This window comes from Mycobacterium bourgelatii (genome assembly GCF_010723575.1).
Taxonomy (GTDB): Bacteria; Actinomycetota; Actinomycetes; order Mycobacteriales; family Mycobacteriaceae; genus Mycobacterium; species Mycobacterium bourgelatii.
Genome location: NZ_BLKZ01000002.1, coordinates 517736 through 575406, shown reverse-complemented (window position 1 = coordinate 575406; position 57671 = coordinate 517736). Strand labels below are relative to the sequence as shown.

Below are 57671 nucleotides of genomic sequence, written 5' to 3'. Positions count from 1 at the left end.
GGTGGTCGGGTCGATCACCGACATTGTGCCGCTGAATGTGTTGGTGACGAAGATGGCGGTGGGGCTGATGGCCACCCCGGTCGGGAAGTTGCCGACGGGGATAGTGGCGGTGACAGTGTTGGTGGCGGGGTCGATCACCGACACCGTATTGCCGAATTGGTTGGCCACATAGATGGCGCCGGTGTCGGGCCTGATGGCCAATCCCGACGGGAAGTTGCCGACGGCGATGGTGGCGGTGACGGTATTGGTCGCAGGATCGATGACGGACACCGTGTTGCCGATTTGGTTGGTGACATAGACGCTGCCGGCGGCGGGGCCGGTGGGGCTGACCGCCACCCCGTACGGGGCTTCACCGACAGGGACGGTGGCGATGACGGTGTTGGTGGTGGGGTTGATCACCGACACGGAGTCGCTGGAATAGTTGGTGACATAGACGGTGCCGGGGGCGGGGCCGGTGGGGCTGCTCGCCAAACCGAAGGGGGCGACACCAACTGGGATCGTGGCGGTGACGGTGTTGGTGGTGGGGTCGATCACCGCAACCGTATCGGTGAATTGGCTAGCGACGTAAACGGTTCCAGCGTTCGGCCCAGAGGGGCTGACCGCCACCCCGTCCAGCACGGAGCCGACGGGAATGGTGGCGGTGACGGTGTTAGTGGCGGGATCGATCACCGTTACCGCGCCGGTAGAGGAGTTGCTGGTGACGTAGACCGCGCCGGTATCCGCGCTGACCGCCACCTGGAATGGGAGATCGCCGGCGGGTATGACTGCGGTGACGCCACCGCTACCGATGGCGCCATTGCCGCCGCCCCCACCCGCACCTCCCAGACCGCCGAGGGGCCCGGTCGGGCCCGTGCCCGCCGCACCGGTGACACCGGCCGCGCCGCTGCCCCCCGGGTTCGCAGTAAACCCGACGCCGCCGTCCCCACCCTGACCGCCGGCACCACCTATTCCACCCTGTCCGCCGGCGACATTGTCGGGCCGCCCGCCGGTGACATCGAGGGCCGTGGTCCACCCGTAGCCTCCGGCCCCGCCCTCACCACCCGGTCCACCCAGTCCCCCATGACCACCCTGACCCACCGCGCTAGGACCGCCGTCGCCGCCGACCCCGCCCTCGCCGCCTTGCCCGCCGGCCCCGGCCGCACCGCTGGCTACATCCCCGCCGAACAACGTCCACCACGCCCGAGTCTGTCCTGGCATCCCCGCACCGCCACCGTTACCACCCATGCCGCCCGGTGCGCCGGTGCCACCGGTGCCGCCCATGCCGCCGTTGACCCCAGACACCCCCGGCGCACCTGTTACGCCGGCTCCGCCCGTACCGCCGACACCACCCGGTCCGCCCACCCCACCGGCCCCGCCGTAGCCCCACAGCAACCCGCCAGCACCGCCGCCGCCACCCATACCGCCGAGGCCACCGAACCCACCCGGCTCACCAGGCGCACCGGCCGCCCCCGGGAGGCCAGCGCCGCCGGCTCCACCCCTGCCGCCGTTACCGAACAATTGCGCGTGCCCGCCCCAACCACCGGCTTGACCCGGCGCTCCGGCCCCACCGGCACCACCGTTGCCGAACAATCCCGCGTCCCCGCCTCTACCACCAACCCCGTCCGGCGCCCCAGACCCGCCGTTGCCGCCATTGCCCCACAACAAACCGCCCGGCCCGCCGGCCTGCCCGGTGCCCGGCGTCCCGTTGGTTCCATCGCCGATAAGCGAACGCCCCCACAGCAACTGCGTGGGGGCGTTAATCACCCCAAGCACCAACTGCTCCACGCCGAACGCCTCCGCGGAGGCATAGGAACTGGCGCTGGTTGCCAGGGTTTGCAGGAATTGCTCGTGAAATGCCGCTGCCCGCACGGCGGCCGCCTGATAGTCGTGGGCCTGCTGCGAGAACAGCTGCGCGATCGCCACCGACACCTCGTCGGCGGACGCAGGGGCCATCGCCAGAACCGAGGGGGCAGCCGACCGGTAGGCCACCTCCATTGCCGAATGAATGCGAGCAAACTCTGTTGCCGCCGCTGCCATGATCTCCGGAGCCGCGATGAGATACGACATTGCTTATCCACCTACTTAATTGGGCCAAGCAGAGACCTCACACCCTGAGCGTCAACCCAGGCGAGGACGCGAGATGCAGTAGTCGGCTACTCAAATAGGTGATGAGCGAGAGGTCGGCGCCCAGAAACTGGGTGACACCTGCCGGCGGTTCCCCGAACTGCAGCTCTTGACGTTATGGGTTGTCAGCCCGAACGGGTGATGATGCTCGGGGGTGTGCACCTTTGGCCCGCACATTGAGCCGGACAGCGGCATGATAGCGGTAACTTCACGAATTTTGCAGGGGCGCAATACTTTTCGCGCGCGGCAAGACCGTTGTGCGGATAGCAGAAGGCCCAGCGTGGCGCCGCCGTTCCGCGGACCGCTTGACCCCAGCACACCGCTTTGGCGGTTGCCCGGAGCCTCCTAGTTGATCTGACGAATCAGCGTTTCGATCGCCTCGATATCGCTGGCCGACAAAGCCTCCTCGGCCTCGGCGCGGATGATGGTGTCCTCACTCACCCCGGCCGCTTGGGCAGTTTCGAGAGTGGAAAGATTCGCGCGCCGGCGGGCGGCGTATAAACGCTGGGCCAACGGCGCATCCGGGGCAGTGGCTCCGAGTGTCATCAATTTGTCGCGCAGACGGCGCACCGAGCCGAGGGCTTTGATCAGCTCCGGGGTGATCCGGCTGATACGGGTCGCTTGGACGGCGATCGTCTCGAGCTGGCGCAAGTCCGCGAGGATCGGCGCGGCCCGTTCGGTGAAGGCAGGATCTCGAGGCTGGGGCAGCGCTGCGATGGCGAGCGTGCAGGTGTCGACCGCCGCGGCCACGGCTTGCGCAATCAACGACACCGGGCCGGATTCCTTGGACGACGGCTGTGGCGATGGGCTGGCCGCCGGGGCCTTGGGCGGGGACGTCGGCGTCGGCGGGACCGTCGGAAGGTCTTGTTGCGGGACGGCGCGATCGCCCTCGCGGATACGGGCGATGGTGCCGCGCGGCCATTGGAGCACTGCCTCGAGCTTGGCTCGGGTGCGTTCGCGCGGCCAACTGCGGCCCTTCTCGAAAGCGATGAGCGCGCCGGCGTTGATGATCCCGTCGGCCGCCAGACTGCGCTGGCTGATGTCGAGCTCGCGACGACGTGCCGCCGCGGCTGCCCCGGCGCGCACTAGTCCCGGATCGGTCTCGTTGTCGTGATCCCCCGACTGGCCGTCGACCGCGGGCTCCTTGGATTCGAACGCCAACGCATTGCCTCCAGTGGGATCGCCGAACCGGACCGTTGTGCCGCTTGCGGTTACCGAATTCTCGTGACGGCCGTCGACGAACATACCGTTGGGCCGGTTGTCGGCGAGCCGCCACTGACCGTCTGCGGAAGTGGGGTGCAGGTGTGGCTGAGAGATGTGTGGACCGGCGGTCGGCCGATGCGGAGATTGCTGAGGCCCGCCCGGCTGGGGCCCGACCGTCTGGGACCCGGCCAGCAGCGGGGGCAGCAGCTCGTTTCCGCTTCCTGCCATGCTAACCGTTGCACCCTTCGTGTGGCTGTCACATCGCTACGTTTTTGTAGCCGTAGCTGCGGCGGGTTCTGGTCCACCCAAAGCTCAGGTGAACCCGACTGACGCTACGGTTGACTGTACCTGGAACCGATCGAAATCGGAACGGGTTGTGTCGCATCAGTTCGGTAGTCGAGCCCAAACTGCAGCGTTTCCCGAGCCAATCCACAGCTAATTGACAGCGACTATTCCCTGGTAAATGACGCAACACCACGTATGCTCGGGGCTCATAACTGAAAGCCGTAGCACTGCTCGATCACTGCGGATCAGAACTGTTGCACTGCAACAGTTAGTGCTATACAGTTCGCAGCAGCGGCCGGATAGCCGCAACGCCTTTTGGAGGATGCAACGACATGACCGCTACAACTTTGTTCGAGGTTCCGCTGGGCGTGTGCACGCAAGACCCCGACCGTTGGACGGAAACGCCCGACGCCGAGGCGAAGATGCTGTGCCGGGCGTGCCCGCGGCGGTGGGCATGCGCTCGCGAGGCGGTCGAGTTGCCGGGCGCAGAGGGCCTCTGGGCCGGCGTCGTCATCCCTGAGAGTGGCCGCGGCCGTGCCTTCGCGCTCGGTCAGTTGCGGTCTCTGGCCGAGCGCAACGGCCACCCAGCACGTGAGCGAGTGACCGCCTAACTGGCGCAAGAGCGGTCACGCGACAGCGCGAGGAGTCGATGATTCCTCGCGCTGTTTGCTGTTCGGGGCCTGTTAGTTAAGTCGTTGTGGCGGAATCGAATCGGAACACGGCGAGCTGTCCGGCCAGCGCCTCGAACTCGTCTGGGGTGCCGTCGCGGACGATCCCCGATCGCTTGGCGAAACCGACCCCCACCGGCACCTGCCGGGGGAACTCCCGCAGCACCGGACGCGCTTCGTCGGCGCTGAGCTCGACGATGTTGACCTTTCGTGACTTGCGACCACGCGACAGGATGCCGGTGCCGGCGGCCCGGGCGTTCGCAGCCCAGTCCGCGCCCGGATATCCAGCCACCACATAGAGCCCGCCCCGAAAGGTGAACGGTGTCATCGGCGTGCTGCGGGGACGGCCCGACTTGCGGCCCGGCACGGTCAAGACCATCGCGGGACCCGTGGGGATGCCGAGCTTCTGCACCGCCAGCATCACCTTGTTCATCGGCTTGAGGAATCGCGGCGGTTGGAGGTCGAGCATGCGTTGCTCCTTTGTTGAGGTGCGTCGAAAAGGGTTCCGCAGCTAGGACGGTCCGCGGGACCGGAAAGTTACAGTCATACCGGAGGCATAGAGTCGTCAGGCCTAACTTTCTTCGCCGCCGAATCGTCGTACAGGTATGAACCAGCCGCCGTCGAGCAGTGACCACGTTGGCGAGGCGTGGCGTCTGCACCGCCCGTATCTGGTGAATCTCGGGTATCAAATCGTCGGCGATGTCGGCGACGCCGAGGATGCGGTGCAGGAGGCGTTTCTGCGGCTATCCCGAGCCGACACAGACCAGATCGACGATGTTCGCGGTTGGCTCACGGTGGTCACGAGTCGGCTCTGCCTCGATCAGGTGCGGTCGGCCCGGGTCCGGTACGAGCGCCCCAGCGCGGACGCCGACGCGGCGGTCGCCGGTCGACCACGGTCAGCCGACCCCGCCGATCCTGCCGACCGGATCACGCTGGACGACGAGGTCGGTGCCGCGCTCCGGGAAGTCTTGCGCCGACTCAGCCCAGGGGAGCGGGTGGCGTTCGTGCTGCACGATGTCTTCGGCGTCCCATTCGATTCCATCGCCCAGACCGTCGGCCGCCCGGTGGGTACCTGCCGCCAACTCGCGCGCCGCGCACGGGCCAAGTTCAGCGCGGCGCAGCCGACCTTCAACGAGGTCGCCCCGAGCGAGCACCAACTGGTCACCGAGAAGTTCATCACCGCGTGCGCCAACGGCGATATCGCCGCGCTGACCGCGGTCTTGGACCCGGCGGTGTGGGGGATCGGGACGGTTCTTGCGGACCCGGCGCCGCCGCCCCAGATCAACCATGGGCCGCACGCGGTCGCCACGAACCTGCTGCGTTATCTGTCACCGGGAGTGACGCTGGTCAGCGGTCCCGCCGGCGTACCAGTGCTGCTTGCGTTCGCCGACCGACGGCTGTTCGCCGTGGTCGTGCTGACGATCCGCGGGGGCCTGGTGTGCAAGCTCGAGGCGACGGCCGACCCCGCTGCGCGGGCCGCGGCAACACTCAACGCGGCGGGTTCGGCGCGTCCGCACCCGCCGCAAAGTGGCCCGTAATCGCCGCCGTCACCTGCAAGAACTTCAGCCTTGTCGGCGGCGCCATCCCTTGTGTGACGTCGATGACGCCGCCGGGCCGCAGATGGGGATCGAACGGCACCTCGACCACGGGTCGCCCGTGATCGACGAATTCGCGCGCCAACTGTGATCGGGTGCGCTTGTCGGCGTGGCCGTCGGAATCGTTGAGCACCACGATGCTGCGGTGCAGTAGATCGGTTTGCCCGTGGTCGGACAACCATTCCAGCGTCTTCGCGGCGGCGGCAGCCCCGTCGGCCCACGGCGAGGACACCACGAGCAGCGCATCGAGGTCGCGCAGGACTTCCTGGGTCACCCCGGCGTCCATGGTCGAGCCACAGTCGATGACCGAGATCGCGAAGTAACGATCCAGCCGCAACACGGCTTCCCGGTAGACGGCCGGATCGAGCACCCGGCGTGGACCGGACGCCGGTTCACCGCCCAGAACGTAGAGGCCGACGGCGTTCTGGCCCACTCGGGCGGTCATATCGCTGAACGACTGCAGGTTCTTGTCGGCCGTGAGCTCCCAGAACGACCCCGTTGTCCCAGGGTCGATACGGCTGCTCAGCCGGCCGAACGCGGTGTCTGCGTCGATGGCGACGACGCGATCCTGTTGGCGCAGCTCAGCCAAGATGGATCCGACGCTGGCGGCCACCGAGGTCTTGCCCACCCCGCCTTTACCAAGGACGCCGACTTTGTGGGTGCCGTGCAGGGGCACGCGTATCGCCGCTTCGAGTTGAGCGGCTTCGCGTTGCGCGGCTGACGGCCCCGGCTTGATCAGCCCCCCGCTGGCCTTTCGGACAGCGCGCCGCCAGCCGCGGTCGTCGTACTCCCGCCGAGCCGGTGCTGGTTCGGCGAAGTCGTCGGTCCACGGCTCCTGCTGTGGGGGGCCGTGCGGCGGTCCGTGCGGCGGTGACTCCGGCCGCTGCGGTGCGCTTGGGAACGGCTGAAATGGCTGCGGTGGCGCACCTGGGTGTGGCGGGGCGCCCGGATGCGGCGGGGTGTGCAGTCGCCACGTGGGTGGTGGCGGACCGGCCGGCGACCCCGGCCAGTGCGGGTGCTCTTGCTGCGGGGCTGTCGGCGGCAACGGGGGGACCGGCACCTCGTGCACCGTCGTTGCAGGCGGTGGCAACGGCGGGATCGGTTCGTCGTGCAGGGTGGGCGCCGGTGGGGGCAGCGGCGGGATCGGAACGTCGTGCACGGTGGTGGCCGGACGGGGGATTGGTTCGTCGTGGACGGTGACGTCGGGTTGGGGGACGGGTTCCTCGTGGACGGTCACGGCGGGAGCTGGCGGCGGCGGGAGTGGTTCGTCGTGCACCGTGACCACCGGCGTTGGGGCCGGCGGCGTCGGCGGGAGCGGCGCGCGTACCGCTTCGTGCCCCGTCCCCGCTGGTGAGCGCGGTGCAAGAGGCGGAGGCGGCGCTGGGTATGACTGGGTTGCCGACGGCGGGGGGCTCGGTCGTGCTTCGTGCACCTGCGGCGGGCCGGCGGGAGGTGGCGGAGGCCCGGGCGGGCGTGGCGCAGCGGGCGGTGGGAAGGGCCCGGGGCGTGCCTGCTGCGCGGTCGCGTCAAGTGGGCGCGGGGGAGGGGGTGGAGGTACGGGTCGCTGCGGCGCTGCCGGCTGCCGGTGCGGGAGGGGCGGTGCCTCGTGCACGGTTGCGTCTATGCGGTGGGGAAGAGGCGCCTGCGAGCGAGGCGGGTGCGGTTGCGGTTGGCGAGTTGGGTGCGCTGGCGGTTGAGGAGGCGGATAAGGCGGGCCCGCCGGTGCGACGGGCGGAGTGCGCGCAGCGCTGGCTGGCGCGTCGGCCACCGGGGTGTTCGACCCGTCGGGGCGCATCCGGTCCCGGAGGAATTCTTCGCGCTCGTTCATGGCTCCTCGGCTGACTGGCGCCGACCGTTCTCGCGCGCCTTGGGTAGCCCTCGCACCGCCGGACAACGTCGGACGCTCAGTCAGTATTAGTCCAGTATCGATCACCGTCCCATCCCCGGCTGGACTGTGCAAACTTCGGTCGGGCCGGCCACATCAGCTGGGCCCGCGGGGCCATGGCCGGGGGGACGATGAATTCAACCCAACGCTGCCATGCATTATCGTCGGCGATGTTGCTGGAGTGACGGTCGAGGTCGACGGCAAGCGGTCCCCCGGGTGACCCGGCAGCTCGATCTCAGCAAATTTGTTCGCGGCCGCGCGGCCGGCCGGTGAGCCTCGTCACAAGAAAGGCGTTGGCCCAGCTCCCGGCAACCCATCGGCCCGCGTCAAGCGGTTGTCTAACAGCGGTTACAGCGAATTTACGTTGCCGCCAGCTTGCGGGTTACTATTGGTAAGTTGGCATGTCAGGCGGGTTTTGTCATATCGTTTTACGACTTGTCGAAATCGGTTAAAAGGCCACCGTTCAGCGCTGCACGGACGAATTACTAACGAGATCATCACCGCCTGTCGACCAGCCTATCGGCAGGGGCCGAAGGGGTAGGGCCCGCAACCTTCGGGTACATCCTCATCGGAGGCGCTGATGAAGGCCGTGCAAAGAGTCTTGTGAAGGGTTAGGTGGGAATGGCGCCCAAGCGCGTCGGGTTGTACAACCCCGCGTTCGAACATGATTCGTGCGGGGTTGCCATGGTCGTCGATATGCACGGCCGGCAGTCCCGGGACATTGTGGACAAAGCGATCACTGCGTTGCTCAACCTGGAACACCGGGGTGCGCAGGGCGCCGAGCCGCGCAGTGGTGACGGCGCCGGGATCCTGATCCAGGTCCCGGATGCGTTCCTGCGCGAGGTGGTGGAGTTCGAGCTGCCGCCGGCGGGGAGCTACGCCACCGGCATCGCGTTCCTGCCGCAGTCGTCTCGGGACGCCGCAGCGGCCTGCGAGGCGGTCGAGAAGATTGTCGAGGCCGAGGGCCTGCAGGTGCTCGGCTGGCGCAACGTCCCCATCGACGACTCGTCGCTGGGCGCGTTGTCGCGCGACGCGATGCCCACCTTCCGCCAGGTCTTTATTGCGGGCGCGGAGGGCATGACGCTGGAGCGCCGCGCCTACGTCGTCCGCAAGCGCGCCGAGCATGAACTCGGCACCAAGGGCCCCGGCCAGGACGGGCCCGGTCGGGAAACGGTGTATTTCCCCAGCCTGTCCGGCCGCACCTTCGTCTACAAGGGCATGCTGACCACCCCGCAGCTCAAGGCGTTCTACCTGGACCTGCAGGATGAGCGGCTCACCAGCGCGCTCGGCATCGTGCACTCGCGCTTCTCCACGAACACCTTCCCGTCGTGGCCGCTGGCGCATCCCTTCCGGCGGGTGGCCCACAACGGCGAGATCAACACGGTCACCGGCAACGAGAACTGGATGCGGGCCCGGGAGGCCCTGATCAAGACCGACGTCTTCGGATCCGAAGCCGATGTCGAGAAGCTGTTCCCGATCTGCACGCCCGGCGCTTCGGACACCGCGCGCTTCGACGAGGTCGTCGAATTGCTGCACCTCGGTGGACGCAGCCTGGCCCACGCGGTCCTGATGATGATCCCCGAGGCTTGGGAACGACACGAGTCGATGGACCCCGCGCGACGGGCGTTCTACCAGTACCACGCTTCGTTGATGGAGCCGTGGGACGGCCCGGCGTCGATCACCTTCACCGACGGCACCATCGTCGGCGCGGTGCTGGACCGCAACGGCCTGCGGCCGTCCCGCATCTGGGTCACCAGCGACGGCCTGGTCGTCATGGCCTCCGAGGCCGGCGTGCTCGACCTGGACCCCTCGACCGTGGTGCAGCGCATGCGGCTGCAGCCCGGCCGCATGTTCCTGGTGGACACCACGCAGGGCCGCATCGTCGCCGACGAAGAGATCAAAGCGCAGTTGGCGGCCGAGCACCCGTACCAGGAGTGGCTCGACCAGGGCCTGGTTCCCATCGAGAAGCTGCCGGCCAACAAGTACGTGCGGATGCCGCACCACCGGCTGGTCATGCGGCAGCAGGCCTTCGGCTACACCTACGAGGAACTCAACCTGCTGGTGGCACCGATGGTGCGCACCGGCGCCGAGCCGATCGGCTCGATGGGCACCGACACCCCGATCGCGGTGCTGTCGAAGCGTCCGAGGATGCTCTACGACTACTTCCACCAGTTGTTCGCGCAGGTGACCAACCCGCCGTTGGACGCCATCCGCGAGGAGGTGGTGACGAGCCTGCAGGGCACCACCGGCGGCGAGCGGGACCTGCTCAACCCGGAGCCGGACTCCTGCCACCAGATCTCGCTGCCGCAGCCGATCCTGCGCAACTACGAGCTGGCCAAGCTGATCAACCTCAACCCTGAGGACGAGGTCAACGGGCGTCCGCACGGCATGCGGTCCAAGGTGATCCGATGTCTGTACCCGGTCGCCGAGGGCGGCGCCGGGCTGGCCGCCGCCATGGATGAGGTGCGGGCGCAGGCCTCGGCGGCGATCGCCGACGGCGCCCGGATGATCATCCTGTCCGACCGCGGCTCCGATGAGGAGCTGGCCCCGATCCCGTCGCTGCTCGCCGTCGCGGGCGTGCACCACCACCTGGTCCGCGAGCGGACCCGCACCCACGTGGGGCTCGTCGTCGAATCCGGCGATGCCCGCGAGGTGCACCACATGGCGATGCTGATCGGTTGCGGTGCTGCCGCGATCAACCCCTACCTGGTGTTCGAGTCGATCGAGGACATGCTCGACCGCGGCGTCTTGGACGGTCTCGGGGACGGGATCGACCGCAACACCGCGCTGCAGAACTACGTGAAGGCCGCCGGCAAGGGCGTGCTGAAAGTCATGTCCAAGATGGGCATCTCGACGTTGGCGTCCTACACCGGCGCGCAGCTGTTCCAGGCGGTCGGGGTCTCCGAAGAGGTTCTGGACGAGTACTTCACCGGACTCTCCTGTCCCACTGGCGGAATCACGCTGGACGACATCGCCGCGGACGTCGCCGCGCGCCACGCGCTGGCCTACCTGGACCGGCCCGACGAACGCGCGCACCGCGAGCTGGAAGTGGGCGGGGAATACCAGTGGCGCCGGGAGGGTGAGTACCACCTGTTCAACCCGGAGACGGTGTTCAAGCTCCAACACTCCACGCGTACCGGCCAATACAAGATCTTCAAGGAGTACACGCGGCTGGTCGACGACCAGAGCGAGCGGATGGCGTCGCTGCGCGGTCTGCTGAAGTTCCGTGCCGGCGTACGTCCGCCGGTTTCGCTGGAAGAGGTGGAGCCGGCCAGCGAGATCGTCAAGCGCTTCTCGACGGGCGCGATGAGCTACGGCTCGATTTCGGCCGAAGCGCACGAAACGCTCGCCATCGCGATGAACCGGCTGGGCGGTCGGTCCAACAGCGGTGAAGGTGGCGAGGACGTCAAACGATTCGAGCGCGACCCCAACGGCGACTGGCGCCGCAGCGCCATCAAGCAGGTCGCGTCCGCGCGGTTCGGTGTCACGTCGCATTACCTGACCAACTGCACCGACATCCAGATCAAGATGGCCCAGGGTGCGAAACCCGGTGAGGGCGGCCAGCTTCCGGGTCACAAGGTGTACCCGTGGGTCGCCTCGGTCCGGCACTCGACCCCGGGTGTGGGCCTGATCTCGCCACCGCCGCACCACGACATCTATTCGATCGAGGATCTGGCGCAGCTGATCCACGACCTGAAGAATGCCAACCCGCAGGCACGGGTGCACGTCAAGCTCGTCTCGGAGAACGGGGTGGGCACGGTTGCGGCCGGTGTCTCCAAAGCGCACGCCGACGTGGTGCTGATTTCCGGGCACGACGGCGGCACCGGGGCCACGCCGCTGACGTCGATGAAGCACGCCGGCGCCCCGTGGGAGCTGGGACTGGCCGAGACGCAGCAGACGTTGCTGCTCAACGGATTACGCGATCGCATCGTGGTTCAGGTCGACGGTCAGCTCAAGACCGGACGCGACGTGATGATCGCCGCGCTGCTGGGCGCCGAGGAATTCGGCTTCGCCACAGCGCCGCTGGTGGTGGCCGGCTGCATCATGATGCGGGTATGTCACCTCGACACCTGCCCGGTCGGTGTGGCCACCCAGAACCCGGTGCTGCGTGAGCGCTTCACCGGTAAGCCCGAGTTCGTCGAGAACTTCTTCATGTTCATCGCCGAAGAAGTCCGGGAATACATGGCGCAGTTGGGTTTCCGCACCCTGAACGAAGCGATCGGCCAGGCCGGTGCGTTGGACACCACGCTGGCGCGCGCGCACTGGAAGGCCCACCGCCTGGATCTGACGCCGGTGCTGCACGAGCCGGAATCGGCGTTCATGAACCAGGACCTGTACTGCAGTTCGCGACAGGACCACGGCCTGGACAAGGCGCTGGACCAGCAGCTGATCGTGATGAGCAGGGAAGCCCTGGACTCGCAGAAGCCGGTTCGCTTCTCCACCAAGATCAGCAACGTGAACCGCACGGTGGGCACCATGCTCGGCCACGAGGTCACCAAAGCCTATGGCGGCCAAGGGCTGCCGGACGGCACCATCGACATCACGTTCGACGGGTCGGCGGGCAACAGCTTCGGCGCGTTCGTGCCCAAGGGGATCACCCTGCGGATCTACGGTGACGCCAACGACTACGTCGGCAAGGGTCTGTCCGGTGGCCGAATTGTGGTGCGGCCCTCGGACAATGCGCCGCCGGACTACGTGGCCGAGGAAAACATCATCGGCGGCAACGTGATTCTGTTCGGCGCGACCAGCGGCGAGGTCTTCCTGCGCGGCGTGGTCGGGGAACGTTTCGCGGTCCGCAACTCGGGCGCGCATGCGGTCGTCGAGGGCGTGGGTGACCACGGCTGCGAATACATGACCGGCGGCCGGGTGGTCATCCTGGGCCGTACGGGCCGCAACTTCGCCGCCGGCATGTCGGGCGGCGTGGCCTACCTGTACGACCCCGACAACGAGCTACCCAACAACCTCAACACGGAAATGGTTGACGTAGAAACACCTGACGAGGACGACGCGGAATTCCTGCACGGCATCATTCAGGCGCACGTGGACAACACCGATTCCGCTGTCGGGCAGCGGATCCTGGCTGACTGGAGTAACCAGCTTCGGCACTTCGTCAAGGTGATGCCCCGTGACTACAAGAAGGTGCTGCAGGCGATTGCCCAAGCGGAACGCGACGGCACCGATGTCGACGAGGCGATAATGGCGGCGGCACATGGCTGATCCACGTGGCTTTCTGAAGTACACCAAGCGGGAACTGCCCAAGCGGCGGCCCGTGCCGATTCGGCTGCGTGACTGGCACGAGGTATACGAGGAATTCGACGAGGGGACCCTGCGCGAGCAGGCCACTCGTTGCATGGACTGCGGTATCCCGTTCTGCCATAACGGATGTCCGCTGGGCAACTTGATCCCGGAGTGGAATGACCTGGTGCGCCGCGGTCGCTTCCGCGACGCCATCGAGCGACTGCACGCCACCAACAACTTCCCGGACTTCACCGGCCGGCTCTGCCCGGCGCCGTGTGAGCCGGCGTGCGTGCTGGGCATCAACCAGGACCCGGTGACGATCAAACAGATCGAGCTGGAGATCATCGACCGGGCCTTCGACGAGGGTTGGGTCGAGCCGGTGCGACCGCACTGCGAAACCGGTAAGACGGTGGCCGTCATCGGTTCGGGCCCAGCGGGTCTGGCCGCCGCCCAGCAGCTCACGCGCGCGGGACATGTCGTCACCGTCTTCGAGCGTGACGACCGCATCGGGGGACTGCTGCGCTACGGCATCCCCGAGTTCAAGATGGAAAAGCGCGTTTTGGACCGGCGGTTGGATCAGATGCGGGCCGAGGGCACCGAGTTCCGGCCGAACGTCAACGTCGGCGTCGACATCACCGCCGAGCAGCTGCTCGCCGATTTCGACGCCGTCGTGCTGGCGGGCGGGGCCACCGCGTGGCGCGACCTGCCGATCCCGGGGCGCGATCTGGACGGCATTCACCAGGCGATGGAGTACCTGCCGTGGGGTAACCGCGTGCAGGAGGGCGACGACATCCTGGACGAGGATGGCCAGCCGCCGATCACCGCCAAGGGCAAGAAGGTCGTCATCATCGGTGGTGGCGACACCGGGGCCGACTGCTTGGGCACCGCGCACCGTCAGGGTGCGGTCAGCATCCACCAGTTCGAGATCATGCCGCGACCGCCGGAAACTCGCGCAGAGTCGACACCGTGGCCGACCTACCCACTGATGTACCGGGTGTCGTCGGCGCACGAAGAGGGCGGCGAGCGGGTCTTCTCCGTCAACACCGAGCAATTCGTCGGCAAGGACGGGCACGTCACCGCGCTCAAGGCGCACGAAGTGACCATGGAGAACGGCAAGTTCGTCAAGGTCGAAGGCACGGACTTCGAGCTCGAGGCGGATCTGGTGTTGCTGGCGATGGGCTTCGTCGGGCCGGAGAAGGAGGGCCTGCTCACCGACCTCGGGGTGAAGTTCACCGAGCGCGGCAACGTGGACCGGGGCGACGACTTCGAGACCTCGGTGCCGGGTGTCTTCGTTGCCGGCGACATGGGCCGCGGGCAGTCGCTGATCGTCTGGGCGATCGCCGAGGGACGGGCCGCGGCCGCGGGAGTGGATCGGTATCTGATGGGCTCAAGTGCGCTGCCGGCGCCGATCAAGCCGACGGCTCGGCCGCTCGTTTAGTCACACCAGTCACACCAGAAACATTTGATAAATTGCTCGGCGCGTCGCTGAACGTTTGCCAGACGCAAGGTGTCTAATGGGCAACTGTGGGATTCGTCACATGGGAATCCCGCAAAAGTTCCAAGATCGCAGGAGTGTCACTGTGCGTAGCAACCGAGTGCCCCGGTCACGCGTCAGCCGAATCGCCTGGTCATGGCTTCGTCACCCGGTGAGAAGCCATGAGTTCCCGGCCAAGCACGAGCGCCTGGTTACCGCCGAGGATTTACTCCGCTTCGCCATGTGAGCGCGACGCCGGTGCGACTCGAGCGCATAGCAGGTTTGCTCTCGGTTGATCAGGCGGTTATCTAGAGAAGTCCAGATTCCCGGATCGCTTCCGCCATCGGTTCCAGCACGCTCGGGTCGTGCGGGGGATTGATGTAGACGATCCCCAACTCCAAGCCTTCGGCGGCCAGCGCAGCGGCGTCCGCGATGGTTTGGCTGTAGTCACGTTCCGGACCCAAGCGCAGATGCGCCGACAGGGTGATTTCCTTGGGATCGCGTCCGATATCCGAGCAGTGCGACGCCAGCACGTCGCGCTTGCGGGCGAACTCCTCGGGCGTGCCGCCGGCGAAATTCCAGTGCTGGGCATAGCGCGCGACGATGCGCAGCGTGCGCTTCTCGCCGCTGCCGCCGATGCAGATGGGCGGGTGTGGTCGCTGCGGACCCTTCGGCTCGTTGCGGGCACCTTTGAGTTGGTAGTACTTGCCGTCAAAGTCGGTCGTCTCCTGGCTGAGCAGCCCGATCAACACCTCGCACGCCTCTTCGAAGCGGTCGAAGCGCTCCTTGATGGTGCCCAGTTCGATGCCGTAGGCGTTCGACTCCTCCTCGTTCCACCCGGCGCCGATGCCCAGTTCGAGCCGGCCGTTGGAGATGATGTCGAGCGCGGCGGCCATGTTGGCCAGCACGGCGGGGTGGCGGTAGTGGATCCCGGTGACCAAGGTGCCCAGCCGCAGCCGTTTCGTCGCCTGGGCCAACGCCGTCAGGGTCGTCCAGCCCTCGAGGCAGGGTCCGCTGGAGTCGCTGAAGATCGGGTAGAAGTGGTCGAAGGTCCAACCGGATTCGTAGACGTCGATGTCGTCGGCGGCCTGCCAAACGGCCAGCATCTCCGGCCAGGTGGTGTTCTGCGGTGAGGTTTTGAACGCGAATCGCATACCTGCGACGTTAGGCCCCGTTCCTGTGGCACAACTACACTCGGACCAACGATGAGCTGTGCCCTCGGATTCGACACCAAAATCACCCTGCTGGCGACGGGACTTATCTTTCTTCTGGCGCTTGGTCTCGGGGTGTGGAAGTACCGCCAGATCATGGTCAGCGATGACCACCGCGCGCACCCGTATGTCGACATAGCCCACCGCGCGGCGCTGCTGTACGCGTTCGCGACGCTGCTGATCGCGGCGTTCGTCGAACTCAGCGCCTGGCCGACGTGGGTGAACCTGTCCGCGGCCATGGTGACGGTGTTCTTCTTCGTCGCCGCGATCGGTAGCTACATCCTGCACGGCGCGCTGCGCGACACCGAGAATCAATTCGATCCGCCGGTACGCGGCACCCGGCTGGCGATGACCGCGCTCATCGTGGGCGAGATGGGCGGCTTCGCCGTGGTGTTCGCCGGGTTCATCGCGGGGCAATTGTGGACCGGGTAGTGGACCCGGTAGTGGCCCTGCGGCAGATCGCCTACTACAAGGACCGCAGCCGCCAGGACCCCAGGCGGGTAATGGCCTATCGCAACGCCGCCGACATCCTCGAGGGCATGGATGAGGCCGCTTTGGAACGCCACGGCCAGGCCAACAGTTGGCAATCGATCCCGGGCATCGGGCCCAAGACCGCCAAGGTCATCGCGCAGGCGTGGGCCGGACAAGAACCTGACCAACTGGTCGAATTGCGGTCTGAGGCAAAGGATTTGGGTGGCGGAGAGATCCGCGCCGCGCTGCGGGGAGATCTGCACCTGCATTCGAACTGGTCCGACGGATCCGCGCCGATCGAGGAGATGATGACGACCGCGGCGGAGCTCGGCCACGAGTACTGCGCGCTGACCGACCATTCACCCCGATTGACCATCGCCAACGGCCTATCGCCGGAGCGGCTGCGCAGGCAACTCGACGAGATCGACGCGCTGCGGGACAAGTTCGCGATGCGCATTCTGACCGGAATCGAGGTGGACATCCTCGAGGACGGCAGCCTGGATCAGGAGCCCGAGCTGTTGGAGCGGCTCGACATCGTGGTGGCGAGCGTTCATTCGAAGCTGGCGATGGACGGCGCCGCCATGACCCGGCGGATGCTCAACGCCGTCTCCAACCCGCACACGGACGTGCTGGGCCACTGCACCGGCCGACTGGTTTCCGGAAACCGCGGAATCCGGCCCGAATCGAAGTTCGACGCCGAAGCGGTGTTCACCGCCTGCCGTGACCACGGCACCGCCGTGGAGATCAACTCGCGTCCCGAGCGCAGGGATCCGCCGACCCGGCTGCTGAACCTGGCGCGGGACATCGGCTGTGTCTTCAGCATCGACACCGACGCGCACGCGCCCGGCCAGCTGGACTTCCTCGGTTACGGCGCGCAGCAGGCGTTGGACGCCGGCATCGGGGCCGATCGCATCGTCAACGCCTGGCCGGCCGAGCAACTTCTGGAGTGGGCTGCCACCTAGCAGCCTGGGCCGGTCAGGCGTCGAGACTGCTGATCACGCCTTGCCGTTCTCGCCGTCGTCGCCCAGCAGGAGCCCGCCAGTGCCGCCGGTACCCGCGGTGCCACCGGCCTTGCCGGCGTTGCCGCCGTTACCACCGTTGCCGACGAGGACTGCGTTACCGCCGTTGCCGCCCTTGCCGGCCGTGGTGGCGCCGAAGCCGCCGGCACCGCCGTCGCCGCCGCTGCCGGTGACGCCGGCCTTACCGCCGGTGCCGCCTGCGCCGCCGGTGCCCTGGCCGTTCGCGTTGGCGCCGGACCCGCCGGCACCACCGGCACCACCGGAGCCCGAGAGCAGCCCGGCGTTGCCGCCCGCACCCCCGGCGCCGCCTTGTTGGGTGCCGCTCCCGCCGGCGCCGCCGTGACCGCCGATGCCACCGGCCCCGCCCGAACCGAACAGCAGGCTGGCATTGCCGCCTGCCCCGCCGGCGCCGCCGGTCGAGACGCCGGCCCCACCGGAGCCGCCGGCACCGCCCGTTCCGAAGGACAGCGCCCCGGCGTTACCCCCGGCCCCGCCGCTGCCGCCGGTACCGGCCGTGTAGCCGCCGGACCCGCCGTCGCCGCCGGAGCCGAACAGCCCGCCCGTGCCCCCGGCGCCGCCGCTACCGGCCAAGCCGCCCGCCCCGCCGGTGCCGCCAGCGCCGAACAGCAACCCGTTGCCACCGGCCCCGCCCCCGGCGCCCGCGCCACCAGACCCGCCGACTCCACCATTGCTGAACAGCCCGCCGGTGCCGCCGGCCCCGCCCACGCCGGTGGGCCCGGAGCCGGCACCGTAGCCGCCGCTGCCGGCGGCGCCGCCGAGGAATCCGGCGTTGCCCCCACGTCCGCCCGCGCCGCCCTTGCCGGCGTTGATCGCCTGTCCGCCGGCCCCGCCGGCGCCGCCGGAGCCGTTCAGTAGCGCCGAGCCACCCGTGCCACCGGTGCCGCCGACTCCGCCCGCGCCGTTGGCGATCCCGCCGGCCCCGCCGGTGCCGCCGTTGCCGAACAAGCCGCCGCCGGCGCCACCGGCGCCACCGTTGCCGCCGGCCCCGGCGGCCGCGGTGTTGGTGGCCCCGTGCGCGCCGTTGCCGCCGTTGCCGAACAGCCAGCCGCCGTCGCCGCCGGCGGCCCCGGTTCCCGGGGTTCCGTTGGCGCCGTTGCCGATCAGCGGGCGCCCGGTCAACGCCTGCACGGGCTGGTTGACGATGTTGAGTGCGTCTTGTTGCAGCATGTGGATCGGGTTGGTGCTGATCGGCGCGCCGATCCCGTCGGCGCCCAGCAGCAGCCCGCTGGTGCCGCCGAGGCCGGCCTTGCCGGCGGTTGTGCCGGTGCCGCCGCTACCGGCATTGCCGCCATTGCCGATCAGCACCCCGTTGCCGCCGGTGCCGCCGTTGCCGCCGGTGGTGACGCCGGCGCCGCCGTTGCCGCCGTTGCCGCCGTTGCCGAACACTCCGGAGTTCCCGCCGGCCCCACCGGCACCGCCGGTGGCGATCCCGGCCCCACCGGTGCCGCCCGAGCCGCCCGAACCCAGCAGTTGCCCGGCGTTACCGCCCGCCCCGCCGACGCCGCCGGCAGTGCGGCCTTGCCCGCCGGCCCCGCCGGCGCCGCCATTGCCAACCAGCAGGCCCGCGTTTCCACCGGCCCCGCCGGCGCCGCCGGCGGTCTGCGCATTGTTGAGGCCCTCGCCGCCGGCTCCACCGGCACCACCATCGCCGAAGGAGAACATGCCCGCGTCACCGCCAGCGCCGCCGGCGCCGCCGGCGCTACCCAAGCTCGACCCACCGGAACCGCCGGTGCCGCCGGCGCCGAACATGCCGCCCGCCCCGCCGGCCCCGCCGGCACCTCCGGTGGTCCCGGCGGTGGTCGAGGTCCCGATGCCCCCGGCCCCGCCGGTCCCTCCGGCGCCGAACATGCCGCCGGTCCCACCAGCGCCGCCGGCCCCACCCGTGGCTCCGGGCCCGCCCGCCCCACCGGCCCCGCCGTCGGTGAACAACCCGCCATTGCCGCCGGCCCCACCGGCGCCGCCGGTGGCACCTCCGAAGGTGAAGCCGCCCGGCCCACCGGCCCCGGCCGCGCCGAACAACAAGCCGGCATTGCCGCCGCGGCCACCCGCACCACCGCCCGCGCCGGCGCCATCGGTGGAGGCACCGCCCGCCCCGCCGGCGCCGCCTGAGCCCCACAGCATGGCGTTGCCACCCGCGCCGCCAGCTCCGCCGGCCTTGCCCGCGGTGGTGGCCACACCCCCGGCCCCGCCGGCGCCGCCGCTGCCGAACAGCCCGCTCGCTCCGCCGGCCCCGCCGGGCCCGCCGTCGGCGCCCGCGGTCGAGGTGCCCGAACCGCCGGCCCCGCCGTTGCCGATCAACCATCCACCGGCACCGCCGTTTTGGCCCGTCCCGGGAGCGCCGTTGGCGCCATTGCCGATCAGCGGGCGCCCGGTCTGGGCGACAAACTGTGCATTGACCACATCCAGCAGGCTCTGCAATGGCTGTGCCGCAGCCGATTCGGCCGAGGCATACGATCCGGCACTACCGGTCAACGCCTGCACGAATTGCGCATGGAACGACGCCGCCTGCGCGCTCACGCTCTGGTATTGCTGACCGAACGTGCCGAAGAGTTCAGCGATGGCCACGGACACCTCATCCTGCGCCGCCGCCAGCAGACCGGTTGTGTGGGCCGCTGCCGCGGCAGTGGCCGACTCCACCGCCGATCCGATCCCAGCCAGGTCTGTTGCCGCCGCGCCCATGTATTCCGGCAGCGCAATGACGAATGACATTTGGTACCTCCCAAGGCAATTGGCGCAGAAGTCAGTCCGACCCGCGGGACCCGGTGAGTCGCCAATACAGGTCAGTAAGGCAGGAGCGTATGGGGATCGGGACGAATACCCATGGGGCATTTGCCCCATTTGTCGCCGGTCAGTCAGGTAGGTGGGGCATCTCCAGGCCGGGGTCGCGGCCGACCAGCACCGCGCGGGTCACCGCGGTGTTGCCGAAGCGCCGGCGGATCTGGTCGACGGCGGCGTCCACCGCCAGCGATTCGCCGCTGAACGGCAGCATCAGCTGTTGCGCGCCGTCGCGGTCGATGCCGGACACGGCGAAGCCGACCAGCGTCAGGCCCTTCTCGGTGATGAGCGGCGCCGCCGAGGAGACGAGCCGGCGAGCAGCGGCGAGGATGGTCTCCGTCGACGACGTGGCCCACGGCAGGGTGTGCGATCGGGTGGCGCGGCTGAAATCGTCGAAACGCAACCGCAGGACCACCGTCCGCCCGGTGCGCCCAGCCTTGCGCATCCGCCCGGTGATCCGGTCGATCAGGGTGACCACGACGGCGTCGAGTTCGGCGGGGGACATGGTGTTGCCGCGACTCCCGAGTGCACGCTGGGCACCGATCGACCGACGCCGGACGCCGGTGGTGACTCGACGACGGTCGATATTGCGGGACAACGCGTACAGCTGGCGGCCCATGGCGCCGCCCAGCATCGAGGCCAAAGTGGACTCACTGAGCTCGGCGACATCGGCCACGGTTCTGATGCCGTGCGCGTGCAATTTCTCCGCCGTTTTCTCGCCGACGCCCCAGAGCCGGCGCACCGGCAACGGCCGCAGAAACTCCAGCTCCCCGTCGGGCGGCACGAGGAGCAACCCGTCGGGCTTGGCTTCCTGGCTGGCCACCTTCGCAAGGAACTTCGTCCGGGCGATGCCCACGGTGATGGGCAGGCCCACTTGCTCGCGGACGTCGGCGCGCAGTTGCGCGGCGATCTGCACCGGGCTGCCCGAAACGCGGCCACTTGTCCGGCGTAGCCCGCTGACATCGAGGAAGGCCTCGTCGACCGAGAGCGGCTCCACAATGGGCGAGCAGTTGCGGAACACCTCGAACACCGCGTCGCTGGCCTGCGAATATGCGCGCATGCGGGGCGGGACCACCACGGCGTGCGGGCACAACCGCCGCGCCTGCCCGCCTCCCATGGCGGTCCGCACGCCGTAGGCCTTGGCCTCGTAGCTGGCCGCCAGCACGACACCTCCGCCGACGATCACCGGGCGACCCCGCAACGAGGGGTCGTCGCGTTGCTCGACGGAGGCGTAAAACGAGTCCAGGTCCGCGTGCAGGATGGACGCCTCGCACCGCACGAACATATGTTCGCATGCGGGTCCGACAACGGGTGTGCGCCCGCGTTTTCCTGCAGGGTTTCAGGCTTGCGGCGAGCGACGTAGGGGACTGGCCGGGGCGACGAGCCTGTAACGACGCAGGCCTTCACTCAATCTTTTTCTGCAGGGTTTCAGGCTCGGTGTGGTCGTTGGCCTAGGGTGCCCACAATCTCGCAACAACCGGGCCTTAAGCCGCCCGAAGCAGCGCGACCAGAAAGTCGGAGTCTTCGGTGAACGGCCGCAGGTCCCAGGTGGACAACAGCAGGTCGGGCGTGAGCCCGGCTTCCGCGGTGTCGTCAAGAAATTGGGTGAACGGGTACCCGCGCCCGGCGCCGAAGCCGATCACGGCGCGTCCGCCGGCGGCGAGGTGGGCACGCACCCTGCCCAGCACCGTGACCCGGGTGCTCGGCGCAAGGAACGTCATGACGTTGCCGGCCAGCACGATCACGTCGAACGGGTCGGCGATGCCGCGGGCGGGCAAGTCGAGTTCGGCGAGGTCGCCGACGAGATAGCGCGGCCCAGGATGATCCTGTTCGGCAGCCTCGATGAGCACGGGGTCGACGTCGACGCCGACGACGTCGTGACCGGCGGCTGCCAGATACCCACTCAACCGGCCGGGACCGCAGCCGGCATCGAGGATGCGGGCGCCGCGGGGAGCCATCGCGTCGATGAGGCGCGCCTCGCCGGCCAGATCCTCACCGGCGCGCGCCATTGAACGGAACCGCTCGACGTACCAATGTGAGTGCCCGGGATCGGCCGCGACCTTGCGCATCCAGAGGCTTTCTTCGCCCATAAAGCCATTGTCGCAAGGCGACGTGCTAGCGGGCCTCGCCGTAGATGCTGCTCATCCAGATGTGCACGAGGTTGTCCAGCACATGCTCTTCCGGAATCGACGGCTTCTCGCCGGAGAAGGATGCGATCAACGTGCGTTCGTTCATCAGATTGAGCGCCGTGGCCAACTCCTCGCTGGGCAGGGTGCGTGGTGCGGCGCCGCGCTCCCGCTCGGCGTCGATTGCCGCGGCACAGAAGCTGATCCACTTCTGCATGAACGTCGACAACAATTCGCGCAGCTCGGGGTTGGTGCCGCCGGCGGCCACACTGGCCCGGGTCACCGCCTTGTGGGATCCGAACGTCTCGAAGAACACGTTGATCCCGATCCGCCAGCGGTTCTCCCCTTGCTCGGCCATGCTCTCGCTGAGCGCTTCCAGCGCGGAGTCGGCCTCGTTGACCACCTGGTCGAACAGCGTCAGCAGCACCGCTTCCTTGGACGGGAAATAGAAGTAGAACGTGGGTCGCGAAATGCCGGCGCCCTTGGCCAGGTCGTCGACGGAGATGTCACTGAGCGGACGGTCCTCGAGCAGCCGCTCGGCGGTGGCCAGGATCGCCAACTCGCGATCGTCGCCGGACGGCCGGGCGGTACGCCGGCCCCGGCGCGGCGATACCTGGCTGGCGGCGGAGGAGGTCACGACGGGCAGCTTACCTCGGTGTTGAGAAACTCGACAGAGTGTTGACCCCCTCAACACAGCGTTGATAGCGTGTCGGCATGACTGAGCACCTCGACGTCGTCATCGTCGGCGCTGGCATCTCGGGGGTCAGTGCGGCCTGGCACCTGCAGGATCGTTGCCCGACCAAGAGCTACGCGATCCTGGAAAAGCGCGCGGCCATGGGCGGCACCTGGGACCTGTTCCGCTACCCGGGCATTCGCTCCGACTCCGACATGCACACCCTGGGCTTTCGCTTTCGGCCGTGGACGGAACGCCAGGCAATTGCCGACGGCGGACCGATCCTGGAGTACGTCAAGAGCACCGCGGCCATGTACGGCATCGACAAGCACATTCGGTACAACCAGAAAGTTGTCAACGTTGACTGGTCGAGCGCGGAGAACCGCTGGACGGTCCAGATCGACAGCAACGGCGAGCAGAGCAGTATCACCTGCTCGTTCCTGTTCCTGTGCAGTGGTTACTACAACTACGAAGAGGGTTACTCGCCTAAGTTCGCCGGCTCGGAAGACTTCACCGGCCCGATCATTCACCCGCAGCACTGGCCCGAGGATCTCGACTACGAAGGCAAGAACATCGTCGTGATCGGCAGTGGCGCTACGGCCGTCACCCTGGTTCCGGCACTGGCCAACTCGGGCGCCAAGCACGTGACGATGCTGCAACGCTCGCCCACCTACATCGTGTCGCAACCCGAGCGCGACTCCGTCGCGGAGCGACTCAACCGCTATCTGCCCGAGCGGATGGCCTACACCGTGGTCCGGTGGAAGAACGTGGTCCGTGGTGCAGCTTTGTACGGCGCGTGCCAGAAGTGGCCGCGCCGCATGCGGAAGATGTTCATGGGGCTGGCCAAGAAGCAACTGCCCGAGGGTTATGACGTGCGAAAGCATTTCGGCCCGCACTACAACCCGTGGGAGCAGCGGTTGTGCCTGGTGCCCAACGGCGATCTGTTCCGCGCCATCCGGCACGGCAAGGTCGACGTGGTCACCGACACCATCGACCGGTTCACCCCGAACGGCATCCGGCTGAACTCCGGACAGGAACTTGCGGCCGACATCATCGTCACCGCAACGGGTTTGAACCTGCAGTTGTTCGGCGGGGCGACCACCTCGATCGATGGCGAACCGGTGGATATCACCAAGTCGATTGCCTACAAGGGCATGATGCTCTCCGGCATCCCGAACATGGCCTACACGGTGGGTTACACCAACGCGTCCTGGACCCTGAAGGCCGACCTGGTGTCGGAGTTCGTCTGCCGTCTGTTGAACCACATGGACGCCAACGGGTTTGACACGGTGGTGGTGGACCGGCCGGGTCCCGACGTCGAGGAGCGGCCGTTCATGGAGTTCACGCCCGGGTACGTGCTGCGCTCGCTGGATGAATTGCCGAAGCAGGGTTCGCGCACCCCGTGGCGGCTCAACCAGAACTACCTGCGCGACATCCGCCTGATTCGTCGAGGCAAGCTCGAGGATGAAGGCTTGCTGTTCACGAAAAAGCCTGCCGCTGTGGCGGTTTCGTAACCGGTTTGGGCTCGGGTCGCTACGGCGTCACGACGACAATGCCGTCGTCGTCGCTGTAGGCGATGTCGCCTGGCGCGAAGGTTATTCCGCCCAAGCTGATTTCGACGTCGCGATCACCGGCGCCGGTCTTGGTGCTCTTGCGTGGATTGGTGCCCAACGCCTTGATGCCGATGTCGATGCCACGCAGCGCGGCGGAGTCGCGCACCGCACCGTGCACGATCAAGCCGGCCCAGCCATTCGAGCGCGCCAACTCAGCGATCAGATCACCAACCAACGCGGTGTGCACCGAGCCCGCGCCGTCGATCACCAGCACTCCGCCCTCACCTGGCTGCGAAAGCACCGACTTGAGCAGGGCGTTGTCCTGGAAGCAGCGCACGGTGCTGATGGGGCCGGCGAACTCGGTGCGCCCGCCAAATTGGCGGAACTGAAGGTCGCAGCTGCGCACGTCGGGACCGATGTCGTCGACCAGGTCGGCCGTGGGCCGGAACGAGACCGTCATCGGCGTTAGTGGCGGCGCAGCTGCCGGACCAGCAGAAGCGCCAGCAAGCTCAGGGCGATGGCGACCACCAGCGGCACGGGGGAGTGGCCACCCGTCAGGCTCGGCTCCGAGCGAGGAAGCGGGTCGGGGGCCTTCTCCACGGTCGACTTCGCGTGCGCTGCGGCGGCCTTGGCGGCGGCGGCGAGTTCACCATTGGTGTCGGCCCGGTGCTGGACGCCGAAGACCTCGTCGGCCAGCTTCGGTGGGGCGGATTCCGCGGTGGCCGGGGGTGCCGCCTTCTCCGGTGCCTTCTCGGCGGGCGCCTTCTTAGCGGGGGCCTTCTTGGCAGGGACTTTCTTGGCTGGAGCCTTCTTCGCGGGCGCTTTCGCAGCCTTCTTGGCGGGCTGCTTCTTGGCCGGCGGGGCCGGCTCCGCGGACGGGGCCGGCTCTGCCGACGGACCGGGCGCCGCTGCGGCCGGTGGGGCCGGTTGGGCCTGGCTGTCGGGTCGATCCTGCGGGTCTGCCATGCGGCCGCTCCTTGTAGCTGCTTCCTTGGTCGCTGTCGCTCAGTCGCGAATCAATCGAGTCCCATCATGCCAGGACGGCGATTAGCGACCCCGTCGTGCCGCCCAGAGCGCGACCACGGCGACCGCCGCGATCGTGCCGACCGCGAACGGCCAGGTCGGAACGTCGCCGCCGTCATCGGCAGGAGCGGCGACCACGGCGGTGATTGCCGCATTCGCCGTTGCCAAACCAAGCGAGGCGCTCAAGACGAGGGTCACCAGCACCGAGACCAGTACCGAGGCCAGTACCGGGGCCAGTACCGAACCCAGCGCAGGGCGCACGCGAATCAGCTCAATCCCAGCCGGGCCAACAGGTCGGCCTCGATACCGTCGAGTTGCGCCGAAATGGCGTTGTGGGCCTCCCGGCGACGGGCCGTCGGCATATTTTCGGCCGCGGTGATGGCCGCCGACAGATCGGCCAGCCGCTCGGAGATCGCCGAGACGAATTGCCTCGTCTCCGGGTCCTTCGGCTTCTTCTCCTGGACCACTCGCAACGACTGCTCCGCGCCCGCAATCCGGGCCGACAGCCGCGCGCCGTGCCCGGAGAACCGCCCGAGCTGCGCCAACGGAATGCCCAGCCGGTCGGCCCGGCGCTGATCGATCAGGCCGCGGGCCGCGACGGCCGCGCGGTAGATCACCGGCGTCAGGATTGGGGCGAGCAGCCTGGACACCGTGAGGGCTCGACGAATCCGGGTGGGCGACAACAACTTACCTTCCCGTACCGCCTTGAGCTCGGTCTCGGCGACTTTCAACGCCACCCGGTCGCTTTCCCGCTGGGCCTTCAGCTGCGCCCGGAGAGCCTTCTCCTCGGCCTTCTGAGCGGCCTTGATCCGCTTCTTCTCGTTCTTGGCCGACAGCTTGGCTTCCAGCTTGGCGCCCGCCTTCAACGCTCGCGCTTCGGCGCGACGTGTCGCACGGCTCTTTCGCTTGCGGAACAGGCCCATTCCCGGCCGCCTCCCGGTCATCTCGTGGACTACCGCGTTACTTGTACGCGATCGCTGGGCCAACCCTAATCGGAGTGGACCTTGGACAACCCGTCAGGTCAGCGGGGCTAGTCGTCGAGGCCTTCGGCGCGGCGCAGCTCGTCGATGTGGTCCACGACCTTTGCCTGTGCCTCCGGGGACAGTCCCTGAGTCCGGGTCACGATGCGCCGCACGCCGTCATCCCGGACGGCGGCCAGGAACTGCAGTTCCTTGTCGAGCTTCTCGTAGTACTCGTCGTCGGTGAAGTACGCCGGCTTGATCCGGAAAAAATTCGCCAGAGCGGCCATGGTCGCCGCCGAGGGGTTGGTGCGGTTGCCCGAACGTAGCTGCGATAGGTACGGAGCCGACATCGTGATGCCCTCTGCCTTGAGCGCCGCAATCACCTCCGCGGAGGTGTGTTGTCCACGACCGGGCGGATACACCGTATCGAATAGGCGGTTCAGGCGGGCGGCGAAAGTCGTGCTCATCGATATGACCTCCAGCGGGCTGGCAGGGCGAATGTTATCAATACGTTATTTGCTGATCATGGTAGCGACAGTTATGTCAACAACCAAGTGCAAACCTGGGCCTCTTGGTCTGAGGCAGGCAAACAACCCGACCGAGACGCCCCCGTCGAGCCTGTAGCCAAAACGGTACGCTGTCCATAAAAAGAAAGAACTTCACAGGTTATCCGCAGAATCCGTCGAGAATAAGGGCGCGACAAGACGCCGGCGCGACGGTTGACGAGACCAACCGGCCGGCAGGTTCGAGCGGATTCGCGGACTTCCGGGCAACCTGCACCCAGTGCTGAGCCACCATTTGCTGCCCATGAACCTCGACAGACCGCGGGCGACACCAGACGATATTGAAAAAGGCTACGAACCCCCTGTGTCCATGACGTTAACAGTCGGCCAGAGCGCCATGTTGACGCGGGTACAACAGTGGGGTCAGTCAGACATTGCGCGCTGAGCCGGCGGCGATTGCGGCGGTCTCACGACGGCGCCGAAGAGTTTGCGCCAGCTGCCTGGAGACGACGCCTGCCAACGCGGCGAATGCGACAGCGGCGGTCACTCCGACGGCTACCGAACGCCAGCCGAGCGCGTTGTCGAACAGCATCCACAAACCGAACAACAGGAACAGCAGGCTGGCCAATGCGTGCAGCAACCGCTCGGGGAGTCGCTGGTGCAGCAGCAGGCCTGCGCCGATTGCCAGACCGTCGGCCAGGATCATGCCCAACGTGGTGCCGATCCAGACCCCGATCCAGTTGTGGTCGCTGGCCAGGGTGATCGTCGCCAGCGTGGTCTTGTCGCCGAGCTCAGCCAGCATGAAAGACGAAATCACGGTGAGCAGCGCGAAGCGGGGTTCACGCGGAGCCGCCACCTCGTCCTCCGTGTCGGCAGCGCCCTCACGCCAGGTCCAGACGGCGAAAATCAGGAAGGCGGCCGCGGATGCAAACGCCATGGGACGAGTCGGCAGGGTGGCGCCGAGATAGTGGCCAATGGCCACCGAGACGCCGTGCGCCAGAGCCGATGCGATGGCCACTCCGGAGAGCACGACCCACCAGCGGTACCGCAAGGCGTAGGTCACCGTGAGCAGCTGGGATCGGTCGCCGAGTTCGGCGACGAACACCACCGAGAGACTCAGCAGGATGGCTGCGAGCATAGGGACGACCTTTCGACACGCGGCGGCGACCGTTGGGTCATCGCACATCGGTCGAAGGTCTCACCCACCGTCTCGGATCGAAACGGTTCGCCGGCCGGGCTATTCGCCAGTATGTCGACACGACGATTGGGGGCTACTCCCCTTCGCTTACGTTTTCCAGGCTAGCGGCCGGATTTGGCGCACGCCAGCTAAGCGGCGAAGTTCGGGTACCCGTATTCCTCGATTCGGGCACCGAATTAATCGGTTCGAATTCCCTTATGCGGCAAGCAGCATCGCCAGAATCGCGGTGTCGGGGTGGCTGATCGGGTCGACGCCGACGCGGCTCACCATCGACGTGATGGTGCCGTCGGCTTCGGCTTCCACCCACGCGGCCCGGTGTTCCAATCCCAGATAGGGCAACCCGGGCAACAGGACACATCCCGACGCCGCTCCCGTGCATTCCGGCAACGACGGCGTTGTTTCCGACGGGGGGTGCAGCATCAGCAGTGCGGGCGGTTGATGATCCGCGAAATAGCCTGGCTGGATGGCGGATTCGCCGAACACGGTGCCCTCAGCCAAAACCAGGCCGACGGTGCCCGGTGCGGGCTCGTCGGGCAGTTCTTCGCGGGCGCCGAATACCGTTGTGGTGGAAAGCAATCCGGGCAAGGACGCCACGCGGACCGCGACCATCAGCAACTGGGCCCATTCCTTGGTCGAATCCGGCCATCGCCCAGAGATCACGAACCCTTTGAGGGTCCCGCGAGAATGAAACGGGGACACCCCTATCGAACGATCAGACCCGGCATCCATGTCGACCCTCCGCCACGCCTCCATTCGAAGTAACTGCACTGGTAGCTAACAAAATGGTAGCTCCGAGAATTCAAGGATGAGGGCGTATTTACGCTCGTGCAACTCGACACGGCATCACCTAATGGAGTTCATATAGTCGCAATATTTGAGCGCCGTCGGCGCAACTTTCCGGCGTCGCAAAGGTCTAAACAAGGAGGGCGCCGCGCGATTACGCGCGGCGCCCTGCTGCCTTGCCTGTTATCGGGTCAGGGGAAAATCAAACCCGATGTCTTGGAGGTCGCGGCCGCATAGCGCGCTTGTACGTCGGCCCAATTGACGACGTTCCAGAACGCCTTGACGTAGTCCGCCTTGACGTTCTTGTATTGCAGGTAGAAGGCGTGCTCCCACATGTCCACCTGCAACAGGGGAATGATGCCGAGCGGCACGTTGGCCTGCTGGTCGTACAACTGGAAGGTGAGCAGCTTGCCGCCCAGGGTGTCGTACCCCAGGACGGCCCAACCCGATCCCTGCAAGCCGTTGGCGGCGGCGGTGAACTGAGCCCGGAACTTGTCGAACGAGCCGAACGCGTCGTCGATGGCGGCGGCCAGTTCGCCCTCCGGCTTGTCGCCACCGTCCGGCGACAGGTTCTTCCACCAGATGGAGTGGTTGACGTGACCACCGAGGTGGAACGCCAAATTCTTCTCGTTCAAAAAGATCGCTGAGTGGTCCTCCTTGGCGCGTGCCTCTTCGAGCTTGGCGATCGCGTCGTTGAGTCCCTTGACGTACGTGGCGTGGTGCTTGCTGTGGTGGAGCTCGTTGATCTGGCCCGAAATGTGCGGTTCCAGCGCTGCGTAGTCCCAGTCCAGGTCGGGCAGGGTGTATTCAGCCACGGCATTCCTTCCTTCGGTGATCGATTGGTGATCGTTCTAGCTCATCAGTCGCAGGGTTCCGCCGTGCGGCGGCCCCGGCACCATTCAACCCTGTCCCTGAGCGCGTGCGCCGAAAGGGACTTCCCTATGGGCGCTCGCCCGGGGTACCCGCTGGGGCGGAATTCAAGACAAAGTTCAGGACAACGCTATGAGCGCAAGGATGCCCAGCAACGCGAGCGCGACGAGGCCCGCGCGAAGAGCGGCCAGGGCGTAGGCAGAGTTCCAGGCGGGCGAGCCGGTGTACTGGCTCGGCCGTGGCGGCTGTCCCGGTCCGAACGAATGGGTCGCCATCAAGCGCCTTTCAACTACGTCCTTGCCTTGCTGCAGGAGCGACGTGACACACCACAGTGAGGTGAATCACAACACCATCCTAGCGTCGCAGATCATATCGCCTCGTACTTGCCGTGGAAAAGTTGACCGGTGGTCATCCAAATCGCTCTGTTTGCCCTGGTTGTCACCGCAGCGTTGCTGGTTTCCCGCACCGGCGATCGGGTAGCTCGTTCTTAGCGAGACAACAGATTTCGCTCAGAGACTTGCCAGGCTGTCGATCGAAGCGCCCGGTATCTGGCGTGTTATCCACAGTCGTGGGCCAGGTCCGGCGGCAGATTGGCCGATAGATGGCAACTAGACACTTCCGTCAATTTCCACCACCTGTGGATAAAGCTGTGGAAACTGTGGATAGCTCTTGGTAGCTGACTCTTGATGGTGTAGTGCGCCCTGGCGCCGGGTCCGATTTGCGACGGAGTGTGTTTGCGGCTTAGCGCACCCGCCTGCGGTTAGTAGGCTGGTCCGGTGATCCAGGTGTGCTCTCAATGCGGCACTCGGTGGAATGTCCGCGAGCGGCGCCGCGAGTGGTGCCCTCGCTGCCGCGGCGCGCTGATGGCACCGCTGATGGACGGGCCGCCCCCGGACCCCCGCTGGGGCATGCCCGCCGGACCGCAGATCCCGGCGGCCCCGGCCATGCGTCCCACCGCCCCGCGGCTGCCACCGGGATTTCGCTGGATCGCGGTGCGACCAGGTGCGGCGCCCCCGGTACGACGCCCGCGGCGCCACCGCGGACCCACGCCCCGCTACACCGTCATACCGCGCTGGGGACTGGTGGACCGGGTCGATCAGGGGTCCGCCGGGCCGCAGCAGCAGGCACCCACCAAGCCGGGGCCGGCGGTCGGACTGGTGCGCACCGCGCTGTTCGCGACGCTGTTGGTCCTCGCCGGGGCGGCGCTGGTGTTTGTGCTGCGGTACGCGCTGCTGATCATCAACCGTGACACCCTGCTCCCCTCGCTGGTGGCTCTGGCGTCGGTGTGGCTCGGGTATCTCGCCAGCGTGGCGGCGCTCTTGGCGGTGGGTATCACCGCTGTGCTGCTGGTGTCCTGGTTGATTGCGCGACGGGCCGCGGCTTTCAAGCACGTGGGCCTGCCCGAACCGCGTTCCGAGCGCGCGTTGTGGGCCGGGTGCCTGGTGCCCGTGGTCAACCTGCTCTGGGCGCCCGTGTACGTCATCGAACTGGCGCGCATCGAGGACTACTACCACCGGTTGCGCAGTCTCATCCTGCGGTGGTGGCTGATCTGGGTTGTCAGCACCGCGATCTCGATTTTCGCCATCGCCACGAGCTTTGCTTCCGACGCGCAAGGCATCGCGAACAACACCGTCACGATGGTGGTGGCCTACCTGGGCGCGGCGGTCGCGGTGTCCGCGACGGCGCGGGTCTTCGAGGGATTCGAGCGCAAACCCGTCGAACGGCCCGTGCATCGTTGGGTCGTCGTCAGCGCCGACGGGCCGGAGCGGCCGGCGCCGGCGCCCTCTTTGGAGTCTCCGGTTGAGTTGGAGGGCCAGGAACCGGCAGCATAGTGGGCATGCCGTGGGCCGACGAGGTGCTCGCCGGGCATCCGTTCGTGGTTGCCCACCGGGGTTCCTCGGTTGCGCGACCCGAACACACCCTGGCTGCTTATGATTTGGCGCTCAAGGAAGGCGCCGACGGGTTGGAGTGCGACGTCCGGCTGACCCGGGACGGGCATCTGGTGTGCGTTCACGACCGGCGTCTGGACCGCACCTCGTCGGGGGCGGGTTTGGTCAGCACGATGACCCTCGACCAGTTGCGTGAATTGGAATTCGGCGCCTGGCACGAAAGTTGGCGGCCGGACGGCACTCATGGCGACACCCGCCTGCTGACGCTGGACGCGCTCGTCTCCCTGGTGCTGGATTGGCATCGGCCGGTGAAAATCTTCATCGAGACCAAGCACCCCGTCCGGTACGGCTCCTTGGTGGAGACCAAGCTGCTGGCGCTGCTGCAGCGCTACGGCATCGCCACGCCCGCGTCGGCCGATATCTCACGCGCGGTGGTGATGTCGTTCTCCGCCGCGGCGGTGTGGCGGATCCGGCGCGCCGCCCCGATGTTGCCGACAGTGCTGTTGGGCAAGAACGCTCGCTACCTCGCCAGCAGCGCGGCCACGGCCGTGGGGGCGACCGCCGTCGGGCCCTGGTTGCCTGCACTGAAGGAATATCCGCAACTCGTCGACCGCGCCGCCGCTCAGGGTCGCGCGGTGTACTGCTGGGACGTCGACGAGAAAGAGGACGTCGAGTTCTGCCGGGACGTCGGCGTCGCCTGGATCGCCACCGATCACCCCGGTCGCGCCAAAGCCTGGCTGGAGAACCGAGCCGCCGAGGGGAGCAGCTAGAGCTGGCCGCCGGCCACCGGCGGGGCTCCCGCAGTGGCCGGAGCCCGTCCCACCTCACGGGCGACGAAGTTCTCCAGCTCGAACAGGTTGTCCCCCGCGCGATCGGCAACCCGTAGCAGCGTCGACATCAGCGCGACTTCCTCGACCTGCTCCTTGAGGAACCACTGCATGAATTGCTCGCCGAGGAAGTCGCCCTCGTCGCGGGCCACCGCCGCGAGCCGGCTGACCTGTTCGGTGACCGCCCGCTCCTGGTCCAAGGCCAGCGCCAACGCATCGCGCGGCCGGTCGAACTGGTTACGCACCGCGTCCACCCCGGGGATTTCGACATGCAGGCTTCGGTCGAGTAAGTGCTGCACCAGCATCATCGCGTGATTGCGTTCCTCGACGGCCTGGCTGTAGAAATGCTTGGCCAATTGCGGCAAGTCTTCGCTGTCGAAATAAACCGCAATAGCGACATATTGCTGGGCGGCGGTGAATTCGTTGAAAATCTGTTCCTGCATTAATGCATGGAATTTCGTCTTTGGTCCGTCAAAGTCGGTCATGACCGCAGGTTATAGCAGGTGGAAGGGGTCTGCAACGAAGGTTGCGCTTAGTCAGGAGAGGTTTTCCTAAGTACCCGCGCGCAATTTTCGGCCAGCTTTACCTAAGTTAAGTAAGCCTATGCAGACGGGAAACTCAACTCTGACGTTGAATTCACGGCTGCTCATCGACAACTTCGGCGGGGACCTCCGCGTCGGCGGCCAATGCGTCGAACAACTTGCTGGCGGCGTCGTGGTTCCACACCACGACCGAGCCGACGTCTCCGTTGGTGAACTCGCCGATCGGAACGGTCAGATTACGAGTCTGCCCGCGCAGCGCCAGGCCGAGCCGGGCCAGGTCCCAGGCGTGATCGTCGCGGTCCACGAGGAGGGCGTTGACCACCGCGTGCGACACCGTGTACCAGCGCCACGGATTCAACCAGACGGCCGGGCTCGCGGCGCGCTGCATCAGCGCCGACATCGCCTGGCGCTGGTTGATCATCCGGTCCAGGTCGGCACGCGGTGTCGCCCGGCTGCGGACAAAGCCCAACGCGTTGCGGCCGGTGAGCTCCTGGCATCCGGCGGGCAGATCTATGCCGGCCAACGGGTCGTTGATGGGCGATGACGGGCACACCGTGATCCCGCCCAGCGCGTCGACCATGCCCGCGAATCCGGTGAACCCGATCTCGATGTAGTGGTCTAGACGCAGGCCGGTGGCCTGCTCGACGGTCTGGGCCAGCAGAGTTGGGCCGCCCGTCGTAAAGGCGGAGTTGATCTTGTCCTTGCCGTGCCCCGGGATCGGCACGTACGAATCACGGGGGATGGACACCAACGTCGTCGGGTTGCTGGAATCGAACGCCGGAACGTGCACCAGCAGGATGGTGTCGGTCCGGCCGGTGCCCATGTCGCCGCCCGTCGCCAGCTCTTCCTGCTGCTGGTCGGTCAGGTCTTGGCGACTGTCCGAACCGACCAGGAGCCAGTTCGTGCCGCGGCCGGGAGCCGGGCGGTCGGTGCCGGCGGTGAACACCGACACGCGGTGTAGCGAAGCGTCCAGCCACACCGTCCCGCCCACGACGCCCGCGCCGACCAGGATCACGACGATCAGCAGGGTCAGTGCGACCCGGCGTCCCCAGCGGCGCTTACTTTTCTGGCGCTTCGCTTTTGGGGTGACGGGACGCGGTGGTGGCGCGGGACGTCGAGGTGGTGGAGGCGCGGGGGGAGCCGTGGGGGCCGGCGGGCGCGGAGGAGGATCCCGGCGGTGGATCACCGGAGGGGGCTCCGACTGGGCTGGCCGAGCTGGCGGTTGCGAAAAGCGCGGTCTTTGCCGTGGTCTCCCGGATTCCGGGAGATCCGGTGGTCGACCGCCGTTCACCCGGTCAATTTACGTGCCCGCCCGTCTCCGGCGCACGGTGGTGCCCGCGGCCGCTGAGTCAAGTACCAGTTGAAATTCGGGTGGCATCGAGAGTCTTCACTCTGGGTATTGCTCATTGCACATCGGTTCACTAAACGAAGGCGAGCAAGCAATGACCAGACCCGCTGTTCGAGCGCAAAATCATGCCGGAGACGTCAGATCCAAAGTCGCACGGATCGGCCTGTTCGGCAAAGGAGCGCTGTACGCGCTTCTGGGGTTTTTGGCGATCAACGTCGCGCTGGGTAACCGCTCGTCGGATGGCGCCAGTGAGGTGGGGGCGATCCAGACCGTCGCGCAAGCCCCGTTGGGCAAGTTCCTACTGATTGCCTTGACGGCAGCCTTGATCGCGCTGGTGGTGTGGCTGGTGACCCAGGCCATCTCCGGTGACCCGATTGAAGGCTCAGACGGCAGTCACCGGGCGAAGTGCGCCGCCAAGGCCGTGCTGTACAGCGGTGCGGCGCTCGCGTCGCTCTCAGTCCTTATCGCGAACTGGGGCGGCAATGCCGAGACGGTCCCCGGCGGAAGCGGCGACGGCAAACAGCACGCCACCGCGGCGGTCATGGGCCTGCCCGGTGGACAGTGGATCGTCATGCTCGCCGGCCTCGCCGCGATCGCGTTCGGCGGCTACGAAATCTACAAGCACACCGTCAATCGCGACTTCATGAAGCGGCTGGGACAGCTGGACTACGACAAGCGCAGGCCCGTCGAAGCACTGGGCCGGGCGGGTTACGCGGGCAGCGGACTGGTGACGATCGGCGTCGGCTTCTTCCTCGTCGTCGCCGGCCTGACCTTCGACCCTGACGAAGCCAAGGGATTGTCCGGGTTGTTGGCCGAACTCGCCGGCCAGAGTTGGGGACAGCTCGTCCTCTGGCTGATCGCCATCGGCCTGTTCGCCTACGGACTGTTCTCATTTGCCGAGGCTCGCTATCGCCCGGTCACCTAGCGGTGTCGGCCGGAGCCGGGCCTTGATCGTCTGCGCCTACCGACGCGCGCGCAGTCCGTTGAGGAACGGGCAACCCATGAGCACCCGAATGGCCTGACTGAGACCGTTCATATCGTCCACCGGCTTGTGAAACGCCAGCCGTACGTCGCGGTCACCGTCGTTGCCCTCGACACGGAAACGGACGCCGTACCGGTCGAGCCCGAGCGGGCGGACCTGGCCGCGGCGCAAGGGTGCGGGCAGCCGGGAAACCAGCCGGGCGACGACGTCGTCGTGGACGGTGGCCAGGTGCCACAGCAAAGTCGCCTCGACTTCGCAGAACGGGTCGGGCCGGGCGGCCAGCAGGTCCTCGACGCGAACCGCTTCGGCGCCCGTCGCGTCCGTCACCACCACCGACGCCACCTCGAGTCGCAGCAATGCGTAGCGCGGCTCGTCGGCGTCGGCCGGGGCGGACTTCGGCGTCTCCACTTGTAGCAAGGCCGGATTCGGGTCCTCGGTGGCGATCAGGTCGAGGATCTTGGCCACCGCTCCCGGCGGTATGCGGTGCAGGCGGCCGCGGACCCACACCAACGATCGGACCGGTTCCCGCACCGGCAGCGGCGCATAGTCGGTCAGCTCCAGCAACGCCTGCGTCCCGCAAACGAGGCCGGCGCCGTGCTCGACGGGCACGGCCACCGCGAAGGTCCCGTCGTGGAGCAGGTGATGCACGGGGGTGGCGATCGGGCCATCACCGTCCACGGCCAGCAGTGCGCTATCGGCCCGCACACACGCGCTGCGGATGCGTTCGGCAGTCGTCGGCGTCGGCGTTGTGACGGTTGGCACGCATACCTCCTTGGCTTAGGTAAGCCTAAGTTAACTTACGACTGCGACGCGTCGCAAGGGGGGGCATCGTGGGCGCGCCATTAGGGTTGTCAGGGTGGCCCGCATCGCATATCTCGGTCCGGAGGGGACATTCACCGAGGCGGCGCTGCTGCAGATCTCTGCCGCCGGGCTGATCCCCGCGAACGCGGCGGAAACCGTCGAGCGGATACCGGTCGAAAGCACACCCGCCGCGCTCGACGCCGTCCGCGCCGGTTCCGCGGACTACGCGTGCGTGCCGATCGAGAACTCCATCGACGGATCGCTCGCGCAGACACTGGACAGCCTGGCCATCGGTTCGCCCCTGCAGGTGTTCGCCGAGACGACGCTCGATGTGGCGTTCAGCATCGTGGTGCGGGCGGGGTACGCAGCCGCCGACGTGCGGACGGTGGCGGCGTTTCCAGTGGCTGCCGCGCAGGTGCGCCGTTGGCTCACCGCCCACCTGCCCGACGTCGAGCTGTGCCCGGCGTATTCCAACGCCGACGCGGCGCGTCAGGTCGCCGATGGCCAGGTCGACGCCGCGGTGACATCGCCGTTGGCCGCCAAGCACTGGTCCCTGGACACGCTGGCCGAAGGCGTCGTCGACGAGAACAACGCCCGCACCAGGTTCGTGCTGATCGGCTTGCCCGGCCCGCCGCCACCGCGCACCGGAGCCGACCGCACGTCGGCGGTGCTGCGCATCGACAACAAGCCCGGGGCGCTGGTGGAAGCGCTGACCGAGTTCGGCATGCGCGGCATTGACCTCACCCGGATCGAATCTCGGCCCACCCGCACGGAACTGGGCACCTACATGTTTTTCGTCGACTGCAACGGCCACATCGACGACTACGCCGTCGCCGAGGCACTCAAAGCGCTGCACCGCCGTTGTGCTGACGTGAGATACCTGGGTTCCTGGCCGACGGGAGCGGCCCCCGATCCGAACTCCCCGGTGCCGCCACCGCCGGACACGGCGGAGAGTTGGTTGGAGCGGTTGCGCAAGGGCCAAGCCGATGCGGTGGCCGGGCCATGAGCGGGCGTCTGGTGCTGATGCGGCACGGCCAGTCGTACGGCAACGTCGAGCGCCGGCTGGACACCCGTCCCCCTGGCGCGGCGCTGACCCCGCTGGGGCGCGACCAGGCGCGGGCGTTCGCGCGGGCCGGTAGTCATCGGCCAGTGCTGCTGACGCACTCGGTGGCCATCCGGGCGTCGGAAACGGCATCGGTGATCGGTGCCGAGCTTGCCCTGCCCGTTCAGGCAGTGGTCGGCGTCCACGAGGTGCAGGTCGGGTCGCTGGAAAACCGCAACGACGACGAAGCGGTCGCGGAGTTCAACGCCATCTACGAACGGTGGCATCGGGGTGAGCTGGATGTGGCGCTGCCGGGTGGCGAGACGGGTAACGACGTCCTAGAGCGCTACGTGCCGGTGCTGACCGAACTGCGCATGCGCTACCTCGACAACGACGACTGGGACGGCGACATCGTGGTGGTGAGCCATGGCGCGGCTATCCGGTTGGCCTCCGCCGTGCTGGCCGGTGTGGACGGCAACTTCGTGCTGGACAACCATCTGGAAAACGCCCAATCGGTGGTGCTGGCGCCGATCACCGATGGACGGTGGAGTTGCCTGCGCTGGGGCGCCCACACTCCGCCGTTCTGGCCACCGGCCGCGGAGACTGTCGATCCCGTCGCGGATGCGGTCGGGTCAAGCACCGATCCGATGGGCTGAGTTGGCGAGCTCCTCGCCACAGGCGCACCCAACGGCGTCGCAGTCGATGACGAAGTCGTGCGCGAACAACTCCGGGGTGGTGCAGTCAGGCTCGGTGCACTCCGACCGATGCAGCGAGTGAACGATGACGGTGCCGTGGCAGTGATCCAAGCCTGCCCGGCAGTCGCGGCAGCCTGTGCTCATAAGCCGTTCATAGCACCGTGCTCCGACAAATCGGAGAGGCGCGCCCCTCAACCCCAGCCCAATTCGTCGAGTCGGTCGTCGTCGATGCCGAAATGGTGGGCGATTTCATGCAGCACCGTGATCGCCACCTGCTCGACGACTTCCTCCTCGGAGTCGCAGAAGTCCAGCAGGGCGTCGCGATAGATGGTGATGGCGTCCGGCAAGGCCCCGGCATAGTCGGAATCCCGCTCGGTCAACGCCACACCCTCGTAGAGGCCGAGCAGACCGTCCTCCTCAGGGTGGCGATCTTCGACGAGCACCACGACGTTGTCCATGGCGTCGGCCAGTTCGGGCGGGAGCATGTCCAGCGCGTCCGAAACCAACTCGTCGAACCGCTGCGGGTCCATCCGTACCGCCACGGGGGCTAGCTCACCGGTTCGCCCTCGGGAACCTGTCCTTCGGGTGCTGGGGCCGGCGGCGGCGCGCCGCCCTCCGGCGGTGGGGGGTTCGCGGGCGGCGGGTTCGCCGGCGGTCCATGCGGAGCGGCCGGAGGAGCTTGGTTGGCGGGAGGGGCTTGGGTGGCAGGCGACGACGGCGCTCGCGTCGGCGTCACCACCGGCTGCTGGTTGGGCAGGTGCTGGTTGCCCGGCGGGATGGTCGGGGTCTGCTGCGCCGGCGGCGTGGCGGCCTGGGTAGGCGCCTGGACGGGAATCGGCGGCAGGTTGAGCCGCTCCTCGGGAATGTCGGGTGGCGGTACCGGCGCCTGACCGTTGATCAGCAGCGGCCCCTTCGCGCTGTTGACCAACGTCGCCCAGCCGCCGTTGCCCAGCGTCGCGCCAACACTGCACGCGACCTCACGGCTGCCCGCCGACCAGCTGGCCAGCGACAGCGTGGGGTAGATCAGGGTCAGCGTGGTGGTCCGCAGCTTGATCGGCGCCAGGAATGCGTCGGTCATCCGGGTGCAGGCGTCTTTGATGAAGGCGTCCTGCTCCTGTTCGGAGGGCAGCACGTCGGGGAACTTCTCGGCCAGGTTGACCGTGCCGGTGACCTCCATCGCGTGGGGCGCCGCGCAATCGACGGGAACGTCTACCGGTTGATTCGTGGTGGAGTCGATGCCCAGGCAGGTGCCGGCCGGCCAGACCTTGGACTGGTTGATCTCGGCGACCTTCCCCTTGAAGGCAAGCTGTTGATTGTTCGGCCCGGGCAATTGCAGGCCGCACAGCATGCGGCGCTCGCCCGCGTGCCGCCAGGCGTTGTCACCGGCCCACAGCATGCTGATGCTGAACTTGCTGTTGGGATCGAACTTGGGGCCCATGTAGCGGCGCACCGCCGGCACGCACTGCTCCTCGTTGATCTGCTGAATGCGCGCCGGAGAGGGCGGGGCGGCGCTGGGACCGTACTCCGAGCCGGGGAAGGTCCGCATGTCGATGGGCTCTGCGACCTCGAAACGGTGGTCGTCGGTGCAGGGCACGAGGGTCGCCGCGTCCGGGGTGCCCTCCGGCCAGGTCAGGCAGCTGCCGCTGGTGGCACGGCCGAAGGTGGAGTTTGTCTTGCCGGCGGTGCTGGGCGTGGAGTTGGCATCGGTCAGGCCGAGCAGTCGCCCCGGCGCGTTGCCGACCTCCGGCAGCGCGGTCACCAGTCCGGCGATCAGTAGGCCGCCCAGCGCCGTGAGGAGCAGCGCACGCCTGGTTGACGACGGCTGCAGGGCCCGCCGCCAGCGACCCCCCGCCGAGGGCTGTTTCGCCTCGGCGGCAGGGGCGGCAGGCTCTCCCGCGGGTGTCTCCACCGGCGCGGGATCCTTCTCTGGAGCTTCCAACATCCGCTCCATTCTGACAGGGCGGAAACAGCGATGTAACAGATGTTGCAGATGTGAGACGTGAGGTCACGGGTTGGGCCGCCGAGCGTGGGGGGGCCGGCGGCCCTTCTCGCCGAACGTGTGGCCTGTGTACCGCTTGACGCGATTCCTGGGCCGCAAGCCACACACTCGGCGCGCGTGCCGTCGACCCCCGCCCGCCGAACGTGTGGCCTGTGTACCCGTCGAGGCGATTCCCGGGGCCGCAGGCCATACACTCGGCGCGCCTGGCGTCGGCCCTCGCCCGCCGAACGTGTGGCTCTTGCACCCGTCGAGGCGATTCCCGGGCCGCAGGCCCCACACTCGGCGCGCGAGACTAGCGGCGGCCCGTCGGCTCCAACACCTCCGTGCCCACGAAGGGCACCAGCGCCGCGGGCACACGCACACTGCCGTCCGGCTGCTGGTGGTTCTCCAGGATGGCGACCAGCCAGCGGGTGGTGCCGAGCGTCCCGTTGAGGGTGGCGGCGGTCTGCGGCTTGCCGTTGTCGTCGCGGTAGCGGGTGGACAGTCGGCGCGCCTGGAAGGTGGTGCAGTTCGACGTCGACGTCAGCTCGCGGTACGCACCCTGCGTCGGCACCCACGCCTCGCAGTCGAACTTCCGCGCAGCTGACGACCCCAGGTCGCCCGCCGCCACGTCGATCACCCGGTACGGCACCTCGATGTGCGCCAGCATCTCGCGCTGCCAACCCAGTAACCGCTCGTGTTCGGCCTCGGCATCGGCGGGCTTGCAGTAGACGAACCCTTCCACCTTGTCGAACTGGTGCACCCGGATGATGCCGCGGGTGTCCTTGCCGTAGCTGCCGGCCTCCCGTCGGAAACATGAAGACCAGCCCGCATAGCGCAGCGGCCCACCGGAGAGGTCCAGGATCTCATCGGCGTGATAACCGGCCAGCGGTACTTCGGAGGTGCCGACCAGGTACAGGTCGTCGGCCTCCACCCGGTACACCTCGTCTGCGTGGGCGCCCAGGAATCCGGTGCCGGCCATGACTTCGGGGCGGACCAGCACGGGCGGGATCATCGGAATGAAGCCGTTGTCGACGGCCACCTTCAGCGCCAGCTGCAACAGACCCAACTGCAACAGCGCGCCGCGTCCGGTCAGGAAGTAGAACCGCGAGCCGGACACCTTGGCGCCACGCTGCATGTCGATCAGGCCCAACGACTCCCCGAGTTCCAGGTGGTCCTTCGGAGTGTCCAGCGTCTTGGGCTCGCCGACCACGTCGAGCACCGCGTAGTCGTCCTCGCCGCCAGCGGGAACGCCGTCCAGGATCACGTTCGAGATCGCCATGTGCGCCGCGACGAAAGCCGCCTCCGCTTCGGCCTGGCTGGCTTCGGCGGCCTTGACCTGCTCGGCCAATTCCTTGGCGCGTTGCAGCAACGCCGGGCGCTCGTCAGGTGACGCCTTGCCGACGCTCTTACTGGCGGCCTTCTGCTCGGCGCGCAATGCATCCGCAGAAGAGATCGCCGCCCGGCGCTGCGCGTCCGCGGTCAGCAGCGCGTCCACCAGCGCCGGATCTTCCCCCCGGCTGAGTTGGGAGCGGCGTACGGCGTCAGGGTCTTCCCGGAGCTGCTTCAGGTCGATCACGGCCGCAAGACTACTTTCGCCGGTGGCATGCGCGCCCAGTGTGTGGCGTATTGCCCTGGATCCGCGGCGGCGGGTGACTAGGCCTCACCTTCGGCGGGCCGGGCCCGCTGGCGGGCGCGCCGAGTGTGTGGCGTATTGCCCTGGATTCGCGGCGGGGGGTGCCCAGGCCGCACGTTCGGCGAGCGGTGCCCGCCGCGAAAGCCGGGTCAGGCGTCGACCGTCTGGCGCGCTTGCTCGTGCCGGCGCTGCCGTTCGATGGTGGCGAAGTAGAAGGCAAACGCGAAGGCGAAGCTGGTGAACAGGCTGCTGACGAAGAACAGCCACGGCCGCTTGAAGCCACGCCGATACCCGTCGATGGTCGAAAACAGGGGCAGCAGAATGACATTCGCGATCGTGTAGTCCTGCCCCGCCGACCCCGCGGCCGGGTTGACGAACATCAACTGGATGTACTGCGTCCAGCTCCCGGGACCCCAGATCGGGTTGTGCACCCCGGTAATCCCGTGCGGCGCGTACTCCTGCACGAAGCGGATGTTGAAGTACCAGCCCAGGGCGATCGAGGCGATGCCGACCCCGTAGTACACCAGCTCCAATGGCGAGAAAGCCGGTCCGCCCGAGGGTCTGGCGTAGACCGCGGGATTCGACCTGACGATCCAGAGGATGACGGCGATACCGAGGACAGCGTGGAGGAGTAGCGACACCATTGGCGCAGTCTCACCCCGCGGCCAAAGTTTTGTCAATATTGTCAAAAAGGACTCATAGCAGACTTGGTATCTTGCTCGAATGGTCAGGCCCGCACAGACCGCGCGCAGCGAACGCACCCGCGAGGCGCTGCGCCAGGCGGCGCTGGTTCGGTTCCTGGCCCAGGGAGTAGAGAACACGTCCGCCGAGCAGATCGCCGCGGATGCCGGCGTCTCGCTGCGCACGTTCTACCGCCACTTCAGCTCCAAGCACGACCTGCTGTTCGCCGACTACACCGGGTTGAACTGGTTCCGCGCCGCGCTTGACGCCAGACCCGTCGACGAACCGGTGATCGACTCCGTCCAAGCCGCCATTTTCGCCTTCCCGTACGACGTAGAAGCGGTGACGAAGATCGCGGCGCTGCGGGGTGGCGAGATAGACCCGAGCCGAATCGTGCGACACATCCGAGACGTCCAGGCCGACCTTGCCGACGCCATTCAGGTGCAACTACAGAAGCGCAACCGATCGGCAGAACAGCTGCCCGATGCCAAGCTGCGCGCCACGGTGACGGCGCGTTGTATCGCGGCCGCGGTGTTCGGGGCGATGGAGGCGTGGATGTTGGGGGAGGACCGCTCGCTCGGCGAACTGGCCCGGGTGAGCCACCTTGCTCTGGAGGCCCTGCGGAACGGCATCACCGACACCTGGCGGCCGGGAGAAGTTTCGTCATAATTGACAAAACTTGCGGCGTCGTGCCAGCCTCCAAGTCTGGGAGGGCGTCTGGGATCGTCTGGGAGGTCTCGAAAAAAAATGTCTGACTACGACGCGATCGTCATTGGTGCGGGCCACAACGGGCTGACGGCAGCGGTGCTGTTGCAGCGGGCCGGCCTGCGGACCGTATGCCTGGATGCCAAGCTCTACGCCGGCGGCATGGCCTCCACCGTGGAGCTGTTCGACGGCTACCACTTCGAGATCGCGGGATCGGTGCAGTTCCCCACCTCGGCCGAGGTCATCGGCGAACTCGGTCTGGACACGCTGCCGACGGTCGACCTCGAGGTGATGGCGGTAGCGCTGCGCGGTGTCGGCGACGACCCGCTGGTCCAGTACAGCGACCCGATGAAGATGTTCGCTCACCTCAACGAGGTGCACGGCGCCGACGCCGTGGCCGGCATGGGCGGGTTGATGATGTGGGCCCAGGCGCCGACGCGCGCACTGGGCCGCTTCGAGGCCGGCACCCTGCCGAAGACCTTCGACGAGATGTATGCCTGCGCCACCAACGAATTCGAGCGATCGGCGATCGACGACATGCTGTTCGGGTCGGTCACCGAAGTGTTGGACCGCTACCTCCCGGACCGCGAGAAGCACGGTGCCATCCGCGGCTCGATGACCATGCTGGCGGTCAACACCCTGTACCGCGGACCGTCGACGCCGGGCAGCGCCGCGGCCCTGGCCTTCGGCCTCGGGATGCCGGAGGGCGACTTCGTGCAGATGAAGAAGCTGCGCGGCGGCATCGGCGCGCTCACCGCACACCTGGCCCACCTGTTGGAGGCCGACGGCGGCGAGGTCCGACTCCGTTCCAAGGTCACCGAGATCCTGGTCGACAGTGGTCCGTCCGGGGCCAGGGTCAGCGGCGTCCGCACCGAGGCCGGTGACACGCTGAGCGCGCCCATCGTGGTTTCGGCCATCGCCCCCGACGTCACCATCAACGAACTGATCGACCCCGCGGCGGTGCCGTCGGAAATCCGGGACCGCTACGCGCGCATCGACCACCGCGGCAGCTACCTACAGATGCACTTCGCGCTGAACGAGGCGCCCCGTTTCGTCGCGCCCTACGAGGCGCTCAACGACCCGAGCATGCAGGCATCGATCGGCATCTTCTGCACACCCGAGGAAGTCCAGCAGCAGTGGGAGGACGCCCGCCGGGGAATCGTGCCCGCCGACCCGACCGTCGTGCTGCAGGTCCCGTCCGTGCACGATCCGGACCTAGCGCCGCCGGGCAAGCACGCCGCTTCGGCGTTCGCGTTGTTCTTCCCGATCGAAGGCGGTGCCGACTACGGCCAGGCGAAGATCGAGATGGGCCAACGGGTGATCGACAAGATCAACCGGTTGGCGCCGAACTTCGAGTCGAGCATCATTCGGCACACCACCTTCACCCCCCGGCACATGGGGGTGATGTTCGGGGCTCCCGGTGGTGACTACTGCCACGGGCTGTTGCACTCTGACCAGATCGGTCAGAATCGGCCGGGCCCGAAAGGCTTTATCGGCCAACCGATCCCGGTCGAGGGTCTGTACCTGGGCAGCGCCGGGTGCCACGGTGGACCGGGCATCACCTTCACCCCCGGCTACAACGCGGGCCGCGCGGCCCTGGCCGACCGCTAGCCGCGGCCGCCAGGCCGCGCCAGTCTCCCGACGCGGCCCGTCACCTGGCCGCCGCCTGGCCGCCGCGTGGCCGCGTGGCCGCGTGCAAGCCCGCGGCGCGCGAGCCTGAATCTCTGCAGGAAAAGATCGAGTGGCGACCTGCCAGGTTTCAGGCTCGCGATTAGCCGCGGATCAGCCGCGGCCCGTCACCTGGCCGCCGCCTGGCCGCCGCGTGGCCGCGTGGCCGCGTGCAAGCCCGCGGCGCGCGAGCCTGAATCTCTGCAGGAAAAGATCGAGTGGCGACCTGCCAGGTTTCAGGCTCGCGATAACCTTGCCTGCACAATTTCCGAGCTCGGGGGAGGCCCGCGCGCTTGATCGCGGCCGATCCGCGGCTGTTCTGGCAGAGAATTCCGCCCGCCGTAGTTCTACGTTGGCGAGAAGGGGTCGAGCTAAGCCCGGTCGTTCTCCCGCTTGAGCAGATCGTCCAACAGGGCGGTGAAGTCGTCGGGGCGTGCCGGCGTGCAGGCGGGCTGCGGCCGCTCACCGGGGATGTCGAAGGTAATCAGCATCGACTTCAACGGCCGGTACACATCCAGCGGCAGCCAACGGCGCCGGTTGAGGTCGGGGCTACCCCAGATGTTGAACCGAGCCATCAGCAGACCCAGCGGTTCGGCCTTATAGCCGCGGATCTTACTCACCGGGATGACCTTGGCGGTGCCGGACGGGAAGTCGTACCGACGCAGCGTAATGGCCTGGCGGTCAGCCTGAATCACGCCGTCGTCATAGAACTGCATCATGCGCGCGAACTCCGTAACTCGTGACCGCGGGTGGTAAGGCAGCGACCGTCATCGAGTCGCCACTGCCAACCGTGGAGGTTGCAGGTTAGCGTGTTCCCTTCCACCACACCAAATTTCGACAGATCAGCCTTGAGGTGCGGGCAGCGGCGCTGAATCTCCCAGCCGTCCAAGGTGATCGAGGCGGAATCGTCATGGGTCTCGGCGAACCAGCCGTCGGCGTAGGCGATTCGCTCATCGGTCAGGCACTTGAAGAACGTGTACAGATATTCGTTGTAGCCGCCGACCCGCCAGGCCTTGAACCGGGTGGACAGGAATATCGTGTTGACCCAGTCGGGTTCCTGGTCGCGCAACACGGTGCGAACGAGTTCGGGCTCGATGGCAAACCCGTACCGGAACTTCTCGTCGGGAATGCGTTCTCGCACCGTACGTTTCGGAAAGTCCAGGACGACGGTTTCAAGGCCGAGGACCAATTCCACGGGATAGCCGATGCCGTCGCAGATCTCGTTGCTCTGCAACATGATCGGTTCGAACAGCGCCCGCAGCGGTTCCAGCAGCGGCTCCCCGGACGCCGGCGCCCAGGTGGCCTTCTCCGCTGCCAGCACCGGTGCCATCCGTTCGGCATAGTCCGCGATGTACGCCGACTTGCCCGTGGTGAAGATCGCCTCGACCTGATCGGTGGGCAGCGGGTGCGTGAGCGAATTCAGTGTGGTGCCGGTGAAATCCGCGACGGACCCGGGGATCATCAACAGGCCGCCATCGTGGCCGTGGGTGCGCATCTGGTCGAGGAACACCATCTGGTCAGGGAAGATGTTGGCCGGGTCACCCTGGTCGTCGTTGAGTTGGCGCAACTCGGGGTCCAGGAAGCAGGGAGGTCCGGCCGACGGCACCACCCACGTCGCGCCCACCTGCGCGATGTATTGGCGCGCGCGGTCCATCTGGCGCTGCCGCTTTTGGGTGCCGAACGCCTCCTTGGCGCGGGCGGGCATGTCGTAGACCATCGGGTACCAGATCGCGCCCGAGTACTGCAGCAGATGCACGTCGATGTGGCCGAAGTCCGCTGCCAGCACGTCCAACTCGACGGGGCGCGCGTCGTTCATGTTGAAGACCGTCGTCTCGCCGTCGGAAACGACCAGTGCCGAGTCACCGATCGGGCCGTCGGCGGGGGCGCGCAGGGCGATGATCATGATGTCGAGGTCGCCCTTGGGGCCCGACAGCTGGTGCTGGACGGAGTCCGTGGTCTCGAAGAACCGGTGAAAGCCCAGCTTCCGCAACTCGTTTTGCAGGTCGGGCACCGGGAAATCGGGCAGCAGGACGACCGCGTCCTTGTTGACGTGCTCGGTGAGCAGCTTGGCGTCGAAGTGGTCCTTGTGCAGATGCGAGACGTACAGGTAGTCGCAGTCGCCCAGGGCGTCCCAATCCAGCGTGCTGTTGTCGGGAAAGGGAAACCACGACGCGAAGTACGCGGGGTTGACCCAGGGGTCGCAGAGGATGCTGCCCGCCCGGGTCTGAATCAGAAAGCCGGCGTGGCCGACGCTTGTGACCTGCACAAATGCCTTTCAAATCCGTTTTCAAAGACGGTTGGATTCCGCCACGAGCTTAGCTTGAATCTCAAAGGTCGGGGTCTTGCCACAGCCGCTGGTAGTAGTCGATGCGCGGCGGGTCGGGCTCGATGCCGTAGGCGGCGAACAGTTCCGCCTCCCAGTTGCGGCCGGGGTAGTTCCAGCCCAGCGAAAGGGCGGCCACCGCCAGATCGGCCCACCGGTCAGCCACGCCGAGCTCGCCGAAGTCGACGTGGCCGCAGTACCGGCCGGCCTCGTCGAGCAAGGTGTTCGGCGCGCACGCGTCACCGTGGCAGACGACCAGCCGATCGATCGGCGGTGGTTCGGGAAGGTTGGCGCGGTGCGCCGGGTGCAGCACCGGCAGCCGCGCCTGGACCGACCAGTCGAACGGACACGACGACACGGGCAGGCTGTCGTGCAGGGTGCGCAACCCCACCCCGATCGCGCGGACCGCGAGCTCCGGGTTGGCCCGCCAGCGGGGGTGCACCGCGGACAAGCCGGGCAGGCCGCGGGTGCGCAGCCACGACCAGTCCCCGTCGGCCCCGAAATCCAGGACCTCCGGCACCGGGATGTACTGGCCGGCCCAGCGGAGCCGTCGTGCTTCGTTCGGGAAGTCGGCCCACTCCTTGGCAACCTTGATGTACTCGGCGCCGGCGCCCACCCGGAAGGTGACGCCGCCCAACTCGTTGAGCCAGATTGCGCGCACCGGCCGCCCGGCGGCCAGCCGGTGTACGACCTCAGGCACCTCCGGCGGCGACGACGGAAAGGACAACCGCCACCCCCTCCGACTTCGGGTTTTACCCACTTCTGGCACGAGCACTAGGCTGAACTGCTGTGGAACCGGTATACGGCACTGTCATCCAGATCGCCCGCCTGATATTTCGAGTACAGGGTCTCAAGATCACTGTGACCGGCGTGGAGAACCTGCCGACCAGCGGCGGCGCCGTCGTCGCCATCAACCACACCGGCTACCTCGACTTCATGCTGGCGGGCCTGCCCTTCTATCAGCAGGGCCTGCATCGCAAAGTGCGGTTCATGGCCAAGCAGGAGGTGTTCGACCACAAGATCACCGGGCCGATCATGCGTTCGCTGCGGCACATTCCGGTGGATCGAGCGAGCGGTGGCGCTTCGTTTGATGCGGCGGTCGAGAGGCTCAAAGCCGGCGAGTTGGTGGGCGTCTACCCGGAGGCGACGATCAGCCGCAGCTTCGAGATCAAGGAGTTCAAGAGCGGCGCCGCCCGAATGGCGATCGAGGCCGGGGTGCCGATTCTTCCGCACATCGTCTGGGGCGCGCAGCGCGTGTGGACCAAGGGCCACCCGAAAAAACTGCTTCGCCCGAAGGTGCCGATTCAGGTGGTGGTCGGCGAACCGATCGAACCCACCCTCCCGGTCGGCGAACTGAGTGCTCTGCTGCATTCGCGAATGCAGCACTTGCTTCTCCAGGCGCAGGAACAGTACGGGCCGCATCCGGCGGGTGAGTTCTGGGTGCCGCGCCGGTTGGGTGGTAGTGCCCCCACGCTGGCCGAGGCGGCGCAAATGGACGCGGAGGAGGCGGCAATGAAGGCGGCGCTGCGCGCCGAGCGGGCTCATCCCGCCCGAGCACCGGAGCAGTGATCCGTGGCGGAGCCGATTTACCGCGCCTGCGAAGAGCTGGCCAAGCTGCTGGTGCTGGCGACCAGAGCGCAGATCACCTACGTCGGGGAAGAAAACATCCCCGAACGCGGGGGCGCCGTGATCGCGATCAACCACACCAGCTACGTCGACTTTCTCCCGGCTGGGTTGATCATGCGCCGCCGACACCGCCGGTTGAGGTACATGCTCAAGGCCGAGATGCAGAAGGTGAAGATCGTCAACTTTCTGATCAAGAAGAACGGGGCCATTCCCGTCGAACGCAGCTCGGGCGCGGATGCGTACGTCCACGCGGTGCAGGCGCTACGGGACGGCGAGTTGGTCGCGGTCTATCCGGAGGCCACGATCAGCCGTAGCTTCGAGCTGAAGGATTTCAAGACGGGCGCCGCGCGCATGGCCATCGAAGCGGACGTCCCGATCATCCCGCTGATCGTCTGGGGTGCACAGCGGATCTGGACCAAGGACCATCCACGTCAACTAGGCCGCAAGAAGATACCGGTGACGGTGGCGGCTGGTCCGCCGTTTCGGGCCGCCGAGGACATCGCGACGACCAACCAAATGCTGCGTGACGCGATGAACACGCTCCTGCACCGCGTGCAGGAGAGCTATCCAATGGAGGCCGGCGCGTGGTGGGTGCCGCGCCGGCTCGGTGGTAGTGCCCCCACGCTGGCCGAGGCGGCTCAGTTGGACGCGGCCGAGTTGGTTAGCCGTTCACAGCATCATTCAAGGTCGGGGGAAGGATAATCAGGGCATGGCGGAACCGTTTTTCCGATTCATGGAATTTTTTGTTCCATCGGTAGTTGCGCTGAACGGGAACAAGATCAATTACGAGGGCCTCGAGCACATTCCTAGCCACGGTGGCGCCCTGATCACGCTGAATCACACCAGCTACGTGGACTGGATTCCCGCCTCGCTGGCCGCGCTGGAGCGCAAGCGGCGGCTTCGATTCATGATCAAGGCGGAAATGCAGGACGTCAAAGCCGTCAACTACGTGATCAAGCACACCCAGCTCATCCCGGTCGACCGCTCTCTGGGCCACGAGGCGTACGCCGTTGCGGTGCAGCGGTTACGCGAGGGCGAAATCGTCGGGTTGCATCCGGAGGCAACGATCAGTCGCAGTTACGAACTGCGCGAATTCAAGACCGGTGCGGCGCGGATGGCGATCGAGGCGCGGGTGCCGATTATCCCGATGATTGTTTGGGGGGCACACCGGATTTGGCCTAAAGACCACCCGAAGAAGCTGTTCCGCAACAAGGTTCCGATCGCCGTGAAAATCGGAGCCCCGATGTGGCCGCAAGGCGACCTTGAAACGTTCAATCGCGCCTTGCGCCAGGTGATGAACACGATGCTCTACCAGGTGCAGGAGGAATACCCGCATCCGCCGGGGGAATATTGGGTGCCGCGCCGACTGGGCGGCAGCGCGCCGACCCCCGAGGAGTCCAGGGAATTCCGCATCGCCGAACTCGCGGAGCGGATGCAGAAGCGCGGGCACGACGGCGTGAGCCGAGCCAAACCCGACCGAGGTAGATCGCGCTGACAACATCAAACGCGTCGCCGGCCCAGCGGCCGGCTCTCATCGCCTGCGACGTAGACGGCACTTTGTTCAATCACGACGAAACCGTCTCCCCCCGCACTCGGGCCGCGGTGCACGCCGCGGTTGCCGACGGCGCCCAGTTCGTCATAGCCACCGGCCGCCCGCCGCGCTGGATCCGGCCCGTCGTCGAGGAGCTCGGCTTTGCTCCGATGGCGGTGTGCGCCAATGGCGCAGTCATCTATGACCCCTCCACCGACACCGTGGTGTCAGCGCGCACGCTGTCCGTCGACACCTTGGCGCAGTTGGCGGAGATCGCGACGCGGGTGATACCCGGCGCTGGGCTGGCCGTCGAGCGGATCGGTGAACGCGCGCACGACACGGCGTCCCCCCAGTTCGTCAGCTCACCGGGCTACGAGCACGCCTGGCTCAATCCGGACAACACCGAGGTGTCCGTCGAGGACTTGCTCAGTGCGCCGGCGATCAAGCTGCTGATCCGCAAGGCGGGCGCAACCAGCGCCGATATGGCGGCCGAACTGGCTGGGCATATCGGTACCGAGGGCGACCTGACGTACTCGACCAACAACGGCTTGATAGAGATCGTGCCGCGCGGCATCAGCAAAGCCACGGGTGTCCGCGAGGTCGCCGATCCGCTGGGCATTCCGGACGCGGCCGTGGTGGCGTTCGGCGATATGCCCAATGACGTGCCGATGCTGCTGTGGGCGGGTCGTGGGGTGGCGATGGCCAATGCGCACCCCGCCGCGCTCGCCGCCGCCGACGAGGTCACGGCCCCCAACAGCGAGGACGGCGTCGCACGAGTTCTGGAGCGGTGGTGGCGTTAGGTCGGCAGCCAATGGTGGTATGGAAGAGAGCCCGCGTGCGTGATGTCGCCGCGCACGGCCCGAATCGACCGGAGGACAGCTAGTGGGGGACGACGAAGACCCACCAGGCAAGGGCGGGTCCGAGGAGAGCGCGTCCAGCGAACAACCTGACGCGCAACCGCCTCAGTCGGGGGACAAAACACCGGAGGGGCTCAAGTCGACGGATGAGCCGTCGGAGGGGCCGAGGATATCGCAGCCATGGAAGTCGGCCGACCAAGATAAGCGGGCCAGACCCACCAAGTCACGTCCGCCGGGGACCCCCGGCAGCGTCAAGTTCCAGGACGCGGAGACGACCAAGCCCCGCCCGCCGACACCAGCGGAGCTGCGGGCACGCAGGAAGTTCGAGGAGAAGCAGCGCGCATTCGAGGAGGCGCGGCGCGCGGCGGAGGAGAAGCGTCGCAAGCAGAAGCGGGTCCTGATGGGCTCGGCGGCCGCGGTGGGCGTGGTGGGTCTGGTGGCGGCCTTCGGGTATTGGATGTTTTCCCCGGAGCATGTCACCGCGCAATGTGTGCAGGACGATCCCAACGGCCAACCGGTGGTCGTCCCGGACAGCTACTGCACCGGCCACACCGCGGGCATGAACGGGTTCTTCTTCTGGGGCGGACACCAGTACCGCTACTACTACGGCAGCAGGGGTTCGGTCGGGCAGCGACCGATCGGCGGAACCACCGCCCGTCCCCCGGGCGCACACATCACTACCAAGTCGGGCACCACGGTTCAGCGCGGTGGCTTCGGCGGAGGCGGGGGCAAGGGGAGCAGCGGCTCGTGAGGCGCGGCAGGACGACCCCGCGGCCTAATTGGCAGTCGATCGTCGAATCGCAAGGGTTGGTGTATGGCACGCCGGCACGTGACGCGAGCGGCGCCGCCCGGCCGTACTGGGACGAGTCGGTGTACTACGAGTTCGAGATGGACGAGATCCTGGCCCTCGAGGCCGACGTCGAACTGCTCCACTCGATGTGCCTCAACGCCGTCGAGCAAGTGGTGCTGATGGAGCGGTACGCGGATTTCGGACTGCCGGAATGGAGTTGGCCCGCGATCGCCGAATCATGGCGGCGCTCCGATCCGCATGTCTATGGCCGCTTCGACTTGCGATACGACGGGCGACGGCCGGCGGTGCTGCTCGAGTACAACGCCGATACGCCGACGACCTTGTTGGAAGCCGCGATCCTGCAATGGTATTGGCTCAAGGACAAGTTCCCCGATGACGACCAGTGGAACTCGCTGCACGAACAACTGGTTGACCGATGGAAGGTCGTGGGCGATCAATTGCCCACCAACCACCTGCATCTGAGTTGGTCGGGCGTGGAATACACTGGCGAGGACCAGATTACGACGACCTACATGCAGGAGACCGCGGCCGAAGCCGGCTTCGAGACCATCGGCCTGATAATCGAGGACATCGGCTGGGACAACGCCCTGGAACGGTTCGTCGACCTGGAAGAGGCGCCGATCCACGCGATGTTCAAGCTGTATCCCTGGGAGTGGGTGCTCGACGACGAGTTCGGCAAGTACGCGGTGTCGAGTCTGCCGCAGACGATGTGGATCGAGCCGTTGTGGAAGACACTGCTTTCCAACAAGGCGATCTTGGCGGTGTTGTGGGAGATGTACCCGGGACATCCGAATCTGTTGCCCGCCTACCTGGACGACCCGCACGAGCTGACCGAATACGTGCGCAAGCCGAAGCTCGGCCGCGAGGGAGCGAATGTCACCATCGTGGGCGCCGGGATGGAGACGGCGACCGGGGGCGTCTACGGCGAAGAGGGCTTTGTCTACCAATTGCTGGATCCCTTACCAGAATTCGACGGAATGCGACCCGCGCTGGGTGCCTGGATCGTCGGTGATTCGTCCGCCGGCCTGGGCATCCGCGAGACCGCGGGTTTGATCACCGACGACGGCGCAGCTTTCGTCCCACACCGAATCCCTTTGAAGTGAACGGAGATCATCGATGACGACAACCATCGTGGCGCTGGCGCCGGAATATTGGAGTCGGCTCGGCCACGGGGTCAGTGCCATCGTTTTGTACGCGATCCTCGGGCTGGTGCTGATGATCATCGGCTTCTATGCCATCGACTGGACCACGCCCGGGCATCTGCGCCGTTTGGTCAGCGCGGGAAATCCGAACGCGATCATCGTGACCGCGGCGGGGATGGTCAGTATGGCGCTGATCGTGGTGCTGGCCATCTACTCGGCATCGGGCCAATTGGTTGAGGGATTGTTGGCCGCGGCGCTCTACGGGTTGGTCGGGATCGTCGCACAGGTTGGGATGATGCGGATCGCGACGCTGGTGCTCGGCATCGACGTCGACGCGTTGTTCCATGCCGAGGAGTACCGCTACGAGTCGCGCATCGTGGCTTCAGCGCAGATCGCGTTGGGGCTCGTGGTCGCGGTCGCGATCCTGTGAGTTTTGTTGCTACGCGGTCGGTCTGATGGCTAGCGCGACTTGCTGAGGTATGTAGTTGACCAGCAGGGGAACCAGCCCCATGAACGGCGTGCCGAAGACGGTGATTTCCACCGGATTTGGGGGTGGGAAAGGCGGATTCGGGGGGACCCAGCCGGGGAAGGTCATCGTCGCGGTCACAGGGTGGGGTGGAACGAGAATCCCGTCGAACGGCAAGTGCAGGGTGATCAGTATTTCCGTCGGTAACGGTGCTAGGAGGCCCGTCGGGACCGGTACCGCCACGTCCAAAGTGGTGGCGAGGTTGAGGTAGCCGTTCAGCGTGTTCGCCGGAAGGTCGATGAGCGCACCCAGTGCGCCCAGACCGTTGCCGGCCCATAGGGCCTGCTGAATCGACTCCAGGCTGGTGGCGAAGGCATTCAGTCCGGCGAACGGCGCACCCACCGCCGCATAGGAGAGAACCAACGGCATCCCGAAGAAGGCGCTGAGGGTTCCGGCGGCGAAGTCAGGAATCGATGGAGTGGGTGGGTTCGGGGGCGTCGGCGGTATGTACATTTCCGCCTCGATGCTCGGGGTAGTGGAGACGACGAGCACGTTGGTGAGATTCTGCGACATCTGCTTGAGGATGGGTACCGATGTCAGGTTCGTCAGGTATTGCGCCTCTTGCCCGCCGATGTCGAGCAGGGCGAAGAAATCTGCCAGCGGCCCGAGCGGCACGGGTTTGGCTATGGCGAGCACCGAATTGTCACCCGGAGTGGTCACCACGACGTTGCTGGTGTCGAACCCGGTGATCAGCAGGTTCGCGGTGGCCTGACCGAGGGTGGCCACCGAGGCGTTGAAGTCGCCCGCGAAGAACTGCTGTATCGACGTGTGAACCCCGGTGCGGAACGCGGGCAGCCCGTTCCACAGGCCGTTCATCATCTGGTTGAAGGTGTGGCCGAAGGCCTGGGCGAAGGCGACCTGCTGGCCGATGAACTGTTGGGTGTACTGCGCAAACGGGAAGTTGATGAGCCCTTGGATGCCGGTCTGGACGGCCGACGGCAGATTGACGAGGTTCTGGGGGAAGTTCTCGATGAAGCTGCGAACTCCGTAGGAGATCATCTGCGAGTAGCGCAGCCAGTTGCCGCCGACCGCCTGGAGCATCGGGAACGGGTACGCCTCCCAGGCGGCGAAGAGCGCCCGCAGGTTGGTAGACGTGTTTTCGAAGAGCCGCACGTAGGCGCCGCCGGTGGCGGTCTCCGCGGTGGCCACGCCTCCGCCGTTGAGGAATGTCTGGACTTGCCCGGTCAGTGCGCTCGCCGTCTGCCTGGCGTTGGCGAGTTCGGCGTTGACGTACGCGGCCGCCCCGCCGTTGAGCAAACGTACGAATTCGGCATGGAAGTTGGCCGCTTGGTTGTTAACGGCTTGAAATTCCGCGCCGAAGCTGCTGAACAGCCGCGAGATGGCCACCGACACCTCGTCGGCGGCAGCGGTGGCGATGCCGGTGGTGGAGCCAGCGGCGGCGGTCGCTGCCTCCTGCAGCGTCGAGCCGATGCCGGCCAAGTTGCCGGCCGCAGCCGTCACTGCCTCCGGCGCTGTGACCACGAACGACATGGCCCGGTCCTCCTGATGGTCTTATTGACGACTCTGATAGCCAAGGCAAATGGAGCGTAGTCTCACCCGGCCCGTCCGCGTCGGATAATGCGCGTCTCTTGTCCTAATTGCCGCATAGTGTTCGCGCAGCGGACTTTCCGTACCGTCAAGCCGCACCCGTGACAACCAGACTCAGGGTGATCAACAGTCATGTCCGTCCCGTAGGGGCTAAAGATCAGCACGCGCTTACCGGTGGGACAGATCAGTTGGAGGACGACCCAACAGGACGTCAGTCAGACGCAGGGTCGCCGCGGGCAGCGGCTGCCACGACCATCATCGACCAGGCCGCTTTATCAGCATCAATGTCGTACCTCGGACGTACAATTCGAACATGAGTTCGAGTAGCCAAGGGGCGTTCGCCGCGGCGTATGACGCGCTGCATGAGGCGGTGTCGGCCGTGCTCGAACTGTGCCCGGAGATGTTGAGTGGGCGGGAAAGCTTGCAGTACTTAGAGGCGTTGATCACCGAGGTGCGCCGGTTGCCGGTGGCGCGGCACGCGTTGATCCATCACCTGCAAACCCAAACCAGCGAAGAAGAGTTGGGCGGCAAGCTGGCGCGGGTGCTGGCCAACCGGGTGCGCATCACCCGCGGGGAAGCCAACCGCTGGATCGGCGAAGCCGCCGACCTCGGACCCCGCCGGGCCATCAACGGCGAACCCCTGGAACCGTTGTTGCCGGCCACCGCCGAAGCCCAACGCCAGGGCCGCCTGGATGAATCCCACGTCCGGATCATCCGCAAGTTCTTCGCCCACCTGCCCACCGGGGTCGATCTGGACACCTGCGCCAAAGCCGACCGCGACCTGTCGAAGCTCGGTGGTGACTACCGGCCCGATCAACTGGAAAAGCTCGCGCAAAAGACCATGGACGCCATCAACCCCGACGGCGACTACACCGAAGAACAAGACCGCGCCCGCAAACGCTGCATCATCATCGGCAAACAAGGCCCCGACAAAATGTCACCGATCAGCGGCTACCTGAGCCCCGAAGCGCGCGCCACCTTCGAAACGGTGCTGGCCAAACTCGCCGCCCCTGGCATGTGCAACGCCGCCGAGAAGAAACCCTGCGTTGACGGCACCCCCTCCCAAGAGGCCATCACCGCCGACACCCGCAGCCCCGGGCAACGCAACCACGACGGGCTGCTGGCCGGTTTGCGCGCCCTGCTGGCCAGCGGCGACCTCGGCCAGCACAACGGGCTGCCGGCCACCATCATCATCACCACCACCCTGCAGGAACTCGAAGCCGCCGCCGGCACCGGCCTCACCGGCGGCGGCACCCTGCTACCCATGTCCGATGTGATCCGCCTCGCCCGCCACTCCCACCACTACCTGGCCGTATTCGACAACGGCAAAGCCATCGCCCTGCACCACAGCAAACGCCTGGCCTCCCCCGGACAACGCATCGTGCTCTACGGCAAAGAACACGGCTGCTCCGCACCCGGCTGCGAGGTCTCCGGCTACTACTGCGAAGTCCACCACGTCACCGCCTGGGCCCAATGCCACACCACCGAGGTCAACAACCTGACCTTCGCCTGCGGCCCCGACCACCGCCTGCTCGACAAAGGCTGGACCACCCGCAAAAACACCACCAACGACACCGAATGGATCCCCCCACCCCACCTCGACCACGGCCAACCCCGAACCAACACCTTCCACCACCCACAAAAACTCCTACGCAACGGGGACGACGATGAAATCCCCTAGGGTGCAGCGTGTTCGGTGGCAAGGCGCAGGGATGCTAGCGTCGCCAACCACGCCCGCACGGTCCCAACCGTCAGGCGAGACCCGACCGTCAGCGCCGGTTGAGTCGCAACGGCACGGACACCGGGCCACGCAACGACGGCGTTGTGCTCCACCGCACGGGACCGGCCAGTTCGAGACTGTCGACTTCGTCGAGCAGGCAGTCGATGGCCGTAGCCGCCTCAAGCCGGGCGAGATGAGCGCCCATGCAGAAGTGCAGCCCGTGACCGAAGGCGACGTGTCCGGTGGTGTCGCGGTGGACGTCGAAGCGGTCGGGGTCGTCGAACTTGGCGGGATCGCGGTTGGCCGATCCATAGAACAGCAGCACCTTTGCGCCCCTGGGAATCACCGTGTCGCCGACGTGATAGTCGGTGATCGCCGTCCTGGCCGCCCACTGAACCGGCGAGCCCCAGCGTGCCGTCTCCTCGACCGCGGCGGGGAGCAGGCTGCGGTCGGACTTGAGTTCGGCGAACAACTCTGGATCCTCGGCCAGCCTGATGAGCAGCATCCCCAACAGGTTGGTGGTCGTCTCGTTGCCGGCCACCAGCAGTACCAGGACGTAGAGAAAAGCCTCCTGCTCCGTGAGTTCACCGGACACCGTTGCCGCCTGCAGGCGAGTCAACAGATCATCAGCGGGCTCCGTTGCGCGGCAGCGCATTTCAGCGTCCGAAAAGCACCGCAGGCGCAGATACGCCTGCATGGCGTTCCCCATGAGGCGCACCATGCCGGACAAGGATTGGGGACCGAAGATCTGCGCGAACTTTTCCGACACCGCCCGAAATCCCGGCCACTGCTCGCGGGGAATTCCGAGAATTCTGGCGATCACGTTGATCGGCATGGGGACGGTCAGCGCCGGGACCATGTCGACGACGTTGCCGGCGTTCAGCCCCGCGATCGCCTCATGGGCCAACTCGCGGATGTCGGTCGTCCAGATCTGGACGGCGCGCTTGTTGAACATCGGCGCGACGACGTGCCGCAACCGGGTGTGATCCGGGGGATCGGCGAATACCACCATGTTGGCCACGAAAGAACGCAGCATGACGCCGTCTCGCGACGAGAGTTTGTCGTTGGCGCGGACGGCGGCGTGCACGTCGTCATAGCGGCCGAGCATCCACACGCCCAACCGCTCATTGACCACCACGGGGTGCTCACGAATC

At 67.0% G+C, this 57671-nt stretch carries 51 protein-coding genes and 3 pseudogenes (2 of these 54 running past the window's edge); 22 read left to right on the top strand and 32 right to left on the bottom strand.

Going from position 1 to position 57671, the window contains the following annotated elements:
- Both G6N68_RS31705 and G6N68_RS27610 read right to left on the bottom strand, forming a co-directional pair.
- On the bottom strand, positions 1-2046 hold the 5' portion of the coding sequence (locus tag G6N68_RS31705; protein WP_163719339.1) for a PE-PGRS family protein. It extends 129 nt beyond the left edge of the window; the window shows 2046 of its 2175 coding nt (coding positions 1-2046); the start codon lies at positions 2044-2046; its stop codon lies off the left edge, out of view.
- Positions 2047-2448: 402 nt separating this feature from the next.
- Positions 2449-3534 carry a helix-turn-helix domain-containing protein gene (locus G6N68_RS27610; protein ID WP_240355948.1) on the bottom strand — a complete coding sequence of 362 codons (1086 nt, stop codon included), beginning with the start codon at positions 3532-3534 and terminating at the stop codon, positions 2449-2451.
- Between the two features lie 389 nt (positions 3535-3923).
- Between G6N68_RS27610 and G6N68_RS27605 the strand changes: the two genes are divergently transcribed.
- Complete coding sequence (locus G6N68_RS27605) at positions 3924-4202, top strand: WhiB family transcriptional regulator (protein WP_163719338.1); 279 nt, start codon at positions 3924-3926, stop codon at positions 4200-4202.
- 76 nt (positions 4203-4278) lie between these two features.
- On the opposite strand, the gene G6N68_RS27600 is transcribed toward G6N68_RS27605, so the two are convergent.
- On the bottom strand, positions 4279-4728 hold the full coding sequence (locus G6N68_RS27600) for a nitroreductase family deazaflavin-dependent oxidoreductase (protein WP_163719337.1): 450 nt from the start codon (positions 4726-4728) through the stop codon (positions 4279-4281).
- A gap of 136 nt (positions 4729-4864) precedes the next feature.
- On the opposite strand from G6N68_RS27600, the gene sigI reads away from it, so the two are divergent.
- Positions 4865-5797, top strand: coding sequence for an RNA polymerase sigma factor SigI (sigI, locus tag G6N68_RS27595; RefSeq protein WP_163719336.1), 933 nt, complete (start codon positions 4865-4867; stop codon positions 5795-5797).
- Here sigI and G6N68_RS27590 read toward each other — a convergent pair.
- A complete protein-coding gene (locus tag G6N68_RS27590) occupies positions 5748-6899 on the bottom strand; it encodes a MinD/ParA family ATP-binding protein (RefSeq protein ID WP_240356017.1) in 1152 nt (383 codons plus the stop codon). The genes sigI and G6N68_RS27590 overlap by 50 nt on opposite strands.
- Positions 6900-8360: 1461 nt before the next feature.
- Here G6N68_RS27590 and gltB point away from each other — a divergent pair.
- Both gltB and G6N68_RS27580 read left to right on the top strand, forming a co-directional pair.
- Positions 8361-12956, top strand: a complete 4596-nt coding sequence (gene gltB, locus G6N68_RS27585; protein WP_163719335.1) for a glutamate synthase large subunit — start codon at positions 8361-8363, stop codon at positions 12954-12956.
- The gene (locus G6N68_RS27580) at positions 12949-14415 is read left to right on the top strand and encodes a glutamate synthase subunit beta (RefSeq protein WP_163719334.1); all 1467 of its coding nucleotides are present in this window, start codon (positions 12949-12951) and stop codon (positions 14413-14415) included. The genes gltB and G6N68_RS27580 overlap by 8 nt, the downstream gene beginning before the upstream one ends.
- A gap of 344 nt (positions 14416-14759) precedes the next feature.
- Here G6N68_RS27580 and G6N68_RS27575 read toward each other — a convergent pair whose 3' ends face one another.
- Positions 14760-15605: an LLM class F420-dependent oxidoreductase gene (locus G6N68_RS27575; RefSeq protein WP_163719333.1), complete on the bottom strand. Its 846-nt coding sequence runs from the start codon at positions 15603-15605 to the stop codon at positions 14760-14762.
- 51 nt (positions 15606-15656) lie between these two features.
- Between G6N68_RS27575 and G6N68_RS27570 the strand changes: the two genes are divergently transcribed.
- Both G6N68_RS27570 and G6N68_RS27565 read left to right on the top strand, forming a co-directional pair.
- Positions 15657-16094 (top strand): hypothetical protein, encoded by a 438-nt coding sequence (locus G6N68_RS27570; RefSeq protein ID WP_163719332.1) that lies wholly within the window; start codon positions 15657-15659, stop codon positions 16092-16094.
- A complete protein-coding gene (locus G6N68_RS27565; protein WP_163719331.1) occupies positions 16094-17095 on the top strand; it encodes a PHP domain-containing protein in 1002 nt (333 codons plus the stop codon). The genes G6N68_RS27570 and G6N68_RS27565 overlap by 1 nt, the downstream gene beginning before the upstream one ends.
- A gap of 1122 nt (positions 17096-18217) precedes the next feature.
- Here G6N68_RS27565 and G6N68_RS32270 read toward each other — a convergent pair.
- The 5 genes and pseudogenes from G6N68_RS32270 to G6N68_RS27545 form a co-directional block, all read right to left on the bottom strand.
- Positions 18218-18310: pseudogene (locus tag G6N68_RS32270) on the bottom strand (PE family protein); the annotation flags it as partial.
- A 1353-nt stretch (positions 18311-19663) separates the two neighbouring features.
- A pseudogene (locus G6N68_RS32265) lies at positions 19664-19852 on the bottom strand (PE family protein); the annotation flags it as partial.
- A gap of 169 nt (positions 19853-20021) precedes the next feature.
- The gene (gene dinB / locus G6N68_RS27555) at positions 20022-21233 is read right to left on the bottom strand and encodes a DNA polymerase IV (protein ID WP_163719329.1); all 1212 of its coding nucleotides are present in this window, start codon (positions 21231-21233) and stop codon (positions 20022-20024) included.
- Positions 21234-21432: 199 nt separating this feature from the next.
- Positions 21433-22038, bottom strand: coding sequence for a class I SAM-dependent methyltransferase (locus tag G6N68_RS27550; protein WP_163719328.1), 606 nt, complete (start codon positions 22036-22038; stop codon positions 21433-21435).
- A 25-nt stretch (positions 22039-22063) separates the two neighbouring features.
- A complete protein-coding gene (locus tag G6N68_RS27545) occupies positions 22064-22711 on the bottom strand; it encodes a TetR/AcrR family transcriptional regulator (protein ID WP_163719327.1) in 648 nt (215 codons plus the stop codon).
- 77 nt (positions 22712-22788) lie between these two features.
- Here G6N68_RS27545 and G6N68_RS27540 point away from each other — a divergent pair, with 77 nt between their 5' ends.
- Positions 22789-24261, top strand: coding sequence for a flavin-containing monooxygenase (locus G6N68_RS27540; RefSeq protein WP_163719326.1), 1473 nt, complete (start codon positions 22789-22791; stop codon positions 24259-24261).
- A gap of 19 nt (positions 24262-24280) precedes the next feature.
- On the opposite strand, the gene rraA is transcribed toward G6N68_RS27540, so the two are convergent.
- The 9 genes and pseudogenes from rraA to G6N68_RS30375 all read right to left on the bottom strand — a co-directional run bounded on the left by rraA (position 24281) and on the right by G6N68_RS30375 (position 29914).
- A complete protein-coding gene (gene rraA, locus G6N68_RS27535; protein ID WP_163719325.1) occupies positions 24281-24760 on the bottom strand; it encodes a ribonuclease E activity regulator RraA in 480 nt (159 codons plus the stop codon).
- 5 nt (positions 24761-24765) lie between these two features.
- A complete protein-coding gene (locus G6N68_RS27530; protein ID WP_163719324.1) occupies positions 24766-25266 on the bottom strand; it encodes an Rv3852 family protein in 501 nt (166 codons plus the stop codon).
- 81 nt (positions 25267-25347) lie between these two features.
- Positions 25348-25440 (bottom strand): annotated as a pseudogene (locus G6N68_RS31275) (hypothetical protein); the annotation flags it as partial.
- Positions 25441-25589: 149 nt separating this feature from the next.
- Entirely contained in the window at positions 25590-26246 is a 657-nt protein-coding gene (locus G6N68_RS27520) for a DUF6474 family protein (protein WP_163719323.1), read from the bottom strand.
- Positions 26247-26353: 107 nt separating this feature from the next.
- On the bottom strand, positions 26354-26752 hold the full coding sequence (locus tag G6N68_RS27515) for a helix-turn-helix domain-containing protein (protein WP_163719322.1): 399 nt from the start codon (positions 26750-26752) through the stop codon (positions 26354-26356).
- A gap of 463 nt (positions 26753-27215) precedes the next feature.
- On the bottom strand, positions 27216-27926 hold the full coding sequence (locus G6N68_RS27510; RefSeq protein ID WP_205351536.1) for a TMEM165/GDT1 family protein: 711 nt from the start codon (positions 27924-27926) through the stop codon (positions 27216-27218).
- Between the two features lie 255 nt (positions 27927-28181).
- Positions 28182-28715: a peptidase gene (locus tag G6N68_RS27505; protein WP_069422323.1), complete on the bottom strand. Its 534-nt coding sequence runs from the start codon at positions 28713-28715 to the stop codon at positions 28182-28184.
- A gap of 245 nt (positions 28716-28960) precedes the next feature.
- The gene (locus G6N68_RS27500) at positions 28961-29584 is read right to left on the bottom strand and encodes a superoxide dismutase (protein ID WP_163719320.1); all 624 of its coding nucleotides are present in this window, start codon (positions 29582-29584) and stop codon (positions 28961-28963) included.
- Between the two features lie 174 nt (positions 29585-29758).
- Positions 29759-29914 (bottom strand): hypothetical protein, encoded by a 156-nt coding sequence (locus G6N68_RS30375; protein WP_205351535.1) that lies wholly within the window; start codon positions 29912-29914, stop codon positions 29759-29761.
- A 501-nt stretch (positions 29915-30415) separates the two neighbouring features.
- Between G6N68_RS30375 and G6N68_RS27495 the strand changes: the two genes are divergently transcribed.
- Together G6N68_RS27495 and G6N68_RS27490 are read left to right on the top strand one after the other, a co-directional pair.
- Positions 30416-31471, top strand: a complete 1056-nt coding sequence (locus G6N68_RS27495; protein ID WP_163719319.1) for a DUF4328 domain-containing protein — start codon at positions 30416-30418, stop codon at positions 31469-31471.
- Between the two features lie 5 nt (positions 31472-31476).
- Positions 31477-32298, top strand: a complete 822-nt coding sequence (locus G6N68_RS27490; protein ID WP_163719318.1) for a glycerophosphodiester phosphodiesterase — start codon at positions 31477-31479, stop codon at positions 32296-32298.
- Here the strand turns inward: G6N68_RS27490 and G6N68_RS27485 are convergent.
- On the bottom strand, positions 32295-32840 hold the full coding sequence (locus tag G6N68_RS27485; protein WP_163719317.1) for a ferritin: 546 nt from the start codon (positions 32838-32840) through the stop codon (positions 32295-32297). The two genes, G6N68_RS27490 and G6N68_RS27485, sit on opposite strands and share 4 nt — an antisense overlap.
- Positions 32841-32991: 151 nt before the next feature.
- On the bottom strand, positions 32992-34188 hold the full coding sequence (locus tag G6N68_RS27480; protein WP_163719316.1) for an LCP family protein: 1197 nt from the start codon (positions 34186-34188) through the stop codon (positions 32992-32994).
- A gap of 151 nt (positions 34189-34339) precedes the next feature.
- On the opposite strand from G6N68_RS27480, the gene G6N68_RS27475 reads away from it, so the two are divergent.
- Positions 34340-35170, top strand: coding sequence for a DUF1206 domain-containing protein (locus G6N68_RS27475; protein WP_163719315.1), 831 nt, complete (start codon positions 34340-34342; stop codon positions 35168-35170).
- 36 nt (positions 35171-35206) lie between these two features.
- Here the strand turns inward: G6N68_RS27475 and G6N68_RS27470 are convergent, their stop codons facing one another.
- The gene (locus tag G6N68_RS27470) at positions 35207-35989 is read right to left on the bottom strand and encodes a DUF2470 domain-containing protein (protein ID WP_163719314.1); all 783 of its coding nucleotides are present in this window, start codon (positions 35987-35989) and stop codon (positions 35207-35209) included.
- Positions 35990-36083: 94 nt separating this feature from the next.
- Here G6N68_RS27470 and pheA point away from each other — a divergent pair, with 94 nt between their 5' ends.
- The gene (gene pheA, locus G6N68_RS27465) at positions 36084-37034 is read left to right on the top strand and encodes a prephenate dehydratase (protein ID WP_163719313.1); all 951 of its coding nucleotides are present in this window, start codon (positions 36084-36086) and stop codon (positions 37032-37034) included.
- Entirely contained in the window at positions 37031-37726 is a 696-nt protein-coding gene (locus G6N68_RS27460; protein WP_163719312.1) for a histidine phosphatase family protein, read from the top strand. Before pheA ends, G6N68_RS27460 begins: the two co-directional genes overlap by 4 nt.
- On the opposite strand, the gene G6N68_RS27455 is transcribed toward G6N68_RS27460, so the two are convergent.
- The 5 genes from G6N68_RS27455 to G6N68_RS27435 all read right to left on the bottom strand — a co-directional run bounded on the left by G6N68_RS27455 (position 37703) and on the right by G6N68_RS27435 (position 42023).
- On the bottom strand, positions 37703-37909 hold the full coding sequence (locus G6N68_RS27455) for a hypothetical protein (protein WP_163719311.1): 207 nt from the start codon (positions 37907-37909) through the stop codon (positions 37703-37705). The two genes, G6N68_RS27460 and G6N68_RS27455, sit on opposite strands and share 24 nt — an antisense overlap.
- A gap of 47 nt (positions 37910-37956) precedes the next feature.
- Positions 37957-38307: a metallopeptidase family protein gene (locus G6N68_RS27450; RefSeq protein WP_163719310.1), complete on the bottom strand. Its 351-nt coding sequence runs from the start codon at positions 38305-38307 to the stop codon at positions 37957-37959.
- A gap of 5 nt (positions 38308-38312) precedes the next feature.
- Positions 38313-39707 (bottom strand): septum formation family protein, encoded by a 1395-nt coding sequence (locus tag G6N68_RS27445; RefSeq protein WP_163719309.1) that lies wholly within the window; start codon positions 39705-39707, stop codon positions 38313-38315.
- 349 nt (positions 39708-40056) lie between these two features.
- Positions 40057-41322: a serine--tRNA ligase gene (gene serS, locus G6N68_RS27440; protein WP_163719308.1), complete on the bottom strand. Its 1266-nt coding sequence runs from the start codon at positions 41320-41322 to the stop codon at positions 40057-40059.
- A gap of 206 nt (positions 41323-41528) precedes the next feature.
- Positions 41529-42023 carry a DUF2834 domain-containing protein gene (locus tag G6N68_RS27435; RefSeq protein WP_163719307.1) on the bottom strand — a complete coding sequence of 165 codons (495 nt, stop codon included), beginning with the start codon at positions 42021-42023 and terminating at the stop codon, positions 41529-41531.
- Positions 42024-42102: 79 nt separating this feature from the next.
- Here G6N68_RS27435 and G6N68_RS31270 point away from each other — a divergent pair, with 79 nt between their 5' ends.
- On the top strand, positions 42103-42729 hold the full coding sequence (locus tag G6N68_RS31270) for a TetR/AcrR family transcriptional regulator (protein WP_240355947.1): 627 nt from the start codon (positions 42103-42105) through the stop codon (positions 42727-42729).
- Positions 42730-42807: 78 nt separating this feature from the next.
- On the top strand, positions 42808-44376 hold the full coding sequence (locus G6N68_RS27430; RefSeq protein WP_240355945.1) for a phytoene desaturase family protein: 1569 nt from the start codon (positions 42808-42810) through the stop codon (positions 44374-44376).
- Positions 44377-44804: 428 nt separating this feature from the next.
- Here the strand turns inward: G6N68_RS27430 and G6N68_RS27425 are convergent, their stop codons facing one another.
- The 3 genes from G6N68_RS27425 to G6N68_RS27415 all read right to left on the bottom strand — a co-directional run bounded on the left by G6N68_RS27425 (position 44805) and on the right by G6N68_RS27415 (position 47483).
- The gene (locus tag G6N68_RS27425; RefSeq protein ID WP_163719306.1) at positions 44805-45152 is read right to left on the bottom strand and encodes a hypothetical protein; all 348 of its coding nucleotides are present in this window, start codon (positions 45150-45152) and stop codon (positions 44805-44807) included.
- Positions 45149-46699, bottom strand: coding sequence for an MBL fold metallo-hydrolase (locus G6N68_RS27420; RefSeq protein ID WP_163719305.1), 1551 nt, complete (start codon positions 46697-46699; stop codon positions 45149-45151). Before G6N68_RS27420 ends, G6N68_RS27425 begins: the two co-directional genes overlap by 4 nt.
- Positions 46700-46760: 61 nt before the next feature.
- The gene (locus G6N68_RS27415; protein WP_163719304.1) at positions 46761-47483 is read right to left on the bottom strand and encodes a phosphotransferase; all 723 of its coding nucleotides are present in this window, start codon (positions 47481-47483) and stop codon (positions 46761-46763) included.
- 62 nt (positions 47484-47545) lie between these two features.
- Between G6N68_RS27415 and G6N68_RS27410 the strand changes: the two genes are divergently transcribed.
- The 7 genes from G6N68_RS27410 (at position 47546) to G6N68_RS27380 (ending at position 53153) form a co-directional block, all read left to right on the top strand.
- Positions 47546-48325 (top strand): lysophospholipid acyltransferase family protein, encoded by a 780-nt coding sequence (locus G6N68_RS27410; protein WP_163719303.1) that lies wholly within the window; start codon positions 47546-47548, stop codon positions 48323-48325.
- A gap of 3 nt (positions 48326-48328) precedes the next feature.
- A complete protein-coding gene (locus tag G6N68_RS27405) occupies positions 48329-49084 on the top strand; it encodes a lysophospholipid acyltransferase family protein (RefSeq protein WP_163719302.1) in 756 nt (251 codons plus the stop codon).
- Between the two features lie 7 nt (positions 49085-49091).
- Complete coding sequence (locus tag G6N68_RS27400) at positions 49092-49877, top strand: lysophospholipid acyltransferase family protein (protein WP_163719301.1); 786 nt, start codon at positions 49092-49094, stop codon at positions 49875-49877.
- A complete protein-coding gene (locus G6N68_RS27395) occupies positions 49874-50713 on the top strand; it encodes an HAD family hydrolase (protein WP_163719999.1) in 840 nt (279 codons plus the stop codon). The genes G6N68_RS27400 and G6N68_RS27395 overlap by 4 nt, the downstream gene beginning before the upstream one ends.
- A gap of 82 nt (positions 50714-50795) precedes the next feature.
- A complete protein-coding gene (locus G6N68_RS31265) occupies positions 50796-51521 on the top strand; it encodes a hypothetical protein (RefSeq protein ID WP_240355943.1) in 726 nt (241 codons plus the stop codon).
- The gene (locus G6N68_RS27385; RefSeq protein ID WP_163719300.1) at positions 51518-52684 is read left to right on the top strand and encodes a glutathionylspermidine synthase family protein; all 1167 of its coding nucleotides are present in this window, start codon (positions 51518-51520) and stop codon (positions 52682-52684) included. The genes G6N68_RS31265 and G6N68_RS27385 overlap by 4 nt, the downstream gene beginning before the upstream one ends.
- A 13-nt stretch (positions 52685-52697) precedes the next feature.
- Positions 52698-53153, top strand: coding sequence for a DUF350 domain-containing protein (locus G6N68_RS27380; protein ID WP_163719299.1), 456 nt, complete (start codon positions 52698-52700; stop codon positions 53151-53153).
- 9 nt (positions 53154-53162) lie between these two features.
- On the opposite strand, the gene G6N68_RS27375 is transcribed toward G6N68_RS27380, so the two are convergent.
- On the bottom strand, positions 53163-54740 hold the full coding sequence (locus tag G6N68_RS27375; RefSeq protein WP_163719298.1) for a PE family protein: 1578 nt from the start codon (positions 54738-54740) through the stop codon (positions 53163-53165).
- Positions 54741-55110: 370 nt separating this feature from the next.
- Here G6N68_RS27375 and G6N68_RS27370 point away from each other — a divergent pair, with 370 nt between their 5' ends.
- Positions 55111-56478, top strand: coding sequence for an HNH endonuclease signature motif containing protein (locus G6N68_RS27370; RefSeq protein ID WP_163719297.1), 1368 nt, complete (start codon positions 55111-55113; stop codon positions 56476-56478).
- A gap of 88 nt (positions 56479-56566) precedes the next feature.
- Here the strand turns inward: G6N68_RS27370 and G6N68_RS27365 are convergent, their stop codons facing one another.
- On the bottom strand, positions 56567-57671 hold the 3' portion of the coding sequence (locus G6N68_RS27365) for a cytochrome P450 (protein WP_163719296.1). 209 nt of this gene lie beyond the right edge of the window; the window shows 1105 of its 1314 coding nt (coding positions 210-1314); its start codon lies off the right edge, out of view; it ends in the stop codon at positions 56567-56569.

Excerpts from the sequence above, each read along its gene's own strand:
- G6N68_RS27510 (WP_205351536.1), bottom strand. The coding sequence starts at position 27,926 with ATGCTCGCAGCCATCCTGCTGAGTCTCTCGGTGGTGTTCGTCGCCGAA.
- G6N68_RS27490 (WP_163719318.1), top strand. The coding sequence starts at position 31,477 with ATGCCGTGGGCCGACGAGGTGCTCGCCGGGCATCCGTTCGTGGTTGCC.
- G6N68_RS27455 (WP_163719311.1), bottom strand. The coding sequence starts at position 37,909 with ATGAGCACAGGCTGCCGCGACTGCCGGGCAGGCTTGGATCACTGCCAC.
- gltB (WP_163719335.1), top strand. The coding sequence starts at position 8,361 with ATGGCGCCCAAGCGCGTCGGGTTGTACAACCCCGCGTTCGAACATGAT.
- G6N68_RS27540 (WP_163719326.1), top strand. The coding sequence starts at position 22,789 with ATGACTGAGCACCTCGACGTCGTCATCGTCGGCGCTGGCATCTCGGGG.
- G6N68_RS27575 (WP_163719333.1), bottom strand. The coding sequence starts at position 15,605 with ATGCGATTCGCGTTCAAAACCTCACCGCAGAACACCACCTGGCCGGAG.
- G6N68_RS27375 (WP_163719298.1), bottom strand. The coding sequence starts at position 54,740 with ATGTCGTTCGTGGTCACAGCGCCGGAGGCAGTGACGGCTGCGGCCGGC.
- G6N68_RS27550 (WP_163719328.1), bottom strand. The coding sequence starts at position 22,038 with ATGGGCGAAGAAAGCCTCTGGATGCGCAAGGTCGCGGCCGATCCCGGG.
- dinB (WP_163719329.1), bottom strand. The coding sequence starts at position 21,233 with ATGTTCGTGCGGTGCGAGGCGTCCATCCTGCACGCGGACCTGGACTCG.
- rraA (WP_163719325.1), bottom strand. The coding sequence starts at position 24,760 with ATGACGGTCTCGTTCCGGCCCACGGCCGACCTGGTCGACGACATCGGT.
- G6N68_RS27485 (WP_163719317.1), bottom strand. The coding sequence starts at position 32,840 with ATGACCGACTTTGACGGACCAAAGACGAAATTCCATGCATTAATGCAG.
- G6N68_RS27400 (WP_163719301.1), top strand. The coding sequence starts at position 49,092 with ATGGCGGAACCGTTTTTCCGATTCATGGAATTTTTTGTTCCATCGGTA.
- G6N68_RS27435 (WP_163719307.1), bottom strand. The coding sequence starts at position 42,023 with ATGGTGTCGCTACTCCTCCACGCTGTCCTCGGTATCGCCGTCATCCTC.
- G6N68_RS27605 (WP_163719338.1), top strand. The coding sequence starts at position 3,924 with ATGACCGCTACAACTTTGTTCGAGGTTCCGCTGGGCGTGTGCACGCAA.
- G6N68_RS27600 (WP_163719337.1), bottom strand. The coding sequence starts at position 4,728 with ATGCTCGACCTCCAACCGCCGCGATTCCTCAAGCCGATGAACAAGGTG.
- G6N68_RS27370 (WP_163719297.1), top strand. The coding sequence starts at position 55,111 with ATGAGTTCGAGTAGCCAAGGGGCGTTCGCCGCGGCGTATGACGCGCTG.
- G6N68_RS27460 (WP_163719312.1), top strand. The coding sequence starts at position 37,031 with ATGAGCGGGCGTCTGGTGCTGATGCGGCACGGCCAGTCGTACGGCAAC.
- G6N68_RS27580 (WP_163719334.1), top strand. The coding sequence starts at position 12,949 with ATGGCTGATCCACGTGGCTTTCTGAAGTACACCAAGCGGGAACTGCCC.
- G6N68_RS27445 (WP_163719309.1), bottom strand. The coding sequence starts at position 39,707 with ATGTTGGAAGCTCCAGAGAAGGATCCCGCGCCGGTGGAGACACCCGCG.
- G6N68_RS27505 (WP_069422323.1), bottom strand. The coding sequence starts at position 28,715 with ATGGATGCCGGGTCTGATCGTTCGATAGGGGTGTCCCCGTTTCATTCT.
- G6N68_RS27475 (WP_163719315.1), top strand. The coding sequence starts at position 34,340 with ATGACCAGACCCGCTGTTCGAGCGCAAAATCATGCCGGAGACGTCAGA.
- G6N68_RS27425 (WP_163719306.1), bottom strand. The coding sequence starts at position 45,152 with ATGATGCAGTTCTATGACGACGGCGTGATTCAGGCTGACCGCCAGGCC.
- G6N68_RS27515 (WP_163719322.1), bottom strand. The coding sequence starts at position 26,752 with ATGAGCACGACTTTCGCCGCCCGCCTGAACCGCCTATTCGATACGGTG.
- sigI (WP_163719336.1), top strand. The coding sequence starts at position 4,865 with ATGAACCAGCCGCCGTCGAGCAGTGACCACGTTGGCGAGGCGTGGCGT.
- G6N68_RS27380 (WP_163719299.1), top strand. The coding sequence starts at position 52,698 with ATGACGACAACCATCGTGGCGCTGGCGCCGGAATATTGGAGTCGGCTC.
- G6N68_RS27610 (WP_240355948.1), bottom strand. The coding sequence starts at position 3,534 with ATGGCAGGAAGCGGAAACGAGCTGCTGCCCCCGCTGCTGGCCGGGTCC.
- G6N68_RS31270 (WP_240355947.1), top strand. The coding sequence starts at position 42,103 with ATGGTCAGGCCCGCACAGACCGCGCGCAGCGAACGCACCCGCGAGGCG.
- G6N68_RS27570 (WP_163719332.1), top strand. The coding sequence starts at position 15,657 with ATGAGCTGTGCCCTCGGATTCGACACCAAAATCACCCTGCTGGCGACG.
- G6N68_RS27430 (WP_240355945.1), top strand. The coding sequence starts at position 42,808 with ATGTCTGACTACGACGCGATCGTCATTGGTGCGGGCCACAACGGGCTG.
- G6N68_RS30375 (WP_205351535.1), bottom strand. The coding sequence starts at position 29,914 with ATGGCGACCCATTCGTTCGGACCGGGACAGCCGCCACGGCCGAGCCAG.
- G6N68_RS27530 (WP_163719324.1), bottom strand. The coding sequence starts at position 25,266 with ATGGCAGACCCGCAGGATCGACCCGACAGCCAGGCCCAACCGGCCCCA.
- G6N68_RS27520 (WP_163719323.1), bottom strand. The coding sequence starts at position 26,246 with ATGGGCCTGTTCCGCAAGCGAAAGAGCCGTGCGACACGTCGCGCCGAA.